This is a genomic window from Pseudomonas fluorescens (assembly GCF_000802965.1).
GTDB classification, from domain to species: domain Bacteria; phylum Pseudomonadota; class Gammaproteobacteria; order Pseudomonadales; family Pseudomonadaceae; genus Aquipseudomonas; species Aquipseudomonas fluorescens_A.
In genome coordinates this window covers 181,765-227,635 of the sequence record NZ_JSAK01000010.1, presented here as the reverse complement: position 1 = coordinate 227,635, position 45,871 = coordinate 181,765, and the positions used below count along the sequence as shown (strand labels likewise).

The window sequence follows — 45,871 nt, the reverse complement described above, 5'->3', positions numbered from 1 at the left end:
GACCATCGACACGGGACAGCCATGGGTGGTCGTGCGATCCGCCGAATCGGCGCTGTCGCCGTTGGGATTTTTCCCCTGAGCCGGGGCATCTTCCCGATGTTCCTGTCGGCTCAGACGGGTCATGGCTTCCGACTTGTTACGAGCAATGGCAAGCGGATTGTTTACGAGTACATCCGCCGACCCCGCGACGCTTATTTGCAGCGGCACCGCAGGCGTCGGTCTCACCGGCGCGTTTCGAGCATTGACCATCAACGGTTTGAGCACGCCCGCATGAGCGGTCAGATCAGAGCGGGCAGTGAGCTCGCTCAGTCGCAAACCCATCGCTGCGAGCCAACGTCGGGCACGCTCGGACTTGACCTTGTTCAGCACCTTGGCGCTCATCCCGAGCTTCAATCCTGTAGGACCGGTCAGGCACGCCAGCAGGAAACTGATCAACAACTCCGTACGAATTTCCGCCACGACTTCGGCGATGTACTGCGGCGGCAACATCCTGAGCCAACTGGTGAAAGCAGCCAGATGAATGAACACCAGCGGCTCATCACTCAGTACCAGCAATACATTGGCAATGGCCTCTGAGGACGCGTTCAGCAGCGTCTCAAGTTCGGCCTGAGTCACGTATTCAAGGAGTTTCGAGCTGTTAGCCTGCATGTCGGAGATCAGCGCGTAGAGCTGCTTAATGTCATCCCACAAACCATGCAGCGAATGCTCGAAACCCTGCCAGTCGGCTCGTTGCAGCATGCCGTAGCGTTCGCTGAAACCTGCTTCGGAAAACTCGACCCACTGCGGCTGAAACTCGGTCGCCCACTCATTGCGCAACCAGCCCTCCAACTCGCGGATGACACCTTGGTAAGAATCGTAAAGCGCCTTGACGTGAGCAGTGGATACGTTGGGAAAGAAGGTGATGCGGTAGCGCTGGCCGCGCCAGCAATCGGGGATCTCGAGGATTCCACTGGGGCCAATGGTTTCGTGAATCGGTGCGCCAAACTTCGGTCCATCCGGGCCTTCTGATATCAGCGGCTCGAGCATCACCGGTGTATTGCCAATCGGAACGAAGCCCGCGGCTTCAAACATATGCACCAGGGTCAGCGGGCCGCTGGCGGGGCACGTCGTGACGGTGGAACTGACTTCAGTTGAATTCTGTGGCGCGGTGAGACGTACGTTATTTCCGACCTTGAACACTTGCTCGACAGCCAGTGCTCCACCGGTCCAGAAGTTCTCCGCCCAGGCCTTGTGGTCGTTATGGCTGAGGCGGAAATCATCGAGCAGCGCTTCAATGTCCGGATGTTCCGGATCCATGGCGGCAACCACCAGCAAGCCGATGGTGTTGTTCAGGGCCAGCAGCTTGTCAGGTAGAAACATTCGCAGTCTTTCGCTCAGGTGAAGAGTGAGCGAACTCTGCAAGGGATCAGGGAAGAAAGAAGTCGGGAAAGGAGGTGTTTGATGTAGGGCGAATCGCTAAATGATTGGCCCGCAGCTGGAATTGTCCGTTGCTCTACGCCAACCGCGCTCGCTATGCTGCTGAACCCTTTAATCAATCACGGATCCGGCTGCAGCTGAGCCGCCTGGGATGTCATCAACAACGGATCAGACGCGATGAATGCAGCGCTGGAAGAGTTCGGCCCGATCAAGGCCGTGATTTTTGATATGGACGGTTTGCTGCTGGACACCGAGGGCATTTACACCGAGGTCACCTCCCTGATTGCCGGGCGTTACGGGCGGACCTTCGACTGGAGCATCAAGCAGAACATCATCGGTCGTGGTGCGGGCGATCTGGCGCGATACGTGGTCGAGGCGCTGGATCTGCCAATAACCGCCGAAGAGTTTCTAGTGATCCGCGAGCCCTTGATGCGCGAGCGTTTTCCTACAGCACAGGCAATGCCTGGAGCACAGGAACTGGTAAGGCATCTGAAGGCCAACAACATTCCAATCGCGGTAGGCACCAGTTCTTCTAGCCAGTCGTTCGGCCAGAAAACCACTTTGCACCGGGACTGGTTCGCGCTGTTCGACATCATTGTCACTGCCGATGACCCAGAAGTCGGTGCGGCCAAACCGGCGCCGGATATCTTCCTGACCGCAGCGCGGCGTCTGGGTGTCGCGCCCGAGGATTGCCTGGTGTTCGAGGATTCGCCGTTTGGTGTGACGGCGGCGAAAGCGGCGGGGATGAAGGCGATTGCGATTCCGGATGCGGCGATGGCGGATGAAAAGTACGCACATGCCGATGGGATTCTTCGTACGTTGAAGGCCTTCAGACCGAGTGCCTGTGGCTTGCCAGCGCTTGAATGGTCGTGACGAAAGACATGTAGGAGCGAGCCGGTTCCGGACGGCGTTTCGACGAAGGCGGTGTATCAGGCAACGTTAATGTCGTCTGAACTATCGCTATCGCGAGCAGGCTCGCTCCTACAGTTGGAAGGTGTTTAACCCATCAGGCGCCGAAACCACCGTCGATGGTCAAACTTGCGCCAGTGATGTAGCCGGCCTCCGGACTGACAAGGTAGGCGACGAAACTGGCGATCTCGTCAGCCTTGCCATAACGTCCGACCGCCATCAACGGAATCAGGCTGTCGGCGAAATCGCCGTGGGCCGGGTTCATGTCGGTGTCGACCGGTCCCGGTTGCACGTTGTTGATGGTGATGCCTTTCGGTCCGAGATCGCGGGCCAGGCCCTTGGTCAGGCCAACCAGTGCCGACTTGCTCATGGCATACGGGCCACCACCGGCGAAGGGCATGCGATCGGCGTTGGTACTGCCGATGTTAATGATGCGACCGCCTTCGGTCATGTGTTTGGCGGCAGCCTGGGTAGCGATGAACACACTGCGTACGTTGATCGCCAGGGTCTGGTCGAAATCTTCGAGTTTGAAATCTTCCAGCGGCGCGACGGCCAGCACGCCGGCGTTGTTGACCAGGATATCCAGTTGGCCAAAGGCTTCTACCGTCGCATTCACGGCACTGCGGATGGCTTCCGCGTCGGCGCTGTCAGCCTTGATGGCCAGGGCTTTTCCGCCATTGCCGATGATGCTGTTTTGCAATTCTTCAGCCTTCGCCGTTGAGCTGACGTAAGTAAAGGCGACCGTCGCGCCTTCAGCAGCCAGGCGTTTGACGATGGCGGCGCCGATGCCGCGGGAGCCGCCCTGAATCAAAGCCACTTTGCCGCTGAGGTTTTGAGTAGTCATATCGATCTCCAAAGTCCCGAGGCGAGATGTCCCGGTTGATGGAGCCTAGTATCGAATCAGGATTACACGCTGTGTAGCCGGTAATTGCGATAGTCTGTGTAAACCAAAAGTTTATAGTGGCGCTTATGGAAACCTTCAGCAGTATCGAATGCTTCGTGCGCAGTGCCGAGGTCGGCAGCTTCGCCGAAGCCGCGCGGCGCTTGAGCCTGACCCCGGCGGCGGTGGGTAAAAGTGTGGCCAAGCTTGAAGCGCGGCTGGGTGTACGGCTGTTTCAGCGCAGTACTCGCAGCCTGACGCTCACGGAGGCCGGGCAACTGTTTCTCAGTGAGGTCAGTGCCAGTCTGCACACGATCCAGAATGCCGTGGCCAATCTGGCCAGCGCCGAGGGGCGCCCGGCAGGAACGTTGAAAGTCAGCATGGGTACCGTGTTCGGTCGTTTGTATGTGGTGCCATTGCTCGGTGAGTTTTTGCGGCGCTTTCCTGCGATCAGTCCGGACTGGCATTTCGACAACCGTCAGGTCGACCTGATCGGCCAGGGGTTCGATGCGGCAATAGGTGGCGGATTCGAACTGCCCCAAGGCGTGGTAGCGCGCAAACTGACTCCGGCGCATCGCGTGCTGGTGGCCTCCGCCGATTACCTGGCGGCGCATGAGAAGATCGTCGAGCCCGACGATCTCAAGCCTCACGATGGCATCCTCATTCGTTCACCGCAGACCGGTCGCGTGCGTTCCTGGCAGTTGACCAGTCGCACTCAGCAACACAGTCCGTTAACGCTAAAGGCGCGGATGACCATGAGTGATTCGGAAGCGGCTTGTGCCACGGCGGCGCAGGGTTTGGGTATAGCGCTGGTGAGCATGCCGTTCGCCGTGGGCTATCTGGAGGCAGGGACGTTGCAGCGGGTGTTGCCGGATTGGTATGTCGATGACGGCAACATTTCTATCTATTACGCCGAGCACAAACTGTTACCGGGGAAGACCCGGGCGTTTGTCGATTTCATTATTGAGCAATTTGCGGAGCGGGGGTTGGGGCAGAGGTTCAGTGCGGTTTGAGCATGGTTTGAGACCGTGGTGTTGCCATCGCTAGCAGGCTAGCTCCCACACTGGATCTGCGTCGTTCACAAATCCCCTGTAGGAGCCGGCAAGCCGGCTCCTACAGGGAGATATCGCCAGGCGTGGGGTCAGGCTTTGGACTTGCTGATGATATTCCCCGCATGCAGTCCGCATTCTTTCTGCGTCGCTTCTTCCCACCACCAGCGACCTTCACGCTCGTGCTGGTTCGGCAGGACCGGGCGGGTGCACGGTTCGCAGCCGATGCTGATGAAGCCGCGCTCGTGCAGGCTGTTGTACGGCAGCTCCAGCATGCGGATGTAGCCCCAGATCTCTTCGCTGGTCATTTGCGCCAGCGGGTTGAATTTGTACAGTGTGCGTTCCGGGGTGGAGAACGCGGTATCGATTTCCATCACCGCGACGGCGCTGCGGGTGCCCGGGCTCTGGTCGCGGCGCTGGCCGGTAGCCCAGGCCTTCACACCCGACAGTTTGCGGCGCAGCGGCTCGATCTTGCGGATGCCGCAGCATTCGCCGTGACCATCCTTGTAGAAACTGAACAGGCCTTTTTCCTTCACGAACGGTTCGAGCTTGGTGTAGTCCGGCGACACCAGTTCGATGTCGATCTTGTAGTGCTCGCGCACCTGATCGATGAAGCGATAGGTCTCGGGATGCAGACGGCCGGTGTCGAGGCTGAACACTTTGACGTTCTTGTTCAGCTTCCAGGCCATGTCCACCAGCACCACATCCTCGGCGCCGCTGAAAGAGATCCATAGGTCATCGCCGAACTCGGCGAAGGCGAGTTTGAGAATGTCCTGGGCGGATTTGTTGGCATAGGTCGTGGCGAGTTCCACGACGTCGAACGTTGGGCTCATCAGGGCGGCTTCCTACAGGTCGGTGGCGCTGGGCGCTCTATATGGGGCCGATGGTAACAAAAAGCTGCGCTGGCCGGGGCGTTCGATGCGTTGCGCGGTGGGGGAGGAGTCGCTAGAGTTCGGGCTCGCTCGACTCAATAAACAATACCAATGGGAGTGTCTTGTGGAAATTGCCTGTCTGGATCTTGAAGGTGTACTGGTCCCGGAAATCTGGATCGCCTTCGCCGAAAAAACCGGGATCGAATCCCTCAGGGCCACCACCCGGGACATTCCCGACTATGACGTACTGATGAAGCAGCGCCTGCGGATCCTCGACGAGCATGGCCTCAAACTCGCCGATATCCAGGAAGTGATCGCCACGCTCAAGCCGCTGGACGGCGCTATCGAGTTCGTCAACTGGCTGCGTGAGCGTTTCCAGGTGGTGATTCTGTCGGACACCTTCTACGAGTTCTCCCAGCCGCTGATGCGCCAGTTGGGCTTCCCGACCTTGCTTTGCCATCGTCTGATTACCGACGATGCCGGGCGAGTGACGAGCTATCAATTGCGTCAGAAAGATCCCAAGCGTCAGTCAGTATTGGCGTTCAAGAGTCTCTACTACCGAGTGATAGCGGCGGGTGATTCCTACAACGACACCACGATGCTGGGCGAAGCGGATGCGGGGATTCTGTTCCACGCGCCGGATAACGTGATCCGCGAATTCCCGCAATTCCCGGCGGTGCACACCTTTGAAGAGCTGAAGCAGGAATTTATCAAGGCTTCCAACCGCGCCCTGACCTTGTAAACCCGGTCCCCTGTAGGAGCTGTCGAGTGAAACGAGGCTGCGATCTTTTGATCTTAAAAATCAAAATCAAAAGATCGCAGCCTTCGGCAGCTCCTACAGGATCGTCGCAATACCGTAGGAGCCGGCTTGCTGGCGATGCTTTTAGAGGTTTTGCAGGGTATCGAGCAGCACCTTCACCTTGGTGATCGATTCCTGATACTCCGACTGCCACTCGGAATCGGCAACGATCCCGCCGCCACCCCAGCAACACACCTGCCCATCCTTGACCAGCAAGCTGCGAATGGCGATGGAGCTGTCCATCTCGCCGCGCACGTCCAGATACAACAACGAACCGCAATACAACCCGCGTCGCGTCGGCTCCAGTTCATCGATGATTTGCATCGCGCGAATCTTCGGTGCGCCGGTAATCGAACCGCCCGGAAAGCTGCCGGCGATCAGGTCCAGCGCATCACGGCCATCCGCCAGTTCGCCGGTCACGCTGCTCACCAGGTGATGGACGTTCGGGTAGCTTTCCAGACTGAACAGTTCCGGAACCCGGACCGAACCGGTGCGGCAGGTGCGACCTAGATCGTTGCGCAGCAGATCGACGATCATCAGGTTTTCCGCACGATCCTTGGGACTGGCCAGCAGTTCGGCGGCGTTCGCAGCATCTTCGGCAGCGCTCAGGCCACGCGGGCGGGTGCCTTTTATCGGGCGGGTTTCCACATGACGATCGCTGATTTTGACGAAGCGCTCCGGCGACAAGCTCAGGACCGCGCCGCCATCGGGCAAAGTCTGGAACCCGGAAAACGGAGTTGGGCATGCGGCCCGCAATGCCATGTACGCAGTCCACGGATCACCTTGGCACTCGGCGCGGAAACGCTGGGCGAAGTTGACCTGATAGCAGTCACCGGCCTGTATGTATTGCTGAATACGCTCGATCGCCTGGCGATACTCGTCAGCGCTCAGGTCAGCCGCCATTAGCGCTTGCAGTTTGAAAGGCTCGGCCGATTCCAGCGCTGGCTGGCTGAACAATTGGATCAGGCGCTGACGCTCGCTGTCGATCAGCGTCGGGTGAAACACCAATTGGCTGGTGGCCTGGTGGTGATCGCTGATCAGCGCCCAGTCGTACAAACCGAAACGCGCATCCGGCAACTGCAGGTCGTCCTGCGCCTGGCTCGGCAGGTTTTCCAGATGACGACCGAAGTCGTAGCTCAGGTAGCCGATCAAACCGCCCGCAAACGGCAGGTCAAAAGGAACCGTCGCTTCGCCGAGTCGTGTCAGGTTGTCGCGAAGGCGTTGCAGGAAATCGTCACCACTTTCGTCAGACGCAACCGTCAGTTGTTCCAGTGGCCAGGCGCTGAGCAGGTCAAAGCGCCCGCGCTCGGCGCTGGGGCGGCCGCTGTCGAGCAGCACGGCGCCAGGGGCATGACGAATGGCCGCGAAGAATTCGGCGGGGTTGGCGCGGTAGGGCAGCGGGTGTACGGAACAGGTCAGCATGGGCGGGTTGGATCAGCCATCGAGGCGGGGTGGCGATTGTAGTCCTCTGCGGGATTTGGTCCTAGAGGGGATGTCGGGGATTGGCAGGTTGAGGGCTGTGGTGGCTGTGAGGCCGCCATCGCTGGCAAGCCAGCTCCCACAATAATGGTGCAAACCCTGTGGGAGCTGGCTTGCCAGCGATGGCAGCGCCTCGGTCTCGGATCAACCCTCAACCGGCGGAATATGCCCGAACATCTCCTGCACAAACGCCACACGCTCTTCGACGGTTTCGCTCACGCCGCGTGCCTTCAGCTCTTCCAGCCGCGCCTCGACGGCATGGGTGCGCAACGTCAGGCCGCAATCATTGGCAATCTGGATATTCAACCCCGGCCGGGCATTGAGCTCCAGAATCAGCGGACCTTTTTCCTGGTCCAGCACCATGTCGACACCGATGTAACCCAGGCCGCACAGCTCGTAGCAACCGGCGGCGAGTTTCATGAAACCGTCCCAGTAGGGCAGTTGCACGCCATCCACCGCGTTGGTGGTGTCCGGGTGTTTGGTGATGATGTTGTTCAGCCAGGTGCCGCGCAGGGTCAGGCCGGTGGCGAGGTCGACACCGACGCCGATGGCGCCCTGGTGCAGGTTGGCCTTGCCGCCGGACTGGCGCGTCGGCAAGCGCAACATCGCCATCACCGGGTAGCCCATGAGCACGATGATGCGGATGTCCGGCACGCCTTCGTAGCTGATGCTCTTGAAGATCTGGTCCGGGATCACGCGATATTCGATCAGCGCGCGGTCGCGGTGGCCGCCGAGCGAGTACAGGCCGGTGAGGATGCTGGAAATATGATGTTCGATCTCTTCGTGGGCGATGATTTTGCCGGACACCGTGCGATAGCGTCCCTCGAAGCGGTCGGCCACGACGATGATGCCGTCGCCCCCCGCGCCCTGAGCCGGCTTGATCACGAAGTCGTTGCGCCCGCCGATGATCTCGTCGAGCTTGTCGATTTCTTTCTCGGTGGAAATCACGCCATACAGTTCCGGCACATGAATGCCGGCGGCGATGGCGCGCTCCTTGGTGAGGATTTTGTCATCGACGATCGGGTACAGGCTGCGTTTGTTGTACTTGAGCACGTAGTCTGCGTTGCGCCGATTGATGCCCATGATGCCCCGGGCTTCCAGGGCCTTCCAGGTCTTCCAGAAGCCGAACATCAAGCGTCAGCCTTTTTCAGGAAAGCCTTGAAGCGCACCAGTTCGGTCAGGCGGTAGCCGCGATAACGACCCATCGCCAGCATGAAACCCACCAGAATCAGCAGGACCGCAGGGAAGGTAAACACGAAGTACACCAGTTCCGGCACGCTCATGATCAGGTGTGCCAGGGACGCGGCGAACAGCGTACCAATCGCCACTTTCATGGCGTGGCTGGCGCCGCGCTCTTCCCAAGTGATCGACAGGCGTTCGATGGTCATGGTCAGGATCACCATCGGGAACAGCGCCACCGACAACCCGCGCTCCAGACCGAGTTTGTGGCTGAACAGGCTGATGGCCGCGATCAATACCACCACGAAGGTCAGCACCACCGACAACCTCGGCAACATTTGCAACTTCAAGTGTTCCAGGTAGGAACGCAGCGACAGCCCCAATGCCGTAATGATCGTAAACAACACGATGCCGAAGCCGAGCTGGGTTTCGCGGAAGGCCAGGGCGATCAGTACCGGGGTAAAGGTACCGAGGGTTTGCAGGCCGATCAGGTTGCGCAGGACCAGAATCACCAGCACGCCAATCGGGATCATCACCATGATCATGAAGGTCTGCTGGGTTTGCAGCGGCAAGCCGTACAGCGAGTATTCGAGGAAGTTGGCGTCGGTGTTTTCGTCGGTCAGCTTGGCCAGGCGAATGGCGTTCATTTCGCTGTTGTTCATGCTGAAAGTGACAGTGGCTTTCTTGCCGCCATCGACGGTGATCAGGTTTTCATCACCGGTCCACCACAGCAAGCGGTCGGTCGGCAGGCCCTGCTCGCCGGTTTCCGGGTTGAAGTACAGCCAGTCGGTGCCGTTGAAGCTGCGCAGCCAGAGTTCCGGGGTTTGCGGCTGATCGGCCACCAGGCGGATGGTGTGGACTTTTTCCACCGGCACGTGGGCGATGGCCAGCACCAGTTCGACAATCCGAGCCTTCTGCACGGTGGACGGATCGCCCGCCAGCAGCAGTTTCACGTTGTCATCGTTGAGATTGTTGACACGTTTGATGGCTTCGCCAATGAAGGTCTCGACGTCAGCCGAATGCTGGCGGATCGGCGCGAGCAAAGCTTCGGCGGCGATTTTTTCCGGGCCTTCGATGGCGATGCTGTCACGGAAGGTCGGGCCTTTGACCTTGGCTTTTTCCGCGCTGTAACGCTTGGTCAACACCAAGCGGTAATAAAGCGTCTGGTTGCCTTTGGCCCGACGTGCCGACCAGGTGACCTTGCGGTTGCCGTCGACCCGGTTCACCGCTACGCCGTAATTGTTGGAAATGAAGCTTTCGTTGAGGCTGACGTAGTCGCGGCTCAGCGGTGGCACGAACATCTGGATCTTGACCGGGTCTTTGGCACTGGCGACGAACTCGACCTTGGCGTCGATGTTCCACAAGTCGTCGGTGGCGTCCTCGGTCACGGGAATGCCCAGCACGAAAATCTGATAGGCCGTAACTGAAATGCCCAGCACCACCAGGATGGCGATCAGCATTTTCAGATGAAGGGTAAGAGAGCGCATTGGAATTACTCTGCGGTATGAGCGTCGGTGGCGCAGGCGGGTTTGCCGGCAGCGTATTTAAGACTGGGGTCGACCAGCGCATCAAAGCGCTTGAGCGCTTCGGAGCCGATCAAAAGCGGATATTGGAACGCGCTTCGGTCGGTCAGGTTCACTTCGATGCTGCGTAAAGCCGAGCCCATGCAGATATCGAGTTCGATCACCGGACGGGCGGTGTACTTTTTGCCTTCTTCCGGATCGTAGTCGCCGGCCCGGCGCTTGATCTTGCTGACGCGGGCCAGCGGTCGTTCGATCGGGTGCGAATGGGCGGCGTCGATGGCCAGGTAGAAGCGCACCCAGGACTCGCCGTTACGTTTGAATCGTTTGATGTCGCGGGCGCTCAGGGATGCGGTCTTGGCGCCGGTATCGAGTTTGGCGGCCACTTCCAGGTCGATGCCGCCCAGCGATGCGTACTCATTGAGGCCGTACACGGTCTTTTCCCCCGCCACTGCAAAAACGGGCAGGCAAAGAAATGAAAGGAGTGTGGGGAAGGGCTTGAGTCTCATAAATCCTGGTGCGCAGCGGTGCGTATTTCGGTTCAAGGCCCTGGCATCGCTGCGCAAGCTCCCTCGTAGGCCTATCAGCTATTTATGACAAGCCGTGCAGATGTGACAACAAATGCGGGCGGCATTCTAGCACGGTGGTTTTATGGCGCCAGCGCTGGCCCGCCGCTATGAGGCACCCATGAGGTCGCATTGTCTTCGTAGGAGCCGGCTTGCTGGCGTTAGCGCCTGGCCAGCCGCCCAATCCATCGACTGACCCAGCGCCATCGCCAGCAAACCGGTTCCTACAAAGAATCTGGTTATTAGACGATTGTCGACAATATCGAATTATCCTTTGACTCATGCGCCTGTTTTGGTTAGTTTTTGCCGCACTAGCTTTCAAGGTGTCGACAATATGTTGGATCAACTGGATCCCCCGCTCATCGTTCAGGATGACTCGGAAACACTTTCCGAGAACGTCTTTCGACGCATTCAGGCGGCCATCGTCAAGGGTGATATCGCCCCCGGCAGCAAAATTTCCGAGCCGGAACTGGCCCGCACCTACGGCATCAGCCGTGGCCCGCTGCGCGAGGCCATCCACCGCCTGGAAGGCCAGCGCCTGCTGGTGCGCGTGCCTCACGTCGGGGCGCGGGTGGTATCGCTCGACCATGCCGAGTTGATCGAGCTCTACGAAATCCGCGAATCCCTTGAAGGCATGGCCTGTCGTCTGGCTGCCGAGCGCATGAGCGTCGAAGAAATCGACGAACTGCGCCGCGTCCTCGAAACCCACGAGCGCGATGAGGCCTTCCAGGCCGGCCGAGGCTATTACCAGCAGGAAGGCGATTTCGACTTCCATTACCGAATCATCCAGGGCAGCGGCAATCGCACGCTGACCCAAATGCTCTGCGGCGAGCTGTATCAACTGGTGCGCATGTACCGGATGAAGTTTTCCAGCACGCCCAACCGCCCCCACCAGGCGTTCGCCGAGCACCACCGAATTCTCGATGCCATCGCCGACCGTGACGGTGAACTGGCCGAGTTGTTGATGCGCCGCCACATCGGCGCTTCCAAACGCAATATCGCCCGTCACTACCAGGACGGCGCCAACCCGACAGCCAAACGAGGTGAGTCATGAGTTTGAACAAGAGCACTCCAGGCCAGCGTTTCCGCGATGCGGTCGCCAGCGAGCATCCATTGCAAGTGGTCGGCGCGATCAACGCCAACCACGCGCTGCTGGCCAAGCGCGCCGGTTTCAAGGCGATCTACCTGTCCGGTGGCGGGGTGGCTGCTGGCTCCCTCGGCCTGCCGGACCTGGGCATCACCGGCCTGGATGACGTGCTGACCGACGTGCGCCGTATCACTGACGTCTGCGACCTGCCGCTGCTGGTGGACGTGGACACCGGTTTCGGTTCTTCGGCCTTCAACGTGGCCCGTACCGTGAAGTCGATGATCAAGTTCGGCGCGGCGGCGATTCACATCGAAGACCAGGTGGGTGCCAAGCGCTGCGGTCACCGTCCTAATAAAGAGATCGTGACCCAGCAGGAAATGGTCGACCGCATCAAGGCTGCCGTCGATGCGCGTACCGATGACAGCTTCGTGATCATGGCGCGTACCGACGCCCTGGCAGTGGAAGGTCTGGAGTCTGCACTGGATCGCGCCGCTGCGTGCATCGAGGCTGGCGCCGACATGATCTTCCCGGAAGCCATCACTGAACTGGACATGTACAAGCTGTTCGCCAGCCGCGTGAAAGCGCCGATCCTGGCCAACATCACCGAATTCGGCGCGACGCCGCTGTACACCACCGAGCAACTGGCCGGTGCCGATGTATCGCTGGTGCTGTACCCGCTGTCGGCTTTCCGCGCCATGAACAAGGCGGCGGAAAACGTCTACACCGCGCTGCGTCGCGATGGCACGCAGGCGAATGTCATCGACACCATGCAGACTCGCATGGAGCTTTACGATCGCATCGACTACCACACCTTCGAGCAGAAGCTCGATGCGTTGTTTGCTGCGAAGAAGTAATGAACCCCCTGTAGGAGCGAGCCTGCTCGCGATGGACGTCAACGATAACGCGGTGTCCCTGATGCGCCGAGGTGTAGCGTCCACCATCGCGAGCAGGCTCGCTCCTACAAGTTTCCCTAACAAATTCAAGATTGGAGACAGCAAATGGCCGAAGCAAAAGTACTCAGTGGCGCCGGGCTCCGTGGCCAGGTAGCCGGGCAAACCGCACTGTCCACCGTGGGCCAGTCGGGCGCCGGTCTGACCTATCGTGGTTATGACGTTCGTGAACTGGCGGCTGACGCTCAGTTCGAAGAAGTTGCCTACCTGTTGCTGTACGGCGAACTGCCGAGCAAGGCGCAACTGAACGCCTACATCACCAAACTGAGCAAGCTGCGTGACCTGCCACAAGCCCTGAAAGAAGTGCTGGAACGCATTCCCGCCGACGCCCACCCGATGGACGTGATGCGTACCGGCTGCTCGTTCCTGGGCAACCTGGAACCAGAAGCAGACTTCTCCGAGCAGCACGACAAGACCGACCGCCTGCTGGCTGCATTCCCGGCGATCATGACTTACTGGTATCGCTTCAGCCACGAAGGCAAGCGCATCGAGTGCGTGAGCGACGAGCAGTCCATCGGCGGCCACTTCCTGCACCTGCTGCACGGCAAGAAGCCAAGCGAGTTGCACGTCAAGGTGATGAACGTTTCGCTGATTCTGTACGCAGAGCACGAGTTCAACGCGTCGACTTTCACCGCTCGTGTTTGCGCGTCGACCCTGTCCGATCTGTATTCCTGCATCACCGCCGCCATCGGCTCGCTGCGCGGTCCGCTGCACGGCGGCGCCAACGAAGCGGCGATGGAAATGATCGAGCGTTTCTCGTCGCCGGAAGATGCGATCAAAGGCACCCTCGGCATGCTGGAACGCAAGGACAAGATCATGGGCTTCGGCCACGCGATCTATAAGGACAACGATCCGCGCAATGAAGTGATCAAGGGCTGGTCGAAAAAACTCGCTGACGAAGTGGGCGACAAGGTGTTGTTCCCGGTTTCCGAAGCCATCGACAAGACCATGTGGGAGCAGAAGAAACTGTTCCCGAACGCCGACTTCTACCATGCCTCGGCGTACCACTTCATGGGCATCCCGACCAAGTTGTTCACACCGATCTTCGTCTGCTCGCGCCTGACCGGCTGGGCCGCCCACGTGTACGAACAACGCGCCAACAACCGCATCATCCGCCCGAGCGCCGAATACACCGGCGTCGAACAGCGCAAGTTCGTGCCAATCGAACAACGCTGACCGAGGAGGGCGCTTGCGCAGGGATCTGAAAAAATCGCAGATCCCTGTAGGAGCGAGCCTGCTCGCGATAGCGGTGGGTCAATCGACATCAATGTCGGAAATGACTCAGTCATCGCGAGCAGGCTCGCTCCTACAGTGGATTGTGTGAACTTCAGGACCGTGCCAGGCCCCACCTTTTGTAACTACCGTGACCGAGTCCCGACGATGAACACAGAATTTCGCAAATCGCTGCCAGGCAGCAAACTGGATTACTTCGACGTCCGCGCGGCTGTCGAAGCCATTCAGCCTGGCGCCTACGACACCCTGCCTTACACCTCTCGCGTACTGGCGGAAAACCTTGTGCGTCGCTGCGACCCGGCCACGCTCACCGAATCCCTGAAGCAATTCATCGAGCGCAAGCGCGACCTCGATTTCCCGTGGTTCCCGGCCCGCGTGGTGTGCCACGACATTCTCGGCCAGACCGCACTGGTCGACCTCGCCGGCCTGCGTGACGCCATCGCCCTGCAAGGCGGTGACCCGGCGCAAGTCAACCCGGTAGTGCCGACCCAGTTGATCGTCGACCACTCCCTGGCCGTCGAGCGTGGTGGTTTCGATCCGGAGGCGTTCGAGAAGAACCGCGCCATCGAAGACCGTCGCAACGAAGACCGTTTCCACTTCATCAACTGGACCAAGAAGGCGTTCAAGAACGTCGACGTGATCCCGCCGGGCAACGGCATCATGCACCAGATCAACCTGGAGAAAATGTCTCCGGTGATCCAGGTGCGTGACGGCGTGGCCTTCCCTGATACTTGCGTCGGCACCGACAGCCACACCCCGCACGTCGATGCGCTGGGCGTGATCGCCATCGGCGTTGGTGGCCTGGAAGCGGAGAGCGTGATGCTCGGTCGCGCATCGTGGATGCGTCTGCCGGAAAGCGTCGGCGTCGAACTGACCGGCAAGCTGCAACCGGGCATCACCGCCACCGACATGGTGCTGGCGCTGACCGAGTTCCTGCGTAAGCAAAAGGTTGTTGGCGCATGGCTGGAATTCTTCGGTGAAGGCGCCGCAGCGCTGACCCTCGGCGACCGCGCAACCATCTCCAATATGGCCCCGGAATACGGCGCTACCGCGGCGATGTTCTATATCGACCAGCAGACCATCGACTACCTCAAGCTCACCGGCCGTGAAGACGAGCAAGTGCAGTTGGTAGAGAACTACGCCAAGACCACAGGTTTGTGGGCCGACAGTCTGAAAGGCGCGCAATACGAGCGCGGCCTGACTTTCGATCTGTCCTCGGTAGTACGCAACATGGCTGGCCCGAGCAACCCGCACGCCCGTGTGGCGGTGTCGGATCTGGCGGCCAAAGGCATCTCCGGTCAGTGGGACGATGTGCCGGGCCAAATGCCCGACGGTGCGGTGATCATCGCCGCCATCACCAGCTGCACCAACACCAGCAACCCGCGCAACGTGATCGCTGCCGGCCTGCTGGCGCGCAACGCCAACAAGCTCGGTCTGACCCGCAAACCGTGGGTCAAATCGTCCCTGGCACCGGGCTCGAAAACCGTCGCCCTGTACCTCGACGAAGCCGGCCTGACCGATGAGCTGGAACAGCTCGGTTTCGGCGTCGTGGCGTTCGCTTGCACCACTTGCAACGGCATGTCTGGCGCACTGGATCCGGTGATCCAGCAAGAGATCATCGACCGCGACCTGTACGCCACGGCCGTGTTGTCCGGCAACCGTAACTTCGACGGCCGGATTCACCCATACGCCAAACAAGCGTTCCTTGCTTCGCCGCCATTGGTGGTTGCGTATGCGATTGCCGGCACCATCCGTTTCGACATCGAAAAAGATGTGCTGGGCATGGTCGACGGCAAGGAAATCCGCCTGAAAGACATCTGGCCGAGCGACGAAGAAATCGACGCCGTGGTGAAAGCTTCGGTGAAGCCTGAACAGTTCCGTCAGGTCTACATTCCGATGTTCGCCATCCACGAAGACACCGGCCCGAAAGTCGCGCCGCTGTACGACTGGCGCGAAATGAGCACTTACATCCGCCGTCCGCCGTACTGGGAAGGCGCACTGGCCGGCGCGCGTCCGCTCAAGGGCATGCGCCCGCTGGCGGTGCTGCCGGACAACATCACCACTGACCACTTGTCGCCGTCCAACGCGATCATGCTGGACAGCGCCGCCGGTGAATACCTGGCGAAAATGGGCCTTCCGGAAGAGGACTTCAACTCTTACGCGACCCACCGTGGTGACCACCTGACCGCGCAGCGCGCAACCTTCGCCAACCCGAAACTGTTCAACGAAATGGTTCTGGAAAACGGCAAGGTCAAACAGGGTTCGCTGGCCCGCGTCGAGCCGGAAGGCCAAGTAATGCGCATGTGGGAAGCCATCGAAACCTACATGGATCGCAAGCAGCCGCTGATCATCATCGCCGGTGCCGACTACGGTCAGGGTTCGTCCCGCGACTGGGCGGCCAAAGGCGTGCGTCTGGCCGGTGTGGAAGCGATTGCCGCTGAAGGTTTCGAGCGCATTCACCGCACCAACCTGGTGGGCATGGGCGTGTTGCCGCTGGAGTTCAAACCGGGCACCAACCGTCACACCTTGGCCATCGACGGCAGCGAGACCTACGACGTGATCGGCGATCGCACGCCACGCGCCGAGCTGACGCTGGTGATCCATCGCAAGAACGGCGAGCGCGTCGATGTGCCGGTGACCTGCCGCCTCGACACCGCTGAAGAAGTATCGATCTACGAGGCCGGCGGCGTGTTGCAACGCTTCGCCCAGGACTTCCTCGAAGAGTCGGCGGTAGCCGTTTAACACACGCAGTACAGACACGGGACTTCAAGTCCCGTGTCTGCTTTCAGATCAGGAGTAACGAGCACCATGGCTCATGCACCGCAAATCAAAATTCCCGCGACTTACATGCGCGGCGGTACCAGCAAAGGCGTGTTTTTCAGCCTGAAAGACTTGCCTGAAGCCGCACAGATTCCCGGCCCGGCCCGCGACGCTTTGCTGTTGCGCGTGATCGGCAGCCCGGACCCGTACGACAAGCAAATCGACGGCATGGGCGGCGCGACGTCCAGCACCAGCAAAACCGTGATCCTGTCGAAAAGCATCAAGGCCGATCACGACGTCGATTACCTGTTCGGTCAGGTCTCCATCGACAAGCCATTCGTCGACTGGAGCGGCAACTGCGGCAACCTGACGGCGGCGGTCGGTTCGTTCGCCATCAGCAACGGTTTGGTGGACGCCAGCCGCATCCCGCACAACGGCGTGGCCGTGGTGCGCGTGTGGCAAGCCAACATCGGCAAGACCATCATCGCCCACGTGCCGATCACCAACGGCGAAGTGCAGGAAACCGGCGATTTCGAACTGGACGGCGTGACCTTCCCGGCCGCCGAAGTGCAGGTCGAATTCCTCGATCCGGCAGCGGAAGAAGAGGGCGGTGGCGGGTCGATGTTCCCTACCGGCAACCTGATCGATGACCTTGAAGTGCCCGGCGTCGGCACCTTCAAGGCGACCATGATCAACGCCGGCATTCCGACGATTTTCGTCAATGCCGAAGACATTGGCTACAAGGGCACCGAACTGCAAGGCGCGATCAACGGTGATCCGAAAGCCTTGCTGATGTTCGAAACCATCCGCGTTTATGGTGCACTGCGCATGGGCCTGATTTCGAATGTCGACGAAGCAGCCAAGCGTCAGCACACGCCGAAAGTGGCGTTCGTGGCCAAGCCTGCGGATTACGTGTCATCGAGCGGCAAAGCGGTTGCAGCGGCTGATGTCGATCTGCTGGTGCGCGCGTTGTCCATGGGCAAGCTGCACCACGCGATGATGGGCACCGCGGCGGTGGCCATCGGCACGGCGGCGGCGATTTCCGGCACCCTGGTGAACCTCGCTGCGGGCGGCGTCGAACGCAACGCGGTGCGCTTCGGGCATCCGTCCGGCACCTTGCGCGTTGGCGCGCAAGCCAGCCTGGTCAATGGTGAATGGACCGTGAACAAAGCCATCATGAGCCGCAGTGCGCGGGTGTTGATGGAAGGTTACGTTCGCGTGCCAGGCGATTCGTTCTAAACGACATCGCCCCTGTAGGAGCCGGCTTGCTGGCGATGTCGTCCTTGAAATCGCCATCGCCAGCAAGCCGGCTCCTACAGACGACACCACCATCCTGTGGGAGCTGGCTTGCCAGCGAAGAGGCCGTCAAATTCAACATCATTGTCATGTGAGACACCGCTATCGCTGGCAAGCCAGCTCCCACATGGGGATAGAACAACATGAGCGCCAACGTTGACCTCAACAATCGTCCGGACTACGACCCGGTCTTGCAAGACATTGCCGATTACGTCCTGAATTACAAAATCGAGTCCCGGGAAGCCCTTGATACCGCCCGCAACTGCCTGATGGACACCCTCGGCTGCGGTCTGCTGGCTCTGCGTTTTCCCGAGTGCACCAAGCATTTGGGCCCGATTGTAGAAGGCACTGTTGTCCCGTGCGGCGCCCGTGTACCGGGAACCTCGTTTCGACTCGACCCGGTCAAGGCGGCGTGGGACATCGGCTGCATCGTGCGCTGGCTCGACTACAACGACACCTGGCTCGCAGCCGAGTGGGGCCATCCGTCGGATAACCTCGGCGGCATTCTCGCGGTGGCGGATCACTTGTCGCAAAAACGTCTGGCCAATGGCGATGCGCCGTTGACGGTTCGCGTGGTCCTCGAAGCAATGATCATGGCCCACGAAATTCAAGGCGTAATCGCCCTGGAAAACTCGTTCAACCGCGTCGGCCTCGATCACGTCATCCTGGTGAAAGTCGCTTCGACCGCCGTCACCGCCAAACTGATGGGCGCCAACCGCGAGCAGTTGCTCTCGGCGTTGTCCCACGCGTTCGCCGATGGTCAGGCATTGCGCACTTATCGTCATGCGCCAAATGCCGGCTCGCGCAAGTCGTGGGCGGCGGGGGACGCGTCCAGTCGGGGTGTGCGCCTGGCAGATATCGCCATGCGTGGCGAGATGGGCATTCCCGGTGTATTGAGTGCCCAGCAGTGGGGTTTCTACGACGTACTGTTCAGCCATACCAACAAGGATCTGGCGCTCAAGCCTGAGGACAAACGGGCTTTCAGTTTCTCGCGGCCGTACGGCAGTTATGTGATGGAAAACGTACTGTTCAAGATCAGTTTCCCTGCCGAGTTCCATGCGCAAACGGCTTGCGAAGCGGCCGTCACCTTGCATCCGCAGGTTCGAAATCGTCTGCACGAAATCGACAGAATCGTCATCACCACGCACGAATCGGCGATTCGCATCATTTCCAAGGTCGGCCCGCTGGCCAATGCTGCTGATCGCGATCACTGCATCCAGTACATGACCGCTGTGCCATTGGCCTTCGGCAATCTGGTGGCCGAGCACTACGAGGATGATTTCCACAAGGCGCATCCGATCATCGACGTGCTGCGCGAGAAAATGGTCATCGTCGAAAACCCGGTTTACACCCGTGAATACCTGGAAGCCGACAAGCGCTCGATCGCCAATGCGATCCAGGTGTTTTTCAAGGATGGCTCCAGCACCGAAAACGTGGTGGTGGAATACCCGATTGGGCATCGTCGGCGGCGTGCCGAGGGCATTCCATTGCTGGAGGACAAGTTCAAGACGAACTTGCTGACACGATTCACCCGTCAACGTAGCGAGGAGATTTTTGCGTTGTGCAAAGATCAGCAGAAGCTTGAAGCGACACCGGTGAACCGGTTTGTGGATTTATTTGTGATCTAGATAAACCCCTGTAGGAGCTGCCGCAGGCTGCGATCTTTTGATCTTGTTTTTAAAAGAAAAAGTCAAAAAATCGCAGCCAGCGGCAGCTCCTGCAGGGATGTGTGTAATTACTTGAAACGCCGCTCCACACCTTTCTCCACGAGAATCTTCGCGGAGATTTCTTCCACGGAGAAATGCGTGGAATTGATGTTCGGAATGTTCTCGCGGCGAAACAGGTTTTCCACCTCGCGCACTTCGAACTCGCATTGCGCGTAGCTCGAATAGCGGCTGTTGGGCTTGCGCTCGTTGCGGATCGCGGTGAGGCGGTCCGGGTCGATGGTCAGGCCGAACAGCTTGTGCTGGTGGGCGCGCAGGGCACTTGGCAGTTGCAGGCGTTCCATGTCGTCTTCGGTCAGCGGGTAGTTGGCCGCGCGGATGCCGAATTGCATGGCCATGTACAGGCAGGTCGGGGTTTTGCCGCAACGCGACACGCCAACCAGAATCAGGTCGGCCTTGTCGTAATAGTGCGTGCGGGCGCCGTCGTCGTTGTCGAGGGCGAAGTTCACCGCCTCGATACGCTCCATGTAATTGGTGTTGGCGCCGATGGAGTGGGACTTGCCGACGGTGTAGGAAGAATGCTCGGTCAGTTCCTGCTCAAGGGGCGCGAGGAAGGTCGAGAAAATGTCGATCATGAAACCATTGGAAGTCGCGAGGATCTCACGGATGTCCTGATTGACGATGGTATCGAAGATAATCGGACGGAAGCCGTCGGTTTCGGCGGCTTTGTTGATTTGTTGTACCATGGCCCGCGCTTTGTCCACGTTGTCGATGTACGGCCGCGTGACTTTGCTGAAGGTAATGTTTTCGAACTGCGCCAGGAGGCTTTGACCCAGGGTTTCGGCAGTAATGCCGGTGCCATCGGAGATAAAGAAAGCAGATCGTTTCATTTGCACCTTGGGCCTTAAGCTAGTGACGAATCTTGGATATGATAGGCGCGATTTGTCGGCCGCCAATGGCCCGCATTCTCACTTATTTTCCAGGTCCAGGCCATACAGCCGGAAAATGCTCTGTCGAGCAGCCGGCTTCTGAGCTTTTCCAACACAGTTAGTGGAGAGATCACCTTGGTAGAGTACGTAGTTTCCCTCGATAAGCTCGGCAAACACGATGTTGAGCATGTGGGGGGCAAGAACGCATCCCTGGGCGAGATGATCAGCAACCTTGCAGGTGCCGGTGTATCGGTGCCCGGTGGCTTCGCCACGACCGCTCAGGCTTATCGTGATTTCCTGGAACTGAGCGGCTTGAACGATCAGATCCATGCCGCCCTCGACGCCCTGGACGTCGACGATGTCAATGCCCTGGCCAAAACCGGTGCCCAGATCCGTCAATGGATCATGGAAGCCGAGTTCCCTGAAAAACTGAATGCCGAAATCCGCACCGCGTTCGCCACGCTGTCCGCCGGCAACCCTGACATGGCCGTGGCCGTGCGCTCTTCCGCTACCGCCGAAGACTTGCCGGACGCTTCCTTCGCCGGTCAGCAGGAAACCTTCCTGAACATCCGTGGTGTCGAAAACGTCATTCGCGCCGCCAAAGAGGTGTTCGCATCCCTTTTCAACGACCGCGCGATTTCCTATCGCGTGCACCAGGGCTTCGACCACAAGTTGGTTGCCCTGTCGGCCGGCGTACAGCGCATGGTCCGCTCCGAAACCGGCACCGCCGGCGTGATGTTCACCCTCGACACCGAGTCGGGCTTCCGTGACGTGGTGTTCATCACCGGCGCCTACGGCCTGGGTGAAACCGTCGTACAAGGCGCGGTGAACCCGGATGAGTTCTACGTCCACAAAGGCACGCTGGCCGCCGGTCGCCCTGCGATCCTGCGCCGCAACCTGGGCAGCAAAGCCATCAAGATGATCTACGGCGACGAGGCCAAGGCCGGCCGTTCGGTCAAGACCATCGATGTCGACAAGGCCGAGCGCGCGCGTTTCTGCCTGACCGACGCCGAAGTCAGCGAGCTGGCCAAGCAGGCGATGATCATCGAGAAGCACTACGAGTGCCCGATGGACATCGAATGGGCCAAGGACGGTGACGACGGCAAGCTGTACATCGTGCAGGCCCGTCCGGAAACCGTGAAGAGCCGCACCCAGGCCAACGTCATGGAACGTTACCTGCTGAAAGAAACCGGCACCGTGCTGGTGGAAGGCCGTGCCATCGGCCAGCGCATCGGCGCCGGCAAGGTCCGTATCATCAAGGACGTGTCCGAGATGGACAAAGTCCAGCCCGGCGACGTACTGGTGTCCGACATGACCGACCCGGACTGGGAACCGGTCATGAAGCGCGCCAGCGCCATCGTCACCAACCGTGGCGGCCGTACCTGCCACGCGGCGATCATCGCTCGTGAACTGGGCATCCCGGCCGTAGTGGGCTGCGGTAACGCCACGCAGCTGTTGAAAGACGGCCAGGGTGTGACCGTTTCCTGCGCTGAAGGCGACACCGGTTTCATCTTCGAAGGCGAACTGGGCTTCGACATCAAGAAGAACTCCGTGGACGCCATGCCGGATCTGCCGTTCAAGATCATGATGAACGTCGGCAACCCGGACCGCGCGTTCGACTTCGCACAGCTGCCGAACGCCGGTGTGGGCCTGGCCCGTCTGGAGTTCATCATCAACCGCATGATCGGGGTGCACCCGAAAGCGCTGTTGAACTACGACGGTCTGCCGCAGGACATCAAGGAAAGCGTCGACAAGCGCATCGCCGGTTACAACGATCCGGTCGACTTCTACGTCGACAAGCTGGTCGAAGGCATCAGCACTCTGGCTGCAGCGTTCACGCCGAAAAAGGTCATCGTGCGCCTGTCGGACTTCAAGTCCAACGAATACGCCAACCTGATCGGCGGCAAGCTCTACGAGCCGGAAGAAGAAAACCCGATGCTGGGCTTCCGTGGTGCGTCGCGTTACATCAGCGAATCGTTCCGTGACTGCTTCGAACTCGAGTGCCGCGCCCTCAAGCGCGTGCGCAACGAGATGGGCCTGACCAACGTTGAAATCATGGTGCCGTTCGTCCGTACCTTGGGCGAAGCCAGCCAGGTAATCGATCTGCTGGCGGAAAACGGCCTGGCCCGTGGCGAAAACGGCCTGCGCATCATCATGATGTGCGAGCTGCCGTCCAACGCGATCCTGGCTGAAGAGTTCCTCGAATTCTTCGACGGCTTCTCCATCGGCTCCAACGACCTGACTCAGCTGACTCTGGGCCTGGACCGTGACTCCGGGATCATCGCTCACTTGTTTGACGAGCGTAATCCGGCGGTCAAGAAGCTGCTGGCCAACGCCATTGCCGCGTGCAACAAGGCCGGCAAGTACATCGGCATCTGCGGTCAGGGTCCTTCGGACCACCCGGACCTGGCCAAGTGGCTGATGGAGCAGGGCATCGAAAGCGTTTCGTTGAACCCCGATTCCGTACTGGAAACCTGGTTCTTCCTGGCGGAAGGTCAAGCTTCGGCCTGATCCGGTGTAAACGGGCCGCTCTCTGTAGGAGCGAGCCTGCTCGCGATGGACGTCAACGATTACGCGTTTATCCTGAATAAACGCGGTGTCCGGAAGTTCTTCGCGAGCAGGGCTCGCTCCTACAGGGAGCGGCCTTTTGAGATTCAAGCAGGGCGGGCTCCATCTGGATGCCGCCCTTTTTTGTGCAAGAGATTATGCAAAGCAGCAGCAACCTATTTCCTGTCGCCCTGATCAGCGCCGAGCGGCGCGGCGATCTGAGCGAAGATGTCTATCGTTTAAAACCCGGTAACAGCCCCGACTTCACCGTCGAACTGGCTGTGACGCGCCTTGGCATGGCCGACGAATCGTCGGTGCGCGGGGTGCCGGTGATCCTGTTGCACGGCAGTTTTTCCAATCGCCGGTTCTGGTTTTCGCCAAAAGGGCTGGGGCTTGGTGCCCATCTGACGCGCCTGGGATTCGATGTGTGGATTCCGGAAATGCGCGGTCACGGCTTGTCCCAGCGCAACCAGAACTACCGCAAGAACCGCGTCGCCGACTACGCGCGTTACGATCTGCCGGCCATTGGCGCGTTCGTTCGCGAGCAAAGCGGCCAGGTCCCGCACTGGATCGGCCACTCGCTGGGTGGGATTACCCTGGCGGCGGCGCTCGGCGGTGAATACATCGGCGAACCTGTAGTCGCGTCCGCCGCGTTCTTTGGCACGCAAATGAGCCGCACCTACTGGCCATTGAAGATTCCCCCGGTCGAGTGGAGCGGGCGGTTCATTCTCAAGCGTTTTGCCCAGTTGTCCGGTTCTCGACTCAAGCGCGGTCCGGAGGACGAGCCGATTGGCCTGGCCCTGGAAAGCATGCGCTGGTATGGCCTGTTCGGGCGCTTTGGCGATGCCGACAAGGACTGGTGGGCAGGATTGGCTAACGTTCAAGTGCCGGTTTTGGCCGTTAGCGCAGTGAACGACCATCAAGATCCGGACTGGGCTTGTCGCAAGTTGTTTGATCAGTTGGGTTCCGAGCACAAGCAATTTATCAACCTGGGTCGCGAACAGGGTTTTACCGATAATTTCGGTCATGTGGAAATGTTGGTCAGCAAAGCCGCCCAGACAGAAGTCTGGCCATTAGTTGCCAAGTGGCTGGTGGATCAGCAGGTGCCGTTGCTCGGCGATAAAGCGGATTTGGCTGCGGCGATCTAAGCTGGACGCTCTATCAAGGGCATTTCGCTCTGATCGGCTTGCGGCTAAGATATGACGCATTGAGCTGTTCCGGTCATTTTCGATGACCGAAGCAGTAGTGATGTTCGTGCTTTCTTCCTCTTTACAGGAGTTTCTCGATGAACCATTACCTCACGCCTGACCTGTGCGACGCCTATCCGGAGCTGGTGCAGGTGCTGGAACCGATGTTCAGCAACTTCGGCGGCCGTGATTCTTTCGGCGGCGAGATCGTGACCATCAAGTGCTTCGAAGACAACTCGCTGGTCAAAGAGCAAGCCGAACTCAAGGGCAACGGCAAGGTGTTGGTGGTCGATGGCGGTGGCTCCCTGCGTCGTGCGCTGCTCGGCGACATGATCGCCGAGAAAGCCGCGAAAAACGGTTGGGAAGGGCTGGTAATCTACGGTTGCATCCGTGACGTCGACGTCATCGCGCAAACCGACCTGGGGGTTCAGGCCCTGGCCAGTCACCCGATGAAAACCGACAAGCGCGGCATCGGCGATCTCAACGTCGCCGTGACCTTCGCCGGCGTGACCTTCCATCCAGGCCACTACATCTACGCGGATAACAACGGCGTGATCGTCTCGCCGAGTCCCCTGAAAATGCCTGAGTAAGACCGACCAAAGGAATGCGGATGTTCGAGGAAGAAAACGCGCAATGGGGGCTGGTGCATGCCCTGGTGCTGAACGGTAAAGGTGGTGCGCGTTCGATTGCCCGGACAGAACTCGATGACTTGCAGCTGCAGGCCCATGAAAGCCTGTGGCTGCACTGGGATCGCAGTCACCCGCAAACCCAGACCTGGCTGCGCAAATCCAGTGGCCTGAGTGAATTCAGCTGCGACCTGTTACTTGAAGAGAACACCCGTCCGCGTTTACTACAGCTTCCCGACAGCGAACTGCTGCTATTTTTGCGTGGGGTCAACCTGAATCCGGGTGCCGAGCCAGAGGACATGGTCTCGGTGCGGATCTTCGGTTCCGCCCAACGGGTGATTTCCCTGCGTTTACGTCCATTGCGCGCCACTGAAGAGTTGCTGGTGCAATTGGCGGAAGGCAAGGGGCCGAAAACCGCTTCCGAACTCATCCTTTATATGGCGCAGTACCTCACCAACAAGGTGCAGGATCTGGTCAGTTGCCTCTCGGAAGTGGTCGACGAGGAAGAAGAAAAGCTGGACTCCGACGAACGGTATACGCCGGAGCACGGGTCCATTTTGCAGATACGGCGGCGCGCGGCTGCGTTGAAGCGGTTTCTCGCTCCGCAGCGGGACATTTTCGGTCAGCTGACGCGGATCAAATTGCCCTGGTTCGTCGACGACGATGGTGATTACTGGAACGAATTGAACAACAGCCTGACCCGCTATCTTGAGGAGCTGGAATTGACCCGCGAGCGGGTGGGGCTGGTGCTGGAGGCTGAAGACCGACGCTTGAGCGTGCGTATGAACCGCACGATGTATCGCTTCGGCATCATCACCGGGATCTTTTTGCCGATGAGTTTTCTGACCGGTCTTTTGGGGATCAATGTCGGGGGAATACCATTTTCTGCGAGCCCGTATGGCTTCCTCGTAGCGTGCCTGCTGATGGTCTCGGTGGCCATCGGGCAGTGGTGGTTGTTCCGCCGTTTGCGCTGGGTTTGAAAGTAAAGCATGTGACCCGGGCAAAATTGACCGCGTCTTTCACAGACATCACGAGAGGTGCGTATGCACGATCCGTTTGAACAGTCTTTGCGTGACATGCTCAAGTCATCACCGTCCACCCGGGACGACGATGCGTGCCTTGATCGTGTACTGAAAACCGCCAACCGCCAGGTCGGCGCCGGCGATTTGTTCAGCCTGCTGGGCCGCTGGCTGCCCGCGCTGATGATCGCCCTGAATAATGGATCGGCCCATGTCGCGCCGGTATCCCGTCTTCGTAAACCTACTGTTCGCACTGCTGATAAGGCTGATTGAATATGGAACTTGATCTCTGGACACAGAGCCTCGTCACTGCAATGACTGCGTTATGGACCAAGATTGCGAACTTCATTCCGAACCTGTTCGGCGCACTGGTTGTGCTGCTTCTGGGTTTCGTCGTGGCCAAGTTGCTGGACACACTGCTTTCCAAATTGCTCGCCAAACTGGGCCTCGATCGCCTGATGGGCGGCACCGGTCTGACAAAGCTATTGTCGCGTGCCGGACTCCAGGTTCCGATCTCGACGCTGATCGGAAAAATCGTTTATTGGTTCGTTCTGCTTATTTTTCTCGTTTCTGCCGCAGAATCCCTTGGACTTGAAAGAGTTTCAGCTACGCTGGATATGCTTGCGTTGTATTTACCGAAGGTATTCGGTGCCGCGCTGGTGCTACTGGTGGGTGTTTTGCTGGCGCAACTGGCCAACGGGCTGGTGCGCGGTGCGGCAGAAGGCGTAGGCCTGGACTATGCTTCAGGGTTGGGGCGAATTGCCCAGGGCCTGGTGATCATCATCAGTATCTCGGTGGCGATCAGTCAGCTGGAAGTCAAGACTGATCTGCTTAACCATGTCATTGTCATCGTATTGATCACCGTTGGTCTGGCAGTAGCCTTGGCCATGGGGCTGGGAAGCCGTGAAATTGCTGGTCAGATTCTTGCGGGAATCTATGTGCGTGAGTTGTATCAGGTTGGGCAACAAGTACGTGTTGGCGAGGTCGAAGGTCAGATCGAAGAGATCGGCACGGTTAAAACCACATTGCTGACCGATGAGGGTGAGCTAGTCTCTCTCTCCAATCGGATCCTTCTCGAGCAGCATGTGAGTAGCCGCTAACCCGGCAAACCCTGCTAATGTATGCCGCCGCAAAAAATGCCGCTGATGCTGGCTGCGGCGGACATTGACCTGACTGTCGGCCCGACTTGTTTTGAATAAAGCCCAATCGCTATCCATGCGCTACGACCCCCGCGAGCTCTCTGATGAGGAGTTGGTCGCGCGCTCGCATACCGAGCTGTTTCACGTAACGCGCGCCTATGAAGAACTGATGCGGCGTTACCAGCGAACATTATTTAACGTCTGTGCACGATATCTTGGGAACGATCGCGACGCAGACGATGTCTGTCAGGAGGTCATGTTGAAGGTGCTGTATGGCCTGAAGAACTTCGAGGGCAAATCGAAGTTCAAGACATGGCTATATAGCATCACGTACAACGAGTGCATCACACAGTATCGAAAGGAACGGCGAAAGCGTCGCTTGATGGATGCTTTAAGTCTGGACCCCCTCGAAGAAGCGTCCGAAGAAAAGGCGCCGAAACCCGAGGAGAAAGGTGGACTTGATCGCTGGTTGGTGTATGTGAACCCGATTGACCGTGAAATTTTGGTGCTACGATTTGTCGCAGAACTGGAATTTCAGGAAATCGCAGACATAATGCACATGGGTTTGAGTGCAACAAAAATGCGGTACAAACGCGCTCTAGATAAATTGCGTGAGAAATTTGCAGGCATTGCTGAAACTTAGTTCGGCGCAAATATCTCTTACGTGTAGGCAAGTTCTGATAGACTTGCCGCCGAGTTGTCCCCCGGTTTGCGGGACTGCTTCACAATCACCAGATGGGGATTTAACGGATGAAACTGAAAAACACCTTGGGCTTGGCCATTGGTTCTCTTATTGCCGCCACTTCGTTCGGCGCTCTGGCACAGGGCCAAGGCGCAGTTGAAATCGAAGGCTACGCAAAGAAGCAATATTTCGATAGCGACCGTAACTTCAAGAACGACGGCATTCTGCCGGGTGGTTCGATCGGTTACTTCCTGACTGACGACGTTGAGCTGCGTCTGTCCTACGACGAAGTCCACAACGCCGTTACCGATGATGGCCAGAACGTTAAAGGCGCTAACACCGCTCTGGACGCTCTGTACCACTTCAACAACCCAGGCGACATGGTGCGTCCGTACCTCTCTGGCGGTTTCTCCGACCAGAGCATCGACCAGAATGGTTCGAACGGCCGTAACCGTTCCACCTTCGCCAACGTTGGTGGCGGTGCCAAGCTGTACTTCACCGAGAACTTCTACGCCCGTGCTGGCGTTGAAGCTCAATACAACATCGACCAGGGCAACACCGAGTGGGCTCCTAGCGTTGGTATCGGTGTGAACTTCGGCGGCGGCTCCAAACCAGCTCCTGCTCCAGTTCCAGCTCCAGAAGTCTGCTCCGACAGCGACAACGATGGCGTTTGCGACAACGTTGACAAGTGCCCGGACACCCCAGCCAACGTAACTGTTGACGCTGACGGCTGCCCAGCAGTTGCTGAAGTTGTTCGTGTTGAGCTGGACGTGAAGTTCGACTTCGACAAGTCGGTAGTCAAGCCTAACAGCTACGGCGACATCAAAAACCTGGCTGACTTCATGAAGCAGTACCCATCCACCACCACTACTGTTGAAGGTCACACTGACTCCGTCGGTCCTGACGCTTACAACCAGAAACTGTCTGAGCGTCGTGCAAACGCCGTTAAGCAAGTTCTGACCAACCAGTACGGTGTTGAATCGTCCCGCGTTCAGTCTGTTGGCTACGGCGAATCCCGCCCAGTTGCTGACAACAAAACTGACGCTGGCCGCGCTGTAAACCGTCGCGTAGAAGCGCAGGTTGAAGCTCAAGCTAAGTAATTAGCTCGCAGCTCTGAGAAAAGCCCGGCTTAGGCCGGGCTTTTCTTTGTCTGCGATTTGGTGTTTCAGCGTGAATCAGGCGTTGCCGCGAAAGGATCGCAGCCTGCGGCAGCTCCTACAGGGAGTGCGCGTAGATTCCTGTAGGCGCTGCCGAAGGCTGCGATCTTTTGATCTCCTCGCAAACTGCCGCAACCGCGCCGATTACCAGAATGGCAGGGCTTTTGAGCTGGAAGGCGCAGGCATCTTCCTCCATCGCCGTCAGATCACTCCGACATTCCCGCTGATGGGGCAGGGAAGCGTTTTCAATCATCGCCACCGGCGTGTCCGCCGCCATTCCCCCCGCCAGCAGTTGTTCGCGAATTTCGCTGAGCTTGGCCACGCCCATGTAGATCACCAAGGTCGTACCGCCCTGGGCCAGTGCCTGCCAGTTCAGGCTGCTACCGTCCTGAGTGTGGGCGGTGACCAGCGTCACGCCACGCGCAACACCGCGCAAGGTCAACGGGATATCGCACTGAGTTGCGCCAGCGAGGCCGGCCGTGATGCCATTGACCAGCTCCACCTCAACCCCGCGTTCGCGCAGCCACTGTGCTTCTTCACCGCCGCGCCCGAAAATGCACGGATCGCCACCCTTGAGCCGAACCACACATTTGCCGTGGCGCGCATACCGCAGCATCAGCCGATGAATGAACGCTTGCGGCGTGGAGCGACAACCGCCGCGTTTACCCACCGGAATGATCCGAGCGTTGCTGCAGTGTTCAAGTACCGCGTCATTCACCAAATCATCGATCAGCACGACGTCCGCTTCTCTCAGCGCTCGCACGGCTTTGAGCGTCAACAATTCCGGATCACCAGGTCCCGCACCCACCAGCCAGACTTTTGCGTTCATAGTGTTTTCCTCACGAGACGACGGCGACCGGCCGCGCAGTGGCGACCAGCAAACGCTTGATTTCCGGGACGCACGAGCCGCATTGCGTGCCGCAGCCCAATTCTGATTTCAGCCCCTGCAAGTCCAGACCCCGAGCGATACCGGCACAGACCGCGCTTTGGCTGACGTTCTTGCAGTTGCACAGGGTCTTGTTGCCGATAGCGGCTGTGCCGGCATTGCCCGGCGGTGCGCTTAGCGGCGCCAGCAGCCAGCGCCGCAGTTGTTCGTCGGCGCGACCCTCGAGCCAGAGGTTTTGCAGCCAGTGCTGGGCGAGGGTCTCACCGGCCAGGCGAATGGCGGTGATTCGCCCGTTTTCGATGCGAACCCGTTTGCCGATGGAGCGCTTGGGGTCGTCATAGGCCAGCACCGGACCTTCGTGCAGTCCCAGGCATTGATCGAGTTCCCGTAGCCATTGCGGTTGCGGCGCTGTGGCGCTGGCAGCGCGTATAAGCAGCGCAGGGCGTTCTCGACCTGTCAGGCTCAGGCTGACGTAGGAAAATGCCTCACACAGCGGTCGTAGCGTCTCAAAATGCCGTTGAACATCGCCTTCGATCAGCGCAAACAGCTTCCACGGCAAATTAACGGGTTCCAGACGCACGCCGCTGTGCTTGAGTTCCGGTTGCTTCGACAGCGGATCGAAGGCGGGAAGCGTAAGGCTGTTCACCCCGCCCTTGAGAAAGCGGTCACCCCAATGCATGGGCAAAAACGCTTGGCCGGGGCGTACGTTATCGTCGCTGCTGACCGGAACGATCAGTGCGCCGCGTCGACTTTTCAGGCTGACCAGATCGCCCGGTTGCAAGTGGTACTGGCGCAGATCATCCGGGTGCAGGCTCAACAACGCTTCGCTGACGTGGCCGAATAGCTGCGCGGCGGTGCCGGTGCGACTCATGCCGTGCCATTGATCGCGCAGGCGGCCGGTGATCAGGGTCAGGGGGAAATGCGCATCCCGCTGTTCCTTGGCGGCGCGAAACGGATCGGCGACGAACTGCGCCCGGCCGCTGGCGGTCGGGAAAACACCGTCGCCATACAAGCGCGCGGTGCCTGCGCTGGCATCCATTGGGAAGGGCCACTGTTGCGGGCCGAGACGGTCGATCAAGCCATGGCTGATGCCGGACAAGTCCAGGTCCCGTCCGCGCGTCAGTTGCTTGTACTCATCGAATACCTGCGACGGGGTTTCAAAGGCAAACAGACTGGTTTGCCCGGGACGCAGATGTTTTTCCAGGCGTTGTGCGAAATCGACGGTGATCGCCCAGTCCGGCCGTGCTTCACCGGGGGCGACGATGGCCTTGCGGACATGGGAAATGCGCCGTTCGGAGTTGGTCACCATGCCGTCCTTTTCGCCCCAGCTGGCAGCGGGCAGCAGCAGGTCGGCAAAAGTCGCGGTTTCGGTGGTGCGAAAGGCTTCCTGCAACACCACGAACGGGCAGGCTTCCAGGGCTGAGCGCACGGCGGTTTGATCCGGCATCGATTGCGCCGGGTTGGTGCAAGCGATCCACAGCGCCTTGATTGTGCCGTTGCGCACCTGCTCGAACAGCTCAATGGCGGTGAGCCCGGTGCTGGCCGGGAGTTGTTCAACCCCCCAGTAGGACGCCACTTCAGCGCGGTGTTCGGCGTTGGCGGCCTCGCGATGGCCGGGCAGCAAGTTCGACAGACTCCCGGTTTCCCGCCCGCCCATGGCATTCGGCTGACCGGTGAGCGAGAAAGGTCCTGCACCGGGGCGGCCGATTTGCCCGGTCGCCAAGTGCAGGTTAATCAGGGCGCTGTTTTTGGCGCTGCCGGCCGTGGACTGATTCAGGCCCATGCACCACAGCGACAGGAAACTTGGTGACGTGCCGACCCATTCCGCGCATTGGCGCAACTGTTCGACACTGATCCCGCACAACTGCGCAACCATTTGCGGGGTGTAATCGTGCACCAGTTGTTTCAACTCGGTCAGGCCTTGGGTGTGCGCCTCGATGAAGTCGCGATCGACCCAGTCTTCCCACAACAACAGGTGCAAAATCCCATGGAATAAGGCGACATCGGTGCCCGGAAGAATCGCCAGGTGCAAGTCAGCCAAATCGCAGGTGTCGGTACGACGCGGGTCGATCACGATGATTTTCATCTGCGGGCGCCGGGATTTGGCTTCTTCAAGGCGACGAAAAAGCACTGGGTGGGCGTAGGCCATGTTGCTGCCGACGATCATCACGCAATCGCTCAACTCCAGGTCTTCGTAGTTGCAGGGCGGTGCATCGGCGCCGAGGCTGCGCTTGTAGCCCACCACCGCCGACGACATGCACAGCCGTGAATTGCTGTCGATGTTGTTAGTGCCCACCAGCGCTCGGGCCAGTTTGTTGAAAGCGTAGTAATCCTCGGTCAGCAGTTGCCCGGAGATGTAGAAGGCGACGCTGTCCGGACCATGTTCGGCGATGGTTTGCGCGAAAACCTGGGTGGCGTGATCGAGGGCCGTGTCCCAATCGGTACGGGTCCGTGCCAGGCCTTTGCCCAGGCGCAATTCGGGGTACAAGGCGCGGGCCGTCAGGTCGCCGGTCAGGTGCAATGTCGAACCTTTGCTGCACAGTCTGCCGAAGTTGGCCGGGTGGGCCGGATCGCCGCTGACGCCGAGGATGCGGTCGCCGTCATGGTCGATCAGTACGCCGCAGCCAACCCCGCAGTAGCAGCAGGTGGAAGCGGTGATCTGGCGGTCCATCAGGCGACTTCCCGTGCAAGTCCGCCATCACCCACGGCTTGTTCAATGGCAAAGGACTGGCCGAACATCAGGTGATCACGAATTTCGTCAATGCTCTGGTGCTCACGGATCTGGTTGAAGTACCAGCCACCATCCGCCGTATCGCCGTACAGGCAGGCGCCCACCAGCACGTCATCCTTGATCACCAGTTTCTTGTAGATCCTGCCGATGGGGTCGGAAAGGGTGATGGTTTCGGTGCCTTCGCCACCCATGAAGTCGCCAGCGGAAAACAGGTCGATGCCGGTGACTTTCAATTTGGTCGAGGTCACCGAACCCTTGTAGGTGGCGAATCCCAGCTGGGCCAAGTGATTGGCGCAGACCTTGGCCTGTTCGAACAACGGCGCCACCAGGCCATAGGCGATCCCGCGATGGCTGGCGCATTCGCCGATGGCGTAGACCCGTGGGTCATAGGTTTGCATCGTGTCGTTGACCAGGATGCCGCGGGCGCAAGGGATGCCGGACTTTTCCGCGAGTTCGATGTTGGGGCGAATGCCGGCGGCCATCACCACCAGGTCGGCGGGGATGGTGTCGCCGTTCTTGAATTCGATCGAACCCACCCGGCCATTGCCGGCATCGTGCAGGGCCTGGGTTTGTTCGCACAGGCGAAAGTGCAGGCCGCGAGTCTCCAGGGCAGTTTGCAGCAGTTGGCCGCTGGTTTTGTCCAGTTGCCGCTCCAGCAGCCATTCACCGTTGTGCACCACGGTGACGTGCATGCCGCGCAGCATCAGGCCATTGGCGGCTTCCAGGCCGAGCAGTCCACCGCCGATCACCACCGCATGCTTGTGGGTTTTTGCGCTGTCGATCATGACCTGGGTGTCGGCGATGTCGCGGTAGCCAATCACGCCCTGCAAGGTATTGCCGGGAATCGGCAGGATGAACGGGCTCGAACCGGTAGCGATCAGCAGGCGATCATAGTCGGCCACGGTGCCGTCTTCGGCGATGACCCGGCGTTTGATTCGGTCAATCTCGACGACTTTGCGGTTAAGCAGCAGCTTGACGTTGTTTTCCAGGTACCAGTTCAGATCGTTTAGCACGATCTCATCGAAAGTCTGTTCGCCCGCCAACACCGGCGACAGCAGGATGCGGTTGTAGTTGGCGTGGGGTTCTGCGCCGAAGACCGTGATGTCGTACAGCTCGTTGCTCAGTTTCAGCAGTTCTTCCAGGGTCCGTACCCCGGCCATGCCGTTGCCGATCATCACCAGTTTTAGTTTTTTCATCAGGTTCTCCGGGGAACTCAGACCTGCCTCATCAGGCGTTCAGGTCTTGCTCGACGATTTTGCGCAAACAAAAAAAGGCGTCCCGCTAGTTGCCTAGCGAGGACGCCTTTGTCCGGTCCCGTTCTCTCGGGAAGTGCAGCCGTCATCGTTGAGGGCTGCACTTTATGTGTAGTGGGAAAGGTAATGCAGTGGTTGTGCCAAGTCGTTAAGGAAGCGGATTTAGTGGGTTTTTGGCTGGTGCTCAGGAGCAGATTCAATGTTCCTGCACCGATTCGAGGCGGGGCGCCCGGTGTTGGCGCAGAAGAAAACTGTGGCGAGGGAGCTTGCTCCCGCTCGACCGCGAAGCGGTCGCAAAATGTCAGGGTCTGCTTCGCAGCCCAGCGGGAGCAAGCTCCCTCGCCACAGTGGATTGGGTTCGACACATACTTAGTGAAGCAAACAAAACAACAGCAGCAGATTCACCACCAACGACACCAACGCCAATGTCCGCCACACCTTCAGCGGTTCACGCTCCAGCAGCGGCTTGGGCCGTACGCTCAAACTGCGTCGTTCTCCCTGCTCCATCAGCAACAACCACTCTTCCGCCGTTTCAAAGCGCTGATCCGGATCCGCCGCCACCGCGCGTTCAAGACTTTGCGCGATCCATTCCGGCAGGTCCGGACGATAGCGACTGGCGCTGACCGGAATCCCGAACCGTGGACGCTGGAAAGCTTCGACTTCTCCGTAGGGATAATGTCCGGTCAGCAAAAAATACAAGGTCACACCCACCGCATACAGATCCTGTTGTGGTGTCGGCACTTCACCGAGAAAAGCTTCCGGAGCGATGTAGGAGGGGGTTCCCGGCAGCGTGGAGACCTGATCTTCAGACAGCCCCGGGCAATAGGCGAGACCAAAATCCAGCAGGCGCAATTCGCCGTCATCCCCCAGCAACAGGTTTTCAGGCTTGATGTCGCGGTGCAGGATCTGCCGCCGATGCAGCATACCGACCGCGCGCAGCAGCCGTTCGGCCAAGTCTTGCCATTGCGCCAGCGGCAGAGGTCCGCTTCGCTCGTGCAACTGCGCGAGGGTCGTCCCGGAATATTCGCGCATCACGTAATACAGATGCTGACGCTGACTGGCGGCATGTACTTCAGGAAAGTGCCGCCCGGCCACACGCTTGAGAAACCATTCTTCCGAGAGCAGCGCTTGCCCGGCCTGATGGTCGTCGCGCAGGTGGCCGGGCAGGGTTTTCAACAACCAGGGTAGTTGCTGACTGTCGCGCACCCGATAGAGCAGCGATTGCTGGCTCTGACCGAGAATCCCTTCGACCTGCCAGCCCTCGAAGTCCTGACCCGGTTTCAATGCTGGCGGCAGCGGCCATTGCTGCAAATGAATCAACGCATCGCCGATGCTGGTTTCGCCGAGGGCATCGACCCGCACCAGCAAGGCGCTGGCGTTGTCCTGGCTGCCGGCCAGATGCGCGGCGTTCACCAGCGTCTGCGCGGCTCTGTGCAGATCCGGTTGGTCACGCAGAATCGCGGCAATCGCCGTGTCACCGAGTACGGCCCAGATCCCGTCGCTGAGCAGCACGAAGCTTTCATCGACGCGCAATTCGCCGTCGAGGAAATCCAGTACCAGATGCTGATCGAGGCCCAGTGCCCGTTTGAGCACATGCTGCATGCCCGGTTGGTCCCAGACGTGATCTTCGCTGATTCGCTGCAACTGCTCGGCGTGCCAGCGATAGACCCGGCAATCGCCGACGTGGGCCAGGGTAAAGCGTCGTCCCCGCATGACCAATGCGCTGACCGTGGTCAGCAGCGGTTGCCCACCGCCGTTGGATTGCAGCCAACGGTTTTGTGCCAGCAGCAAACGATCCAGCGCCTGGGCGACACCCCAGGTTTCCGGGGTGGCGTAGTAGTCCAGTGCCAGCGCCTGCAAAGTCGAGCGCGCAGCCAGGCCGCCATCGGCGCACTGGCTGACGCCGTCGGCGATGGCGAACAGGTAACCCTTGCTCGCCGCCAGCGCCGGGGCGGGCGTGACCAGGCGCAGGGCGTCCTGGTTTTCTTCGCGAGGGCCGGTGGCGCTGGCTTCCGCGAAACTCAGTTGCAGGCTCATTCAGCCCTCACACCCGGGCAGCGGTCACAGCGGCCGAGCCCCAAGTGGTTCTCCAGCGACGTTTGACGCCGTGCAGACCGAACCAGGCGAGAACACCGAGACTGGCGAACAACCACAACGCCATCTGATAGCTGCCGGTGCTTTGCTTGATCGCGCCCATGCCCGCCGCCAGGGCGAAACCGCCGATGCCGCCAGCCATGCCGATCAGGCCGGTCATGACGCCGATCTCGCGACGGAAACGTTGTGGGACCAATTGGAACACCGCGCCATTACCCGCACCCAAACCGAGCATGGTGCAGACGAACAGCGCCAGTGCCGCGTAGGAATTCGGCAGGTTGAAACCGACGGCAGCGATGCAGATCGCGGCCACGGTGTACATGGCCAGCAAGGTGCGAATCCCGCCGAAACGGTCAGCCAGTGCGCCACCCAATGGCCGCATCAGGCTGCCACCGAACACGCACGCCGCGGTGTAGTAGCCGGCGGTCACCGGGCTCAGGCCATATTGGTCGTTGAAATAGCCGGGCAGGGCGCTGGCCAGGCCGATGAAGCCACCGAAGGTGACACTGTAGAAAAACATGAACCACCAGCTGTCGCGGTCGCCCAAGGCCTTGAAGTAGTCAGCCATCGATTTGGCTTTCGGCCGCTCAGGCGCGTTTTTGGCCAACCAGGCGAAGACGATCAGCGTCAGGATCAGCGGGATCAGCGCGAAGCCAAACACGTTGCTCCAGCCAAACGCCGCGGCCAGCACCGGTGCAATCAATGCGGCCAGTACCGTGCCCGAGTTCCCGGCCCCGGCGATGCCCATCGCCTTGCCTTGATGCTGTGGCGGATACCATTGCGACGCCAAGGGCAGGGCCACGGCGAAGGACGCGCCGGCCATGCCGAGGAACAGCCCCAGCAGCAGCGCTTGCTCGTAGCTGTGGATGCCGAGTTTCCAGGCGCCGAACAAGGCGCAGATCACGATCACCTGACCGATCAGGCCGGCGGTTTTTGGCGACAGACGATCAGCCAGCATGCCCATCGCAAAGCGCAGTATCGCTCCGGCCAGAATCGGCGTGGCCACGACCATGCCGCGTTGCTGGGTGGTCAAGTGCAGGTCGCCGGCGATTTGTACGGCCAGGGGGCCGAGCAAGTACCAAACCATGAAGCTCAGGTCGAAGTAGAGGAAGGCCGCGAACAGGGTCGGGGTATGGCCGGATTTCCAGAAGCTTGAATTCATCGCGCACCTCAGCTGATAGGAGTCTCGAACGGGAGTCATGCTGGTGGGCGCCGAAAGGGCTGCACCACCGGCCCCGGGCAATGGGGCCAAAACTAAAAAACGCCGCCACCTGATTCGCCGTGGGGCAAATGAGATGAGCGACGTCTTTGTCGTAGGTGGGGCAACCGCCGTTGGTTACCTGTGTTGATTACTTAGCGAGATCTGTGCCAACAGTTCGCTTTTGTGGCGAGGGAGCTTGTCGGATCGCCGCACCGTCCCGCTCGGCGGCGGAGCCGTCGTAAACCCTGCTGTTGCGTTGTGACAGGTTTATCGAGTTGGCAGGTTTTGGGGCCGCTTCGCAGCCCAGCGGGAGCAAGCTCCCTCGCCACGATGATCGAGTCAGCCCAACAATTCACTCATGGCAATAATCTGCTCCGCCACCTGAATCAGCTTCTGCTGGCGGCTCATGGCCTGGCGGCGCATCAGGGTGTAGGCCTCTTCCTCGTTGCAATCCTTCATTTTCATCAGCAGCCCTTTAGCCAGCTCGATGCGCTTGCGCTCGGCCAGTTGCTGGTCACGAGCATGCAGTTGCGCGCGCAGGGCCTGGTCGCTTTCAAAGCGCGCCATGGCCACATCGAGAATCGGCTGCAAGCGTTGTGCGTGAATGCCTTCGACGATGTAGGCGCTGACCCCGGACTTGATCGCCTGGCGCATCACGTCGGGGTCGTGTTCGTCGGTAAACATGACGATTGGTCGTGGCTGATCACGGCTGACCAGCACCACTTGCTCCATCACATCGCGGCTCGGTGACTCGGTATCGATCAGAATCACATCCGGGCGCACCGTTTCGACGCGTTCCGGCAGATCGATGGTCAGGCCGGACTCGTCGATCACCTCGAACCCGGCTTCGGTCAAGGCCGCTTTCAGGCGTCCGACTTTTTTCGCGGTGTCGTTGATCAGCAGGATACGCAACATATTCGCAATCTCCTGTCAGCGGCTGGCGAGAAGGGCTGAGCGATCGCTCATGGCGTGCAGCTTGAAACTGCTGGCATAGCCGGCCGGGTCCGAACCGTCCCAGATCTTGCCGTCGATCAACTGGCTGCTGCGCATCTCTTTACCCAGTGCCGCGACGCCAACCGCGCTGGCCGCTTCACGATACAAGTCTAGTTGCTGGACCTGGCGGGCCACGGCGAGGTAATCCGGGTCGTCGCGCAACAAACCCCAGCGACGGAACTGGGTCATGAACCACATGCCATCGGACAGGTACGGCAGATTGACCTCGCCATCGCCATGGAAACGCAAGGCATGCGGGTCCTGCCAGCGATTACCCAGGCCGTCGGCGTAGTCGCCCAGCAAACGAGGTTCTATGCAGTCCAGCGGTGCATCGAGGTACTGCGGCGCGCTGAGTAATTGCGCAGTGCTGCGGCGGTTCTCGCTGCTTTCTTCGATGAAACGGCTGGCCTCCAGAATCGCCATCACCAAAGCGCGGGCAGTGTTGGGGTATTGCTCGACGAATTCGCGCGTGCAGCCCAGGACCTTTTCCGGGTGATCGGGCCAGATGGTTTGTGTGGTCGCCATGGTGAACCCAAGATCCTGCTGCACCGCGCTGGCCGACCAGGGCTCGCCGACACAGAAACCATCGATGCGCCCCGCTTGCAGGTGCGCGACCATTTGCGGCGGCGGCACCACCACGCTGTCGACGTCCAGCAACGGATGAATGCCCTGGCTGGCGAGCCAGTAATACAACCACATGGCGTGGGTGCCGGTGGGAAAGGTCTGGGCGAACGTCAGTTTTGGGCGACTTTGGTGCACATGCCGAAAAAGCGCTTCAGGACCGGTCACGCCGAGACCTTGCAAGCCATGGGAGAGATTGATGCTCTGGCCGTTCTGGTTCAGGCCCATGAGCACGGCCATGTCGGTCGGGGCCACGCCGCCGATGCCCAGGTGCACGGCATAGATCAAGCCGTACAGGCTATGGGCGGCATCGAGTTCACCGCTGACCAGTTTGTCCCGCAGATTGGCCCAGGACGACTGGCGCTTGAGGTTCAGGGTCAGGCCGTAGGGCTGGGCGAAGCCCTGGGTCGCGGCGACAACCACTGAGGCGCAGTCGCTCAGGGCCATGAAGCCGAGGTTGATTTCGGTCTTTTCCGGGGCATCGCTGCCATTGACCCAGGCCAGAGGCCCGGCTGATGGTTCGTTCATCGATTTCGCACCTTCAAAAAAAACGTCGTCCCAGACCCTTCTACAAGCCAGGCCGGATGACGACGCCATTGTCCTTGCACTCATTCCGTCGTTGGCCTGCGTGCTGATGCGTGAACGGGTGCAAGGCATATGCCATCGCGGGTTCATCAGCTTTACATCAGGATTCAACGCGCCATGTCTTTCATCCTGCCGACCTACATCGTCAGGCCGCAAAGGAGGTTGGCGTGCACATCGAATCAATACGCGCCGCAAGTTGCCCTCATGCCCGTTTCAGCGAGCGGCTGCTGCATTTGCGTGTCAGCGAATCCCCCGCGTATCTGGTCTCGCCTCAGTGTGCGACGGTCTGTTTCCTGCCTGTCGGGTGGGAAGGGCTGATCGTGATGAACGGTACGTTTGAAGTGAGAGGCAGTGTGCAGACCCTGCCGATTGCAGAAGCACCGCTGGTGAAGTTGCAGGTATTCATCGATCTGGGTGAAGCGCTGGCTGCCCAGCGATCCAGCCAGGCTTCCTGGGCGGTATTGCCGGCGGCTCGTGCGTCTGTCCAGCCGGAAAGGGCGCTTGAGCGCTGGTACATCGAGCAGGCCATGTCCGGTGGTTCTGCCTATCAGGCCTTTGCCAGCGTGCTGCGTCATTCCGAGAGCTACGGGCTTGTGCGCTTTCTGCTGGAACAAGGCACGCACAGTGAAAAGTTGAGCATCCTGGCGCAACGCTACGGCGTTTCTGTATCGCATTTCCGTCGTTTGTGTCGACAGGCGCTGGGTACGGCGGCCAAGCCCGTCTTGCGTGGCTGGCGGACGGCGCAGGCGCTGTTGAACATGAGTCTGCAGGACGGCTCGCTGACGGATGTCGCGCTGGAGTTCGGTTTCGCCTCTTCTTCGCATTTTTCCAAGGAAATCCGCGAGCTTGTAGGGTTCTCGCCCAGCAGCCTGGCCGATATTACCTTCCTTCCAGGCAAGTGAGCCGATGAACTGCCGATTGTTCTCTTTATCCCTTTTTTCCGTCTGCCTTAACGCTGTGCTGCTGCTTGCACCCGGTGCTGCGCAGGCCAATGTCTATAGTTTCGAGGCGCGTGAGCAGAGTGCGCGCACTTTTTTCAGTGAGCTGTCCGGGGCTCTCGGCAAGCCGGTGATCGTCAGCAAGGCTGCTTCGGCCAAGCGGGTTTCCGGTACGTTCGATTTGCTTACACCCCAGCGAACCTTTGAGCGGATCGCCGCGCAAATGGGCTTGATCTGGTACAGCGATGGGCAGGCGATTTACCTGTACAACGCCTCGGAATTCAAAAGCTCGATGATGTCCCTGCAGACCCTCACCGTGGCCAAGCTCCAGGCCTTTCTCGAGCGTTCCGGCCTGCACGATCCCCGTTATCCGTTGCGCCACGACGGTCTGCGGACTTTCCATGTGTCTGGCCCGCCGATGTATGTCGACCTGGTGGTGCAGGCAGCCGGGATGATGGATAACCAGCGCTCGGAATTGTTGCTGGGCAAGCAGCAGATCGGCGTGATCCAGGTGCGCAACACCTTTGTCAGTGACCGCAAATATGAGTTGCGCGATGACAAGGTGACTATCCCCGGGCTGGCCACCGTGATCGAGGACTTGTTGCGGGGCGAGAAACGCGAGGTCGAGCCCTCGGTGGCGCAAGCCCCGGTACAGCGACCACAGGGGTTGATGCCGGCGTTTCCCCTGGAAGGCCTGGCCAGTTCACCTTCGGATCAAGACCCGGCCGCACCGCGGATCATTGCGCGGGATGTCGCCGCCGGAAATATCCGGGTGGTGGCTTATCCCGATACCAACAGCCTGTTGGTCAAGGGTTTGCCGGAACAAGTGCGTTTCATCGAGAACCTGGTGAGTGCGCTGGACACGCCCAAGCGCCACGTGGAGCTGTCGTTGTGGATCATTGATTTGCACAAGGACGAACTCAATCAACTGGGCATCAATTGGCAGGGTACGGTGAATTCGGGCGGGAAGTTTTCCGCCTCGCTCAATGCCGGTTCGGCGACCACCCTCGATGGCGTTTCCTTCGTGACTCAGGTCATGGCGCTGGAGCGAACCAACCGCGCAAACGTAGTCTCGCGACCGGTGATCCTGACCCAGGAAAACGTGCCGGCGATCTTCGACAACAACCGTACGTTTTATGCCCCGCTGGTGGGCGAGCGCAGTGTCGATTTGCAGCACGTGACCTACGGCACGCTGGTCAGTGTCCTGCCGCGTTTCGCCCAGGCGGATGAGGTTGAAATGTCGCTCAATATCGAGGACGGCAACGAAGTCGAAAACCCCGGCCAGGGCGAACGTCCGAACTCGCTGCCGACGGTTGGTCGCACGCGAATCAGTACGGTGGCGCGGGTGCCCCAGGGCAAGAGTCTGTTGGTAGGCGGTTTCACCCGCGATGACCACAGTGAGCAAATCGGACGGATACCGGTATTGGGTTCCATACCGTGGATCGGGCGCCTGTTCAGCTATCGCCAGAACCGCTCGGCCAACACGGTGCGGGTGTTCCTGATTCAACCCAAGGAAATCCTCGACGCCCTTGAGCCCGTCGCGGAACTGGTCCCGCGGGTGCTGACCCCGCAGCAGCAAGAACGTGTACGCCGCTCCTATTTCCGGGCTGCTGAAAAATGATCCTGCCACCGATTTCCAGCGGGGGGCGAGCGGCCCAGGCGCGGCTGAATGCCGAGAAAGCCGCGGAGCATCCACAACCGCAAGTGGAGGCGAACGTTGATCTGGATGAAAGCGGTACGGCGGCTGTCGCACAGCGCTTTGTCCAGATCAGCGACGAAATGTCGGCGGCGTTGGCGCAGTTTCGCAGCCGGCGCAATCTCGAGCTCAAGTCCGACACCGTGACAGACAACTTCGAAAGAGTGCTCGACGACGACACCTTGCCCAAGGTGCAGAGAGTTCTGAGTCTGGCGCGGCTGGCGGACAAGCCTGATACCTGGCTGCTGCAGCAGCTGCGCGGGTTGTTCCCCGACGACAGTGACCTGGTGTTGGTGCTGCGGGAATTGTTGCGCCGCAAACGGCTCGATGCCGGCTCGCGTCGACGGCTCGAGCGGGCATTGCAGGCGGCGCTCGCCGAGGTCTCGCCCAAGCGTATGAACGCGGGCATCAATACGGCCCTCAAAGCCCGAATGTTCGGCGCGAGCATGGCGGTACGTGCGGGACTGCTGCGCGAAACCTATCGGGATTTTCTTGAGTCGGACGAAGGCCCTGTCAGCTGCTATCAAGACTGGATTGCGTTGTATGGCGCGCCCAGGCGCATGAGTGTGCTGGTGTTTATCGAAGATGCATTGCTCACCGACATCAGCGCACAGGACCCGAGTTGCTCGCGTGCGGAATTTGGTGATCTGCTGGCCAGGCTGGCCGACCTCAAGCGCCTGCGTTCAGCCGATGGCTTGTTCATCGGCGGCCTGCTCGGCGATGAGCTCATCTGCCGTCACAACCCCGATGAATCCGACTGGCTGGTGTTTCTCATGGGACTGTTGACCTATCCCGATGAGCTCGACCAGCTGTTGCTCGGCGCCCTGGGTGAACGCTTGCTGTTGAGCGCTCACCGTGAGCGCGGGACGGTGCTGCAAACGCTGCGCCGACTCAGCCTGCTATTGCCATTGCCACTGTATGCCGATGAAGAGGCGCCACAGCGCCTGGCACAACAATTCACGCGCCTGGCAGACATCGCTTATGCCCACGAATGTATCGAGCGGCGACGTCTCGGTGGTCGCCCAACTTCTCCCCGGAACTGACCTGCCATGCTCAATGTGTTTTTACGCAATGTCAGCGCTCGCCCGGAGCTGCTGATTCTGTCGTTGATGGTGATGATCATCGCCATGCTGATCATTCCCTTGCCGACGGTGCTGGTGGATTTTCTGATCGGCTTGAACATCATCATTTCGCTGCTGGTGTTCATGGGTTCTTTCTACATCGAGCGCATCCTCAATTACTCGACGTTCCCGGCCTTGCTGCTGTTGACCACGTTGTTTCGCCTGGCGCTGTCGATCAGTACCAGCCGCTTGATCCTCAGTCAGGCCGATGCGGGCGAGATCATCGAGTCGTTCGGCGAGTTTGTGATCGGCGAAAGTCTGGTGGTGGGTTTCGTGATCTTCTCCATCGTCACCATTGTCCAGTTCATCGTGATCACCAAAGGTTCGGAGCGGGTTGCCGAAGTGGCGGCGCGCTTCTCGCTGGACGGTATGCCGGGCAAACAGATGAGCATCGACGGTGACCTGAAGGCGGGCGCCATCACGGCCGAAGAAGCCAAGGAAAAGCGCAGTGTGCTGGAGCGCGAAAGCCAGTTGTACGGCTCCTTCGACGGGGCGATGAAGTTCATCAAGGGTGACGCGATCGCTGGCATCATCATTATTTTCGTCAACTTCATCGCAGGCATGGCCATTGGTGTCGGGCAAATGGGCATGGACATGTCCACCGCGCTGTCGACCTACACCTTGCTGACCATCGGCGACGGCCTGGTGGCGCAGATTCCAGCGTTGCTGATTGCCATCGGTGCCGGTTTCATCGTCACCCGTGTCAACGGCGATGACAGCAATCTGGGGCGCAACATGCTTGCGCAAATGCTGGGTAATCCATTCGTTCTGGGCGTGACCGCCTTGCTCGCGGTGGGCGTCGGCCTGCTGCCCGGTTTTCCGCTGCTGACGTTTTTGTCGATCGCCAGCGTGCTGGGCCTGGTGGTGTTCATGCGCCATCGAAAGTCTTCCCGACAATCAGGCAAGGGCGAAGGTCATGCGGCGCCTGCCAGCCAGGATGCGCTGCAACCCGAGTCGGGATTGCTCGATGACGTCGACAACATCGCCACCGAAACCGTTGCCCTGATGCTGCTGGTGCCGACGACGCGCCTGGAAGAATTGAATAAGGCCCGTTGGGCGGCGCGCTTTCGCAGCCAGTTTTTCGTCGACTACGGCTTGCGCATTCCCGAACCGCAGCTTCGTGCCAGTGAGGCATTGCCGGCGCATCAAGTCGCAGTGCTGATCAACGAAGTACGCGCCGAGCAGTTCGATATCCATTTCGATCACTGGCGACTGCTCGACTATTCGCCGGAGCTCGAACCCTTGGGGTTTGCCTTGGTGCGCGGCAGCGACAGCAATCGCCTGGGCGGTGTCTGGGTCAACGCCACCGACCGCGAGCGGGTGCAGCAGTTGGGCTATCACCTGCGCCCGGCTGACGAAGAATGCTATCGCTGCCTGGTCACGCTGCTGGCGCGCAACATTCAAGAGTTCTTCGGCGTGCAGGAAACCAAACAACTGCTCGACGAAATGGAAGCGCGCTACCCCGACCTGCTCAAGGAAGTCTATCGCCACGTCACCGTGCAGAAGATCGCCGAAGTGCTGCAGCGTCTGATCGCCGAGCGCATTTCCGTGCGCAACATGAAGCTCATTCTCGAATCGCTGGCCCATTGGGCATCGCGGGAAAAGGATGTGCTGGCGCTGGTCGAGCACGTTCGCGGCACGATGGCCCGCTACATCAGCAACAAGTTTGCCCAGGGCAATGACTTGCGTGTGCTGCTGCTCTCACCGGAGTTCGAAGAGGTGGTGCGGCGCGGGATTCGGCAAACCTCGGGCGGCAGCTTTATCAACCTGGAGCCCGCCGAATCGGAAGAGCTGATGGACCGGCTGAGTGTCGGCCTGGACACCCTGCACATCGCGCAAAAAGACATGGTGCTGCTGTGTTCGATCGATGTGCGGCGCTACATCAAGAAACTGATCGAGGGGCGGTTTCGGGAGCTGGACGTGATGTCGTTCGGCGAAGTCTCCGAGACCGTTTCCGTCAATGTCATCAAAACGCTGTAAGGAAAACCTGTAAATGATTCCGATGGATATCGCTGATCTCTTGCGCGAAGCGCTGCGTCACAGTGGCTGCGTAGACAGTCAGATAGGGCACTTCGACAGTCACAGCACCATTGAAATGCAGATGAAAAACCTGCCCGATATCAGCGTGGCGATGGTCGAAGGCGATGTGTGGGTCTGGGCGGCGGTTGCAGAGGCGAGCCCGAATGTCATGAACCATTGCGCCTTCGAGTTGATGCAGTTCCTGCTCGAAGGCAATGCTTATTCCCGCACCGGGCAATTGCATCTTTGCGTGGTCCAGGAGCGGCTCGAACTGCGTTTGATGGCCAACGCTCACGCCACCGGTGACGCTGAACACTTCGCGCAAGCCCTTGATGGTTTTGTGCAGGCCACTGAAACCCTGTGCGAACTCTTGCGTCGATGATCATCCGCCTGGAAAGGCATGCGGCCCATCCCCTGCGGTTGAATGGTCCCTTGATCGAATCGGCGCTGGGCGACGTTGTGATTGGCGAAGTATGCGAAGTTCGCCGTCATTGGCGCTTGCCCGACATCGCGGCGAGAGCGCAGGTCATCGGCTTCAAACCTGGCTCGGTGCTGCTCAGTTTGCTCGGTGACGCGAAAGGCTTGTCCAGGGAGTCGATGATCGTGCCCACGGGCGCGACATTGCGACTGACCTGCAGTGACGCCTTGCTCGGTAGCGTGGTCGATCCCCAGGGCAACATCGTCGAGCGCCTGGCGCCGTCGACAGCGGTTGCGCAGCAAGACTATCCGGTGGATGCCGACCCGCCCTCCTACCAGCAGCGGCGCCCGGTGGCGCAACCGTTGCGCAC

36 protein-coding genes and 2 pseudogenes (1 of these 38 cut by a window edge) are annotated in these 45,871 nt (G+C 59.7%); 23 read left to right on the top strand and 15 right to left on the bottom strand.

The features are described 5' to 3' along the window. Positions 1-1,359: pseudogene (locus NL64_RS10255) on the bottom strand (type IV secretion protein Rhs); the annotation flags it as partial. Between the two features lie 234 nt (positions 1,360-1,593). Between NL64_RS10255 and NL64_RS10250 the strand changes: the two are divergent. Further along, positions 1,594-2,289: an HAD-IA family hydrolase gene (locus tag NL64_RS10250; RefSeq protein ID WP_034148002.1), complete on the top strand. Its 696-nt coding sequence runs from the start codon at positions 1,594-1,596 to the stop codon at positions 2,287-2,289. 133 nt (positions 2,290-2,422) lie between these two features. On the opposite strand, the gene NL64_RS10245 is transcribed toward NL64_RS10250, so the two are convergent. Beyond that, a complete protein-coding gene (locus tag NL64_RS10245; RefSeq protein WP_034148001.1) occupies positions 2,423-3,169 on the bottom strand; it encodes a 3-oxoacyl-ACP reductase family protein in 747 nt (248 codons plus the stop codon). A gap of 125 nt (positions 3,170-3,294) precedes the next feature. Between NL64_RS10245 and NL64_RS10240 the strand changes: the two genes are divergently transcribed. Then, entirely contained in the window at positions 3,295-4,218 is a 924-nt protein-coding gene (locus NL64_RS10240; RefSeq protein WP_034148000.1) for a LysR family transcriptional regulator, read from the top strand. Positions 4,219-4,346: 128 nt separating this feature from the next. Here the strand turns inward: NL64_RS10240 and NL64_RS10235 are convergent, their stop codons facing one another. Continuing rightward, positions 4,347-5,087, bottom strand: a complete 741-nt coding sequence (locus NL64_RS10235; protein ID WP_007971943.1) for a phosphoadenylyl-sulfate reductase — start codon at positions 5,085-5,087, stop codon at positions 4,347-4,349. A 163-nt stretch (positions 5,088-5,250) separates the two neighbouring features. Between NL64_RS10235 and thrH the strand changes: the two genes are divergently transcribed. Next, the gene (gene thrH, locus NL64_RS10230) at positions 5,251-5,868 is read left to right on the top strand and encodes a bifunctional phosphoserine phosphatase/homoserine phosphotransferase ThrH (RefSeq protein WP_034147999.1); all 618 of its coding nucleotides are present in this window, start codon (positions 5,251-5,253) and stop codon (positions 5,866-5,868) included. A 141-nt stretch (positions 5,869-6,009) separates the two neighbouring features. Here thrH and pabB read toward each other — a convergent pair whose 3' ends face one another. The 4 genes from pabB to NL64_RS10210 form a co-directional block, all read right to left on the bottom strand. Beyond that, positions 6,010-7,347, bottom strand: coding sequence for an aminodeoxychorismate synthase component I (gene pabB, locus NL64_RS10225; protein ID WP_034147998.1), 1,338 nt, complete (start codon positions 7,345-7,347; stop codon positions 6,010-6,012). Positions 7,348-7,548: 201 nt separating this feature from the next. Continuing rightward, a complete protein-coding gene (locus NL64_RS10220) occupies positions 7,549-8,535 on the bottom strand; it encodes an alpha-L-glutamate ligase-like protein (RefSeq protein WP_034147997.1) in 987 nt (328 codons plus the stop codon). Further along, entirely contained in the window at positions 8,535-10,070 is a 1,536-nt protein-coding gene (locus NL64_RS10215; protein ID WP_034147996.1) for an inactive transglutaminase family protein, read from the bottom strand. Before NL64_RS10215 ends, NL64_RS10220 begins: the two co-directional genes overlap by 1 nt. A gap of 5 nt (positions 10,071-10,075) precedes the next feature. After that, positions 10,076-10,612 (bottom strand): ATP-dependent zinc protease family protein, encoded by a 537-nt coding sequence (locus NL64_RS10210; protein ID WP_034147995.1) that lies wholly within the window; start codon positions 10,610-10,612, stop codon positions 10,076-10,078. 394 nt (positions 10,613-11,006) lie between these two features. On the opposite strand from NL64_RS10210, the gene NL64_RS10205 reads away from it, so the two are divergent. From NL64_RS10205 to prpD, 6 genes are all read left to right on the top strand, one after another. Continuing rightward, positions 11,007-11,723: a GntR family transcriptional regulator gene (locus NL64_RS10205; RefSeq protein WP_172668661.1), complete on the top strand. Its 717-nt coding sequence runs from the start codon at positions 11,007-11,009 to the stop codon at positions 11,721-11,723. Further along, positions 11,720-12,610 (top strand): methylisocitrate lyase, encoded by an 891-nt coding sequence (gene prpB / locus NL64_RS10200; RefSeq protein ID WP_034147993.1) that lies wholly within the window; start codon positions 11,720-11,722, stop codon positions 12,608-12,610. The genes NL64_RS10205 and prpB overlap by 4 nt, the downstream gene beginning before the upstream one ends. Positions 12,611-12,754: 144 nt before the next feature. After that, positions 12,755-13,882: a bifunctional 2-methylcitrate synthase/citrate synthase gene (gene prpC / locus NL64_RS10195; RefSeq protein ID WP_034147992.1), complete on the top strand. Its 1,128-nt coding sequence runs from the start codon at positions 12,755-12,757 to the stop codon at positions 13,880-13,882. 204 nt (positions 13,883-14,086) lie between these two features. Continuing rightward, positions 14,087-16,681 (top strand): Fe/S-dependent 2-methylisocitrate dehydratase AcnD, encoded by a 2,595-nt coding sequence (gene acnD, locus NL64_RS10190; protein WP_034147991.1) that lies wholly within the window; start codon positions 14,087-14,089, stop codon positions 16,679-16,681. A gap of 66 nt (positions 16,682-16,747) precedes the next feature. After that, positions 16,748-17,938, top strand: a complete 1,191-nt coding sequence (gene prpF / locus NL64_RS10185) for a 2-methylaconitate cis-trans isomerase PrpF (RefSeq protein ID WP_034147990.1) — start codon at positions 16,748-16,750, stop codon at positions 17,936-17,938. Between the two features lie 200 nt (positions 17,939-18,138). Beyond that, positions 18,139-19,623: a 2-methylcitrate dehydratase gene (prpD, locus tag NL64_RS10180; RefSeq protein WP_034147989.1), complete on the top strand. Its 1,485-nt coding sequence runs from the start codon at positions 18,139-18,141 to the stop codon at positions 19,621-19,623. Between the two features lie 107 nt (positions 19,624-19,730). Here the strand turns inward: prpD and ppsR are convergent, their stop codons facing one another. Continuing rightward, a complete protein-coding gene (ppsR, locus tag NL64_RS10175) occupies positions 19,731-20,549 on the bottom strand; it encodes a posphoenolpyruvate synthetase regulatory kinase/phosphorylase PpsR (protein ID WP_008048584.1) in 819 nt (272 codons plus the stop codon). 174 nt (positions 20,550-20,723) lie between these two features. Between ppsR and ppsA the strand changes: the two genes are divergently transcribed. The 8 genes from ppsA (at position 20,724) to NL64_RS10135 (ending at position 28,888) form a co-directional block, all read left to right on the top strand. Continuing rightward, a complete protein-coding gene (ppsA, locus tag NL64_RS10170) occupies positions 20,724-23,099 on the top strand; it encodes a phosphoenolpyruvate synthase (protein ID WP_034147988.1) in 2,376 nt (791 codons plus the stop codon). Positions 23,100-23,293: 194 nt separating this feature from the next. After that, entirely contained in the window at positions 23,294-24,283 is a 990-nt protein-coding gene (locus NL64_RS10165; RefSeq protein ID WP_034147987.1) for an alpha/beta fold hydrolase, read from the top strand. 137 nt (positions 24,284-24,420) lie between these two features. After that, the gene (gene rraA / locus NL64_RS10160) at positions 24,421-24,912 is read left to right on the top strand and encodes a ribonuclease E activity regulator RraA (RefSeq protein ID WP_008061717.1); all 492 of its coding nucleotides are present in this window, start codon (positions 24,421-24,423) and stop codon (positions 24,910-24,912) included. Positions 24,913-24,932: 20 nt separating this feature from the next. Then, positions 24,933-25,928, top strand: a complete 996-nt coding sequence (locus NL64_RS10155) for a zinc transporter ZntB (protein ID WP_034147986.1) — start codon at positions 24,933-24,935, stop codon at positions 25,926-25,928. 63 nt (positions 25,929-25,991) lie between these two features. Further along, complete coding sequence (locus tag NL64_RS10150) at positions 25,992-26,240, top strand: hypothetical protein (RefSeq protein ID WP_034147985.1); 249 nt, start codon at positions 25,992-25,994, stop codon at positions 26,238-26,240. A gap of 2 nt (positions 26,241-26,242) precedes the next feature. Continuing rightward, positions 26,243-27,067, top strand: a complete 825-nt coding sequence (locus NL64_RS10145) for a mechanosensitive ion channel family protein (RefSeq protein ID WP_034147984.1) — start codon at positions 26,243-26,245, stop codon at positions 27,065-27,067. Between the two features lie 91 nt (positions 27,068-27,158). After that, entirely contained in the window at positions 27,159-27,749 is a 591-nt protein-coding gene (gene sigX / locus NL64_RS10140) for an RNA polymerase sigma factor SigX (RefSeq protein WP_075949123.1), read from the top strand. Between the two features lie 107 nt (positions 27,750-27,856). Next, complete coding sequence (locus NL64_RS10135) at positions 27,857-28,888, top strand: OmpA family protein (protein WP_034147983.1); 1,032 nt, start codon at positions 27,857-27,859, stop codon at positions 28,886-28,888. A 115-nt stretch (positions 28,889-29,003) separates the two neighbouring features. Here the strand turns inward: NL64_RS10135 and cobA are convergent, their stop codons facing one another. The 7 genes and pseudogenes from cobA to NL64_RS10100 all read right to left on the bottom strand — a co-directional run bounded on the left by cobA (position 29,004) and on the right by NL64_RS10100 (position 39,252). Next, on the bottom strand, positions 29,004-29,774 hold the full coding sequence (gene cobA, locus NL64_RS10130; protein ID WP_034147982.1) for a uroporphyrinogen-III C-methyltransferase: 771 nt from the start codon (positions 29,772-29,774) through the stop codon (positions 29,004-29,006). Between the two features lie 10 nt (positions 29,775-29,784). Continuing rightward, on the bottom strand, positions 29,785-32,502 hold the full coding sequence (locus tag NL64_RS10125) for a nitrate reductase (protein ID WP_034147981.1): 2,718 nt from the start codon (positions 32,500-32,502) through the stop codon (positions 29,785-29,787). 20 nt (positions 32,503-32,522) lie between these two features. Continuing rightward, positions 32,523-33,758, bottom strand: a pseudogene (locus NL64_RS10120) (NAD(P)/FAD-dependent oxidoreductase); the annotation flags it as partial. A 426-nt stretch (positions 33,759-34,184) separates the two neighbouring features. Continuing rightward, positions 34,185-35,852 (bottom strand): bifunctional protein-serine/threonine kinase/phosphatase, encoded by a 1,668-nt coding sequence (locus tag NL64_RS10115; protein ID WP_034147980.1) that lies wholly within the window; start codon positions 35,850-35,852, stop codon positions 34,185-34,187. 7 nt (positions 35,853-35,859) lie between these two features. Further along, entirely contained in the window at positions 35,860-37,071 is a 1,212-nt protein-coding gene (locus NL64_RS10110) for a nitrate/nitrite transporter (protein ID WP_034147979.1), read from the bottom strand. 378 nt (positions 37,072-37,449) lie between these two features. Beyond that, the gene (locus NL64_RS10105; protein ID WP_008056396.1) at positions 37,450-38,025 is read right to left on the bottom strand and encodes an ANTAR domain-containing response regulator; all 576 of its coding nucleotides are present in this window, start codon (positions 38,023-38,025) and stop codon (positions 37,450-37,452) included. A gap of 15 nt (positions 38,026-38,040) precedes the next feature. Further along, positions 38,041-39,252: a CmpA/NrtA family ABC transporter substrate-binding protein gene (locus tag NL64_RS10100; protein ID WP_034147978.1), complete on the bottom strand. Its 1,212-nt coding sequence runs from the start codon at positions 39,250-39,252 to the stop codon at positions 38,041-38,043. A gap of 224 nt (positions 39,253-39,476) precedes the next feature. Between NL64_RS10100 and NL64_RS10095 the strand changes: the two genes are divergently transcribed. The 6 genes in view from NL64_RS10095 to sctN are tightly spaced (at most 13 nt apart) and all read left to right on the top strand, a layout consistent with a single transcriptional unit that may run on beyond the window. Continuing rightward, a complete protein-coding gene (locus NL64_RS10095) occupies positions 39,477-40,211 on the top strand; it encodes a helix-turn-helix domain-containing protein (protein WP_034147977.1) in 735 nt (244 codons plus the stop codon). A gap of 4 nt (positions 40,212-40,215) precedes the next feature. After that, positions 40,216-41,868 carry a type III secretion system outer membrane ring subunit SctC gene (sctC, locus tag NL64_RS10090; protein WP_034147976.1) on the top strand — a complete coding sequence of 551 codons (1,653 nt, stop codon included), beginning with the start codon at positions 40,216-40,218 and terminating at the stop codon, positions 41,866-41,868. After that, the gene (gene sctW, locus NL64_RS10085) at positions 41,865-42,986 is read left to right on the top strand and encodes a type III secretion system gatekeeper subunit SctW (RefSeq protein ID WP_034147975.1); all 1,122 of its coding nucleotides are present in this window, start codon (positions 41,865-41,867) and stop codon (positions 42,984-42,986) included. Before sctC ends, sctW begins: the two co-directional genes overlap by 4 nt. 6 nt (positions 42,987-42,992) lie before the next feature. Then, positions 42,993-45,044: an EscV/YscV/HrcV family type III secretion system export apparatus protein gene (locus tag NL64_RS10080; protein ID WP_034147974.1), complete on the top strand. Its 2,052-nt coding sequence runs from the start codon at positions 42,993-42,995 to the stop codon at positions 45,042-45,044. A 13-nt stretch (positions 45,045-45,057) separates the two neighbouring features. Next, positions 45,058-45,465, top strand: a complete 408-nt coding sequence (locus NL64_RS10075; RefSeq protein WP_034147973.1) for an invasion protein B family — start codon at positions 45,058-45,060, stop codon at positions 45,463-45,465. Next, positions 45,462-45,871 carry the beginning of a type III secretion system ATPase SctN gene (gene sctN, locus NL64_RS10070; RefSeq protein WP_034147972.1) on the top strand. 877 nt of this gene lie beyond the right edge of the window, so only the first 410 of its 1,287 coding nucleotides appear in the window; its start codon is at positions 45,462-45,464; its stop codon lies beyond the right edge, outside the window. The genes NL64_RS10075 and sctN overlap by 4 nt, the downstream gene beginning before the upstream one ends.

What these genes read in the sequence shown, in the direction of transcription:
- NL64_RS10240 (WP_034148000.1), top strand. Translation starts at nt 3,295, where the DNA reads ATGGAAACCTTCAGCAGTATCGAATGCTTCGTGCGCAGTGCCGAGGTC.
- rraA (WP_008061717.1), top strand. Translation starts at nt 24,421, where the DNA reads ATGAACCATTACCTCACGCCTGACCTGTGCGACGCCTATCCGGAGCTG.
- prpB (WP_034147993.1), top strand. Translation starts at nt 11,720, where the DNA reads ATGAGTTTGAACAAGAGCACTCCAGGCCAGCGTTTCCGCGATGCGGTC.
- pabB (WP_034147998.1), bottom strand. Translation starts at nt 7,347, where the DNA reads ATGCTGACCTGTTCCGTACACCCGCTGCCCTACCGCGCCAACCCCGCC.
- ppsR (WP_008048584.1), bottom strand. Translation starts at nt 20,549, where the DNA reads ATGAAACGATCTGCTTTCTTTATCTCCGATGGCACCGGCATTACTGCC.
- NL64_RS10245 (WP_034148001.1), bottom strand. Translation starts at nt 3,169, where the DNA reads ATGACTACTCAAAACCTCAGCGGCAAAGTGGCTTTGATTCAGGGCGGC.
- prpD (WP_034147989.1), top strand. Translation starts at nt 18,139, where the DNA reads ATGAGCGCCAACGTTGACCTCAACAATCGTCCGGACTACGACCCGGTC.
- NL64_RS10125 (WP_034147981.1), bottom strand. Translation starts at nt 32,502, where the DNA reads ATGGACCGCCAGATCACCGCTTCCACCTGCTGCTACTGCGGGGTTGGC.
- prpC (WP_034147992.1), top strand. Translation starts at nt 12,755, where the DNA reads ATGGCCGAAGCAAAAGTACTCAGTGGCGCCGGGCTCCGTGGCCAGGTA.
- NL64_RS10100 (WP_034147978.1), bottom strand. Translation starts at nt 39,252, where the DNA reads ATGAACGAACCATCAGCCGGGCCTCTGGCCTGGGTCAATGGCAGCGAT.
- prpF (WP_034147990.1), top strand. Translation starts at nt 16,748, where the DNA reads ATGGCTCATGCACCGCAAATCAAAATTCCCGCGACTTACATGCGCGGC.
- NL64_RS10115 (WP_034147980.1), bottom strand. Translation starts at nt 35,852, where the DNA reads ATGAGCCTGCAACTGAGTTTCGCGGAAGCCAGCGCCACCGGCCCTCGC.
- NL64_RS10165 (WP_034147987.1), top strand. Translation starts at nt 23,294, where the DNA reads ATGCAAAGCAGCAGCAACCTATTTCCTGTCGCCCTGATCAGCGCCGAG.
- sctW (WP_034147975.1), top strand. Translation starts at nt 41,865, where the DNA reads ATGATCCTGCCACCGATTTCCAGCGGGGGGCGAGCGGCCCAGGCGCGG.
- acnD (WP_034147991.1), top strand. Translation starts at nt 14,087, where the DNA reads ATGAACACAGAATTTCGCAAATCGCTGCCAGGCAGCAAACTGGATTAC.
- NL64_RS10155 (WP_034147986.1), top strand. Translation starts at nt 24,933, where the DNA reads ATGTTCGAGGAAGAAAACGCGCAATGGGGGCTGGTGCATGCCCTGGTG.
- NL64_RS10105 (WP_008056396.1), bottom strand. Translation starts at nt 38,025, where the DNA reads ATGTTGCGTATCCTGCTGATCAACGACACCGCGAAAAAAGTCGGACGC.
- NL64_RS10110 (WP_034147979.1), bottom strand. Translation starts at nt 37,071, where the DNA reads ATGAATTCAAGCTTCTGGAAATCCGGCCATACCCCGACCCTGTTCGCG.
- NL64_RS10220 (WP_034147997.1), bottom strand. Translation starts at nt 8,535, where the DNA reads ATGTTCGGCTTCTGGAAGACCTGGAAGGCCCTGGAAGCCCGGGGCATC.
- cobA (WP_034147982.1), bottom strand. Translation starts at nt 29,774, where the DNA reads ATGAACGCAAAAGTCTGGCTGGTGGGTGCGGGACCTGGTGATCCGGAA.
- NL64_RS10235 (WP_007971943.1), bottom strand. Translation starts at nt 5,087, where the DNA reads ATGAGCCCAACGTTCGACGTCGTGGAACTCGCCACGACCTATGCCAAC.
- NL64_RS10080 (WP_034147974.1), top strand. Translation starts at nt 42,993, where the DNA reads ATGCTCAATGTGTTTTTACGCAATGTCAGCGCTCGCCCGGAGCTGCTG.
- NL64_RS10135 (WP_034147983.1), top strand. Translation starts at nt 27,857, where the DNA reads ATGAAACTGAAAAACACCTTGGGCTTGGCCATTGGTTCTCTTATTGCC.
- sctC (WP_034147976.1), top strand. Translation starts at nt 40,216, where the DNA reads ATGAACTGCCGATTGTTCTCTTTATCCCTTTTTTCCGTCTGCCTTAAC.
- NL64_RS10250 (WP_034148002.1), top strand. Translation starts at nt 1,594, where the DNA reads ATGAATGCAGCGCTGGAAGAGTTCGGCCCGATCAAGGCCGTGATTTTT.
- NL64_RS10215 (WP_034147996.1), bottom strand. Translation starts at nt 10,070, where the DNA reads ATGCGCTCTCTTACCCTTCATCTGAAAATGCTGATCGCCATCCTGGTG.
- NL64_RS10150 (WP_034147985.1), top strand. Translation starts at nt 25,992, where the DNA reads ATGCACGATCCGTTTGAACAGTCTTTGCGTGACATGCTCAAGTCATCA.
- NL64_RS10145 (WP_034147984.1), top strand. Translation starts at nt 26,243, where the DNA reads ATGGAACTTGATCTCTGGACACAGAGCCTCGTCACTGCAATGACTGCG.
- NL64_RS10075 (WP_034147973.1), top strand. Translation starts at nt 45,058, where the DNA reads ATGATTCCGATGGATATCGCTGATCTCTTGCGCGAAGCGCTGCGTCAC.
- NL64_RS10210 (WP_034147995.1), bottom strand. Translation starts at nt 10,612, where the DNA reads ATGAGACTCAAGCCCTTCCCCACACTCCTTTCATTTCTTTGCCTGCCC.